We start from the raw sequence: 56,447 nt of genomic DNA on the forward strand, positions 1-56,447 counted from the left end.
CGTTTCTCCGGCCGCCTCGGCCTCGGGCCGTCCGAGGCGGGAAGCGCTCTTGCCGGCGCCGCGGGTGTTGCGCCGCTTGTCCGCCCGGGGGGCGGGTGTCTCGGCTGCGGGCGCCTCGGCGGGTTCGACGGTGGGAGCCGGGGCGGGCGCCGCCACCGGCCTGGGCGCCGCCGGCTCGACCGGCGCGGCTTCGCCGTTGGCGCGATACACATAGGCGCCGGACTTGTCGTCGCGGCCGAACTCCAGCAGCCCGCGCGACTGGGCCGCCTCCAGCAGGTTGCCGAAGGCGCGGAAGCCGTAATAGGACTCGTTGAAGTCGGGGCGCCGGCGTTTGATGGCCTCCTTCAGCACCGAGGCCCAGATCTTCCCGGTGTCGCCACGTTCGGCCAGCAGTGCGTCGAAGGTCTCGACCGCCAGCGCGATGCCTTTCTCGCGCCGGGACTCCAGTTCGTCCTTGCGTGCCTTGTCCTCGTCGTGCGGGCGGCGGCTGGCCGGCTGCGCCCCGCGCGGCTCGCGGCGGGCGGCCTGGTGCGTCTCGCGGACCAGGTCGTCGTAGAAGATGAACTCGTCGCAGTTGGCGATCAGCAGGTCCGAGGTGGACTGCTTGACGCCCAGCCCGATGACCTGCTTGGCGTTCTCGCGCAGCTTGGAGACCAGCGGGGAGAAGTCGGAATCGCCGCTGATGATCACGAAGGTATTGACGTGCGACTTGGTATAGCAGAGGTCCAGCGCATCGACCACCATCCGGATGTCGGCCGAGTTCTTGCCGGACTGGCGCACGTGCGGAATGTCGATCAGCTCGAAATTGGCCTCGTGCATGGTGGCCTTGAAGCCCTTGTAGCGGTCCCAGTCGCAATAGGCCTTCTTGACCACGATGCTGCCCTTGAGCAGCAGGCGTTCGAGCACCAGCTTGATGTCGAAGCGCTCGTACTTGGCGTCGCGCACGCCCAGGGCCACGTTCTCGAAGTCGCAGAACAGCGCCATGCTGACGTTTTCCGGGGGATGGTTCATGGGGGAATGCTCCGGTCGTGCGGCGGCGGGCGGATGCCTGCCGCGAAAACAGGATGATACCGGGTCGGCCCGCGCGGGAAATGCCCCTGCTGGCGGAACAGGCTTGAAGACGCTGCCATGCCTATCCTATACACTCGACTTCCGCCGCCGGGACCGTGCCTTCCCCTCCCATTCCCCCGCGGCGCGACCATCACGCCATGCAGCCAGTCTCGACCCGCCCCCCGCTTCCCGGCGAGGCGCCCGCGATCGTTTCCATCTCGGGCCTCGCCAAGACCTACGCCAATGGCTTCCACGCGCTCAAGGGCGTGGACCTGCAGATACGCAAGGGCGAGATCTTCGCCCTGCTGGGCCCCAACGGCGCCGGCAAGACCACCCTGATCAGCATCGTCTGCGGGCTGTCGCGCCCGAGCGCGGGCGCCGTGCTGGTGGACGGCCACGACATCGTCCGCGACTATCGCGCGGCGCGTACGCGCATCGGCCTGGTGCCGCAGGAACTCGCCACCGACGCCTTCGAGTCGGTGTGGGCCACCGTCAGCTTCAGCCGCGGCCTGTTCGGCCACCCCGCCAACCCGGCCCGCATCGAAGGCATCCTGCGCGACCTGTCGCTGTGGGACAAGCGCAACGCCAAGATCATGACGCTGTCCGGCGGCATGAAGCGGCGCGTGCTGATCGCCAAGGCCCTGGCCCACGAACCCAAGGTGCTGTTCCTGGACGAGCCCACCGCCGGCGTGGACGTCGAACTGCGGCGCGACATGTGGAAGATGGTGCGCCGCCTGCGCGACGAGGGCATGACCATCATCCTGACCACCCACTACATCGAGGAAGCCGAGGACATGGCCGATCGCATCGGCGTCATCAACAAGGGCGAGCTGGTGCTGGTCGAGGAAAAGCGGGCGCTGATGCGCAAGCTGGGCAAGAAGCAGCTGACGCTGCAGTTGCAGGCCCCGCTCCAGGCGCTGCCGCCGGCGCTGGCCGGCTACGCGCTGGAACTGGCCGACGGCGGCAATGCGCTGGTCTATACCTTCGACACCCAGGGCGAGGCCACCGGCATCGCCTCGCTGATGCGGGCCCTGAACGAGCAGGGCATCGACTTCAAGGACCTGCATTCCAGCGAAAGCTCGCTGGAGGATATTTTCGTGAGCCTGGTGCGGGAGCAAGCATGATCAATTTCTACGCGATCCGGGCGATCTACCGGTTCGAGATGGCGCGGACCTTCCGCACGCTGACCCAGAGCATCGCCTCGCCGGTGCTGTCCACCTCCCTCTACTTCATCGTGTTCGGCACCGCCATCGGCTCGCGCATGGGTGAGATCGGCGGCGTCAGCTACGGGGCGTTCATCATCCCCGGCCTGATCATGATGTCGCTGCTGAACGAAAGCATTTCCAACGCCTCGTTCGGCATCTACCTGCCCAAGTGGACGGGCACCATCTACGAGCTGCTGTCGGCGCCGGTGTCGCCGGTCGAGGCGGTGGTCGGCTACGTCGGCGCGGCCGCCACCAAGTCGATGATGCTGGGCCTGCTGATCCTGGTCACGGCCCGCATCTTCGTGCCCTATCACATCGAACATCCCGTCTGGATGGTGGGCTTCCTGGTCCTGACCGCCGTCACGTTCAGCCTGTTCGGCTTCATCATCGGCCTGTGGGCCGACGACTTCCAGAAGCTGCAGATCATTCCGCTCATGGTCGTCACGCCGCTGACCTTCCTGGGCGGCGCGTTCTATTCCATCAGCATGTTGCCGCCGATCTGGCAGAAGATCACCCTGGCCAACCCCGTGGTCTACCTCATCAGCGGGTTCCGCTGGAGCTTCTACGGCCAGTCCGACGTCAACGTCGTGGTCAGCCTGGGCATGACGCTGGCGTTCCTGGTCGTATGCCTGGGCATCGTGACCTGGATCTTCCGCACCGGCTACAAGATGAAGACCTGAGGCCGGCCCGCCGCGCCATTCCGGTGCGCATGGACCCCCGCCGGTGCGGCGGCGCGCCCCGAGCGGGCGCCGCACCGGTGTTCCGCCCAGGGCGCACGGCTGGCACTCTTCCTGCTTAAGAAGCGACGGTGCCGGGAAATTATTGAGTCGATCAATTATTTTTCCCGGATCGTGCCGATTGCCGTAAACCCTAATTCATCGATAAATTAATTACTTGTTTAATTAATCGAGGCGGTGGGCAATTCTTAATCGAAACCTTTGCGAGAGGTCGCTATGCGTAAGCTGTCTTGGGCATTGTTGCTGGCGGGGACCATGGGCGGGGCAGCTCCCGCGGCGTGGGCGCAGGAAACCATCAAGATCGGTGTCATCCAGCCCCTCACGGGTTCGGTCGCCTACAACGGACTCACCTACGTCAACGGCGCCAAGCTTGCGGTCGAGCGCCGCAACGCGGCCGGCGGCGTGCTGGGCAAGAAGATCGAGCTGGTCATCGAGGACGGCCAGTGCCGTCCCGCCAACTCGGTGAACGCGGCCGAGAAACTGATCGTGCGCGACAAGGTCGTGGCGCTGACCGGGGCCTTCTGCAGCTCGGCCACGGCGGCGGTGATGCCCGTGGCCGAGAAATACAAGCTGCCCATGCTGACCGGGGTGTCCTCGAAGGCGGACCTGACCGAGAAGGGACTCCAGTACTTCTTCCGCTCGGCCGAGACCGACCGGTTGATGTCCAGGACTTTCAGCAAGATCCTGGCGCAGAAGCTGCAACTGAAAACGGTGGCCTACATCGGCGTCAACGACGACTGGGGCCGCGGCGGCGTGGAGGACTTCTCCAAGGACCTCTCCGCGCTCGGGGTCAAGACGGTGATGAAGGAGTACTTCGATCACGGCGCCACCGACTTCTACACCTTGCTGACCAAGCTGCGCGCGGCCAAGCCCGACGGGGTCTTCGTCGCCGCCGAGACCCAGGACGGCTCCATCCTGGTCAAGCAGTTCAAGGAGTTCGGCATCCAGACCAAGATCTTCGGCGTGGGATCGTGGGCGACCTCCGACTTCATCGGGCTGACGGGCGACGCCTCGGAAGGCATTTACGCGGCGGTGCCCTACGCCTCCAGCATGCCGGGCGAGCGCAACCAGGCCTTCGTCCAGTACTACAGCGCCGCCTACAAGGAAAAGCCGGGCAAGTACGGCGCCGCCGGCTACAACGCGCTGAACATCGTGATGGAGGCGATCGCCCGGGCGGGCAACACGCAGCCCGATGCGATCCGCGATGCCCTGCGCAAGACGGACTACGCCGCGCCCAACGGCCATTTCAAGTTCACCGAGAAGGGCGAGGGCTACGGCTTCGACGTGGTGCTGGTGCAGATCCAGAACCGCGAGCCCAAGGTGGTGGCGCAGGCCCCCACCGAGCGGCCCTGATCCGCGCGCCGAGTCGGGAGAAACGATGGACTTGCTGCCGCAGTTCCTGGCCAACGGACTGGTGATCGGGTCCTTCTATGCGCTGTCGGCGCTGGGGCTCACGCTCATCCTCGGCCTGATGCGCGTCGTCAACTTCGCCCATGGAGAGCTGTACATGCTGGGGGGCGTGCTGGGCTGGTGGGTGACCACCGCCCTGGGCCTGGATTTCCTGACGGGCCTGGCGCTGGTCGCCCTGGTCATGGGGGTGTTCGGCTGGCTGGTCGACCGCGTGCTGATAGAGCGCATCCGTGGCCAGGGCGAAGAGCCGGGCATCCTGCTGACCATCGGCCTGTCCATCTTCCTGGCCAACACGGCGCTGCTGGTGGTGGGCACCGCGCCGCTGAAGGTGGAAGGGCCGGTTTCCAGCGGGCCGGTGTTCCTGGGCCCCATCGTGGTCACCAAGATCCGGCTGTTCGCCGTCGCGGTGTGCGCGGCGCTGATCGTGGCCGCCTACCTGCTGATCCAGAAGACGCGCCTGGGCCGCGCGATGCGGGCGACCTTCCAGGATCCGATGGCCGCGCAACTGGCGGGCATCAAGACCGCGAACGTATACGCCTGCACCTTCGCGCTGGGAACCGTCATCGCGTCGCTGGCCGGGATGCTGCTCGGATCGATCTATTCGGCGCAGGTGTCGGTGGGCGGGCTGGTCAGCATGAAGGCCTTCGTCGTGGTGATCCTGGGCGGCATGGGCAGCTTCGCGGGCGCCATCGTCGGCGGGCTGGTGCTGGGGGTGGCGGAGGCGCTCTGGGGCGGCTACGTCGCCACCGGCTGGGTCGACATCATCGGTTTCGTCATCGTGATCCTTACCCTGGTGTTCCGGCCCTACGGCCTGTTCTCCAAACGAGCCGAGAGAGCCTGATCATGCAATTCGAACGTAACGCCATCCTGGTCGCGCTGCTGGCGGCGGGTCTGCTGCCGCTGGCGGTCCATGATCAGTACCTGCTGCATGTGGCCATCATGGTGCTGTTCTATGCCGTGCTGGCCACCAGCCTGAACCTGGTCGTCGGCTATGTGGGCGAGTTCTCGCTCGGCCACACCGCCTTCCTGGGCACGGGGGCCTACGCCGCGGCGCTGCTGTCCACGCAGCTGGGCTGGCCGATGTGGGCCACCATACCGGCCGCCGGCGTGCTGGCGGCGGCCATGGGGCTGCTCATCGGCAGCATCACGCTGCGCCTGCAGGGGCCGTTCTTCGTCATCGTGACACTGTCGTTCGCCGAGGTCCTGCGCCTGGTCGCGGACAACTGGGTCGCCTTCACCAACGGCCCGATGGGTATCGCCGGGGTGCCGCAGCCGGCATGGCTGGCCCAGGCAGGCAACCTGGCGACCAAGCAGTTCTTCTTCTACCTGGCCTGGGGCGTGCTGGCGGTCTCGCTCTACCTGGCGTACCGCTTCGTCTATTCCAATGCCGGCCGGGCCGCGGTAGCCGTGCGCGAGAACCGCTACGTCGCCCAGTCCATCGGCATCCGGCCGTTTCGCTACGCCATGCTGGCATTCGTGCTGGGCGCCTTCCTGGCGGGCATGGCGGGCGGGTTCTACGCGCACTACATCTCGTTCGTCGGGCCGGAAGTCTTCCGCTTCGCCTTCATGGTCAGCATGATCATCATGGTGCTGATCGGCGGCAAGGGGACCCTGGTCGGGCCGCTGATCGGGGCGCTGCTGGTGACCTTCCTGGAGGAATACCTGCGCGAGGCCAAGGAACTGCGGCTGTCGCTGTTCGGCCTGGCGGTGATGGCCATCGTGCTGTTCCTGCCGCGCGGCCTGATGGGATTCCTGACGACCCGCCGAGAGATGAGGACTCCCCCCTACGCGCTGTCGCGCGCCCCCCGGGGGGCGGCACCGGCGGACTGGCGGAGCCAGATCCGCTGTGCCCTGGGTCGGGGGGGCGCCATTCTATCCGGTGTAAGCGGCGCGTGGCGCCTTGGGAAACCGAAATGACAACTGTGCATGCAATTGGCCACGCCCCCATGCTGGACGTGCGCGGGCTGTGCAAGACCTTCGGCGGCATCAAGGCGGTCAAGGACATCAGCTTCCAGGTCAGGGCGGGCGAGATCGTCGGCCTGATCGGGCCCAATGGCGCGGGCAAGACGACCTGCTTCAACCTGATCACCGGGTTCTACGCGCCCACCTCGGGCGAAGTCCACGTCAGGGGCGAGAACCTGACCGGCGCTAAACCCTACCAAATGGCCAGGAAGGGCATCGTCCGCAGCTTCCAGAAGACGAACATCCTGAAGTCGCTGTCGGTGTTCGAGAACATCCTGGCCGGCCACTACCTGAGCGCCCGGCAGGGCCTGCTGCAGACCTTCTTCCCGGGCCGCAAGGTCCGCGCGGCCGAACGCGCCGCGCGCGAGGAGGCCGAACGCATCGTCCACATCATGGGGCTGGGCGAACGCATGAACGCGCCGGCCTACCTGCTGTCCTGCGGCGAGCTGCGCCTGCTGGAGGTCGGCCTGGCGCTGGCGGCCAAGCCGGACATCCTGATGCTGGACGAGCCCGCCGCGGGCCTGAACAGTCAGGAAGCCATGGAGCTGGGGCGCATCCTGAAAAAACTGCGGGGCACGCAGGTGCAGTCCATCCTGATCGTCGAGCACAACATGGGCCTGGTCATGAGCGTATCGGACCGCGTGGTCGTCATGCACTTCGGCGAAAAACTGGCCGAGGGCGTGCCGGCGGACGTGCAGCGCGACCCGCGCGTGATCGAGGCCTATCTGGGAGGAGGGCGCGCGGCATGAGCACCGTCCAGGCATCATCCGCTCCGCTGCTGGAGCTGGACAATCTTCACGTGGGCTATGGCAAGACCGCCGCGCTGCACGGCGTGAGCCTGCGCGTGCAGCCGGGCGAGACCGTGGCGCTGATCGGCGCCAACGGGGCGGGCAAGAGCACGACGCTGCGCGCCATCTCGGGCTTGCTCAAGCCCACGCGCGGCAGCATCCGCTTCAACGGGCGCGACATAGGCGGCATGGCGCCGGACCGCATCGTCGGGCTGGGCATTGCCCAGAGCCCGGAGGAACGCCATGTATGGCCCGCCATGACGGTCTACGAAAACCTGGTGCTCGGCGCCTACCTGTGCCGGTCGCAGGCCACCGTACAGCAGCGCGTGGCCAGGGTGTACGAACGTTTCCCGCGGCTGAAGGAACGCCATCAGCAACTGGCCGGCACGCTCAGCGGCGGCGAGCAGCAGATGCTGGCGATCGGCCGCGCCCTGATGTCCGAGCCCGTGCTGCTCCTTCTGGACGAGCCCAGCCTGGGGCTCAGCCCCAAGATGGCCGACGAGGTGTTCGACGTGGTGCGCGAGATCAGCAGGCAGGGCGTGACCGTCCTGTTGGTGGAGCAGAACGTGCACAACGCGCTGACCGCCGCGTCGCGTGCCTATGTGTTCGAGACCGGCCGGGTCGTGGCGCAGAGGGAGTCCGCGGGATTGCTGGAGGATCCGGAACTGCTGGCCGCCTATCTGGGAGGCTAGGGCCTGTGCCAGCCGCCTTCTAGCGTGAGCAGGCCCCAGGCGACGATGGAGCCCGGGCGTCATCGAAGCATTTATTAATTTTCTGTTTAATTATTTATGGGGGCCGGCCTGCCGCCGGCCCCCGCAGGAAGGAAAGGAGAAGCCGTATGAGTCGTCCCTTGCGCGTAGGCATCGTGGGTGGCGGGATCGGGGGCGTGGCGCTGTCGCGTGCCCTGACGCTGCGCGGTATCGAGAATCATGTGTTCGAGCGGGCGTCGGCGTTCGGCGAAGTCGGCGCCGGCGTGCAGGTCACGCCCAACGCCGTCAAGGTCCTGAAGGCGCTGGGCCTGACGGACGACCTGAAGCGGGTGGGGTTCCTGCCGCAAGCAATGGTGGGACGCAACTGGCGCTCGGGACGCGAGCTGTTCCGCACGCCGCTGAAGGAAAGCTGCCCGCAGATCTACGGCGCGGAGTTCTATCACGTCCATCGCGCGGACCTGCATGCCATCCTGTCGCAACACCTGGCCGACGGCAAGGGCGCGACGCTGGGCATCCATTGCACCGGCGTGCGCACCGAGGGCGGGACCGCCGTCGCGTCCCTGAGCGACGGCGGCGAATACGAGGCCGACCTGATCGTGGGCGCCGACGGCGTGCGCTCGGTGGTGCGCGATGCGCTGTTCGGCACGGAGTCGGCGCAGTTCACCGGCCACATGTGCTGGCGGGCCCTGGTGCCGGTGGACCGCCATCCGCTGAAGTTCGTCAGTCCGGACGCGGCGTTCTGGATGGGGCCCCACGGACACCTGGTCACCTACTACGTCAACGGCGGGGCGGCGGTGAACATCGTGGCCGTGAACGAGTCGCGCAACTGGGTGGAGGAGTCCTGGAACGTGCGCAGCAGCCGGGAAGAACTCACGAAGGCCTATGAAGGCTGGCATCCCGACGTGATCGAGCTTTTCAGCCGGACCCAGGATGTCTACAAGTGGGGGCTGTTCGACCGGGATCCGATGCAGGCCTGGTCCAAGGGCCGGGTCACGCTGCTGGGGGATGCGGCGCACCCGATGCTGCCCTTCCTGTCCCAGGGGGCGGCCATGGCCATCGAGGACGGCTACGTCCTTGGCGCGGCGCTGGAGCACTATGGCCGCGACGTCGGCGCCGCGCTGCAGGCCTACGAGGCCGAGCGCAAGCCGCGCACCAGCCGCGTGCAGCTGGAAGCCCGCGAGCGCGGCAAGACCTATCACCTGCCGTCGCCGTGGGCGCAGTTCAAGCGCGACCTGCTGTACCGGTGGCGCGAGCTGATCAATCCCAATGCCGTGGGCATCCAGGCAAACTGGGTTTACATCTACGACGCGACCACGTGCGCGCAGCGCTTCGGCCGGCCGGCGCTGGCGGCGTGAAGGGGAGGGCCTCCATGACATCCCGCTACCGCATCGGCCAGATCGTGCCGAGTTCCAACACGACCATGGAGACCGAGATTCCGGCCATGCTGCGGCTGCGCGAGCAGATCCGGCCGGAACGGTTCACCTTCCATTCGGCGCGCATGCGCATGAAGCACGTCACGAAGGAAGAACTGGCCGCGATGGACGCCGAGTCCGACCGCTGCGCCCTGGAGCTGAGCGACGCCCGGGTCGATGTGCTGGGCTACGCCTGCCTGGTGGCCATCATGGCGATGGGCACGGGCTATCACCGCGAGTCCGAGGCGCGGCTCGGCCAGCGTACCCGCGAGAACGGCGGCGCCGCCCCGGTCGTGACCAGCGCGGGCGCGCTGGTGGACGCATTGAAGATCCTCGGCGCCCGGCGCATCGCCCTGGTCGCACCCTACATGGTGCCGCTGACCCGGCTGGTGATCGGCTACATCGAAAGCGAGGGCGTCCAGGTGACCCAATGGCGCGCGCTGGAGATTCCCGACAACCTGGAAGTGGGGCGGCACGATCCAGGCCGGCTGCCGGACATCGTCGCCTCGATGGATACCTCGGACGTGGATGCCGTCGTGCTGTCCGCCTGCGTGCAGATGCCGTCGCTGCCGGTCATCGCCCGGGTCGAGGCGCTGACCGGCAAGCCGGTCGTGACCGCGGCCGTCGCCACCACCTACGCCATGCTCAAGGCGCTGGACCTCGAGCCCATCGTGCCCGGGGCCGGGGCCTTGCTGTCGGGCCGTTACTAGGGAGCCATTCGTGAGCAGCACTTTTCTTTACGGCGCCAACGTGCGCGCCAACGGCATACGCCAACACTATCTGCGTTTCGGCGGCAAGGGCCGGCCCCTGGTGCTGGTGCCGGGCATCACCAGCCCCGCGGTGACCTGGGCGTTCGTGGCCGAGCGGCTGGGGCGCCAGTTCGACACCTACGTGCTCGACGTCAGGGGACGCGGCTTGTCCGAGACGGCGCCGGGCATGGACTACAGCCTGGAGGCCTGCGCGGCCGACGTGGGCGCCTTCGCGCAGGCGCTGGGGCTGGCGGACTATTTCCTGGTCGGGCATTCGATGGGCGCGCGTATCGGTGCCATCGTGGCCGCGCACCACGCGCAAGGGCTGGCGCGCCTCGTCATGGTGGACCCGCCGGTGTCGGGACCGGGCCGCCGGCCCTATCCGGCCAGGATCGACTGGTACGTGGATTCCATCCGGCTCATGCGGGAAGGCGCCGACTGGGAAAAGCTCAAGCCGTTCTCGCCTACCTGGACCGAGGCACAACTGCGCCTGCGTGCCGAATGGCTGCATACCTGCGACGAGGACGCCGTGGTGTGCGCCTACCACGCCTTCGGCACGCACGACATGCATGCCGACCTGCCGGCGATCGCGGTGCCCGCGCTGCTGATGGTCGCGGGCAAGGGAGGCGTCATCGAGGCGGCCGACGTCGACGAGATCCGCAGCCTGATGCCCGGGCTGGAAGTGCGGACCGTGCCGACGGCCGGGCACATGATCCCCTGGGATGACGAGGAAGGCTTCTTCCAGGGCTTTGGCACCTTTCTGGGAACCCCCGTTTAGCAAGGAGCACGCTATGGCTGTCAGCGATTCCGATTTGATCCAGGCATGGACCCAGGTCCTGACGCTGTCGCGCCTGAAGCGCGGCGACACCGTCACGGTATTGACCACCGAGGGCGTGACCCATCCCCAGACCCTGCGCTGCGCGATGACCGCCGCCGGGCTGCTGGGCGCGCGCGTCAACCGGCTGGATCTGGCGCCCGTCAACGGCGAGAAATCGCTCAGCCGCGATTCCCTGGCCTACCTGGGCACCACGCCCTTGAGCGGCAACCGCGCGGCCATCGCCGCGCTCAAGGCCAGCGATCTGGTGGTCGATCTGATGACCCTGCTTTTCTCGCCCGAGCAGCACGACATCCTGCAAGGGGGAGGCAAGATCCTGCTGGCCGTCGAGCCGCCCGAGATCCTGCTGCGCATGGTCCCCAACGAAGCGGACCGCGCACGCGTGCTGGCCTGCGGGGCGCTGCTGGAACGTTCGCGCGAGATGCGGGTGACGTCGACGGCGGGTACCGACCTGGTCTGTCCGTTGGGCGAGTTCCCGGTGGTCAAGGAGTACGGCTTCGTGGACGAGCCGGGTCGCTGGGATCACTGGCCCAGCGGCTTCGCCCTGACCTGGCCGAACGAGCGGGCCACGCGCGGCCGCATCGTGGTGGACAAGGGCGACATCCTGCTGCCGATGAAGTCGTACGTCAGCGATCCCATCGTGATGGAGGTGGAGGACGGCTACGTCACGTCCATCACGGGCGGCATGGACGCCGAACTGCTCAGCGACTACATGGAGTCCTTCAACGACCCGGAAGCCTATGCCATGTCGCACATCGGCTGGGGGGCGCAGAACCGCGCGCGCTGGTCCACGCTGGGGCTGTACGATCGCGAGGCCACGATAGGCATGGATGCGCGCGCCTACGCCGGCAACTTCCTGTTCTCGCTCGGGCCCAACAACGAGGTGGGCGGGTCCCGCAGCACCGCGTGCCACATGGACATTCCGCTGCGCCGCTGCACAGTGTCGCTGGACGGCCGCGAGGTGGTGGCCGAGGGCCGCCTGATCGAGGAGCGGCTGGCCGAGGCGGAGGCCGCATCATGAGCAAGGACGGCAACGACCGCGCGGTCTACGCCCGCCAGGGTTTCGGCGCGGGGCTGGTGCCCGAGCCTCCGTTCGGCCTGCTCGTCGTCGACTTCGTCAACGGCTTCGCCGATCCGGCCATCTTCGGCGGCGGCAACATCCCCGCGGCCATCACGGCCACGCGTCCGTTGCTCGCGCTGGCGCGCGGACGCGGCTGGCCCGTCGCCCACACGCGCATCGTCTACGCGGACGATGGCGCCGATGCCAATGTCTTTTCCGCCAAGGTGCCGGGAATGCTGGGCCTGACCGAAGCCGCGCCGGCCAGCGCCATCGTGCCGGAACTTGCGCCCCTGCCGGGAGAGCTGGTGGTGCGCAAGAACGTGCCGTCGGCATTCTTCGCCACCGGCCTTGCCCCGTGGCTGACGCAGCGGGGCGTGCGCACGCTCGTGGTGGCCGGTTGCGTGACCAGCGGCTGCGTGCGCGCGAGCGTGGTCGATGCCATGTGCTGGGGCTTCCGGCCGGTGGTGCTGGCCGATTGCGTGGGCGACCGCGCCGTCGGACCTCATGAAGCCAGCCTGTTCGACATGGCGCAGAAGTACGCCGAGGTCATGGACTACGCCGACCTGCTCCGCCGGCTGGACGACTGAAAGGCCGGGGGGGCGCCCCGGCCCGCGCTAGGGTGCCTGCATGCCGCCGGTCACGAAGCGGGTGACCTGGTCGATCAGGCTGTCGGTGTCGTCCGGATCGTAAAGACCCGGGGGCGCCATTTCTTCCATGCGGTGGGTATCCGAGAACGCATACAGATAGGTACCCACCATCAAGGTGACGCGCCAGTACGCGTCCAGCTCCGGCAGGTTGGGCAGGGCCTTGCGCACCGCGTCCACATAGAGCCGCGTGGAGCTGCCGTAGGCGTCGGTTCGCAGCTTGTAGGAAATCTGCGGCGGTTCGGTGTGCAGGCGGGCCTGCAGGCGCAGGAACGACCGCCCCTCGGGCGTCGCGCGAAAGGCCAGCGTGGGCATCAGGAAGGCCTGTACGACATCGCGCACCTTGGGCCGGCCAGGCTTGGCCTGCAACTGCGCCAGGTTCTCCAGGCGCTGCTGCGAAATGATCTGGCTGCGGCGCATGAACACGGCTTCGTACAGGCCGTACTTCGAACCGAAGTAGTAGTTGATCAGTGCCTGCGTGACCTTGGCCTGGTCGGCGATCTCCCGCAAGGTGGTGCCCGCGTAGCCCAGGTTGGAAAAGAGTTCTTCCGCCGCATCGAGTATGTCGTCCCGGACGACGCTGGTGCCCTCGGGGCGGCCGGGGCCCTTCTGGCCGGCCTTGCGCCTGGTTTGGGCTGCGGGGGCGCCCCGGCGGCCGCTGACCAATTTCATAAGCGATTAATTAAATATTGGCTGCGAAGCCTCCATGCTAAGGCTTTTCGCGCACGTGGGCCACGCCCCGGCGCGCCTGTCGCGCGTCAGCGTAGCGCGAACACCTCGTCCGCGGACCATGCGCGATCCAGGTAGCCATCGGCATGCAGCATGGCGGAGAAGGCCTCCAGGGTCGCGCGGTTGCGCGCCACGCCATAGGGCCAGGGATCCGCGCCGAAGGCGGCCTGCGTTTCTTCCACGTGGTCCATCAGCCAGGGCAGCGTGGCGGCCAGCGCGCCGCTGAATCGCAGCCGCTGCCAGGCCTGGTCCTTGGCCTGTTCGCACGCCCGCACCAGCGCGGGCGCCAGCCACGGATGCGCCTCGTGGCGATCGCGGCGCAGAACCAGGGCGTGCATGATGGGGAACACGCCGGTCGCCTCGTAGTAGGCGGCTTCCACGCGCCTGTAGTCCGGAAACAGCCGCCGCACGGCGGGGTGCCTGCCGTACGAGCGGGGGATGAAGGCGCCGATGAGCGCGTCGATGCCGCCCTGGGCCAGCATGTCCGACAGACATGTGGTGGCCGGGATGCGCTGCCATTGCAACGGGCGGCTGGGGCGCAGCTCCATGATGTCGCCGCCGGCGACGCCATATTCGTTCACGCCGCCTTCGTACCATTCGGCGTTCGCCAGGTCGACGCCGTAGCCGTCGCGCAGCAGGCCGCGGATCCAGACCGCGGCCGTCATCTGGTGGCCTTGCACGCCGATGCGCTTGCCGGCGAGATCGGCGGGCGACCGGATGCCCGCGTCCTCGTTCACGAAGATGAAGCCGTGGCGGAACATGCGCGACGGGAACACCGGCAGCGTGACGAAGTTGGCGCGGCGCTGCGCGGTCAGCGCGTAGCAGTGCGTGAGCGACATCTCGGCGACGTCGAAGGCGCCGTGTTCGATCATGGGGCTGAAGATGTCCACCGGCCGCTGGCGCACGTGCGGGACGATGCGCACGCCGTCGATCGCCACGCTGCCGTCGTACAGCCCTTGCAGGCGGTCGTACGGACCCGCCGCGAAGCTGAGCTCGAGTCCGCTCATGGAGCTATTCCAGCTTGACGCCGGCTTCGCGCACCATCGCGCCCCAGCGGTCGAATTCCGACTTGAGCATGGTCTTCATCTCGGCCGGGCTGTTGGGCTTGGGATCGTGCGAGGCGGCATGGATGCGGTCGATCAGGTCCGGCGATTTCAGCGCGGCGGCGACTTCGGCATTGAGCTTGTCGACGATCTCGGGCGGGGTGCCCGCCGGCGCGAACAGCGCGATGGCCGAGTCGATCTTGAAGCCCGGCACGCCGGCTTCTTCCATCGTCGGCACGTCGGGCATGGCCGAGGCCCGCTGGCTGCCGGTCACGGCCAGCACGCGCACCCGCTTGGACTGGAGCAGTGGCTGGATGGGACCGGAATCGGTGATGCCGGCCTGCACCTCGCCCGCCGCCACGGCGGCCGCGGCGGGGCCGCCTCCCTTGTACTGCACCGGAACCATGTCCAGGTCCAGCGAACGCTTCAGCAATTCGCCCGCCAGGAAGGTCTGGCTGCCGACGCCGGTCACGGCATAGCTCAGGGCGCCCGGCTTGGCCTTGGCGGCGGCGATCAGGTCGCGCACCGACCGGATGGGCGAGTCTTCCTTGACCGACACCACCAGGCCGCTGGTCGCCAGCAGCGAGATGGGGGCGAGGTCCTTGAGCGGGTCGTAGCCGGCCTTGGTCAGGTGCACGGTCACCGTCACCGCGCCCAGCGAGGTCAGCAGCAGCGTGTAGCCGTCGGGCTTGGCGCGCGTGACCGCACCCACGCCTATCGTGCCGCCGGCGCCGGCACGGTTCTCGATGAACACTGTCTGGCCCATGCGTTCGGTCAGCTTCTGCGCCAGCGAGCGCGCGATCACGTCCACGCTGCCGCCGGGCGCGTAGGGCACGATGACCTGTACCGGGCGGTCCGGGTAGCGTTGCGCGTGGGCCGCGGGGGCGGCAAGCGCGGCCGCGGCGGCCAGGGTGGACGCGAGGGCGTATAGCGCGCGAAGGCGGTAGGGGGTCGATCCGTTGCGTTGCATGGCGTGCCTCCAGAAGGGGAAGGGCAGGGGTAATGCGGCGAAGCGCCGCGCCGGGGCGCGGCGGGCGGGCTCAGAGTTCGATGACGGTCTTGGGGGTCTTGTGCAGGCATTCCCCCGGCCCGTCGGGGCCGATGATGTAGTTGTCGCAGACGGTGGTGAAGACGCTGGCGGTGGCATGGCCGGGATGGACCACGATGTTCATGCCGGCGGCGATGGGCATGGTCTCGTCCTCGCGTATCAGCGGACGCTCGACCATGTCGTAGCCCTGGCCGTGGGCATACAGGCGCGTTTCCTCGCGCATGCCGCGGGCACGCATGAAGGCGTTGTGGGCGGCCAGGATGTCGGCGGGCATCGCGCCGGGCTTGAGGTGGTCCAGCGTGTGGCGCTGGGCCTCGACCAGCAGGGCCATGGTGTCCAGCAGTTCCTGCGAGGCCTTGCCCAGCACGAAGGTACGGGCCAGTTCGCCGTAGTAGCCGCCCGGGCCGTTGTTCTCGATCAGCAGCGTGAAGGCGTCGCCTTCGCGCATCTCCCTGCCTTGCAGGTGGCGGGGCTTGTACATCGCGGCGCGGCCGGCGGGCGAGGACGAGCCGATGAACAGCCCCTGTTCGCTGCCGCGCAGCTGGCCCGCGTACTGGGCGTAGGCGGCGACCTCGAAATCCTTCATGCCGGGGCGGATGTGGCGGGCCAGGGCCTGCAGTACCTCGTCCTGCATGGCCGCCATGCGGCCGATGGCCTCGATCTCGTCGGCGCTCTTGATGGCCTTGATGTGGTCGACCATGTCGGTGGCATCGACGAAGCGCACCGAGCCCGCCGTATTTCTATACCGTCGAGCTGCTGCGCAAGTACGGCCTCGCGCCCAACGACGTGCAATGGGTGTCGACCGGCACCGATGCCGCGTCGCGCGCCAGCATGCTGCTGGGCGGTCAGGTGGATGCCGGGCTGCTGACGGCGCCGTCGTACTTCAAGCTGGAAACCCAGGGCCTGAAGGTGCTGACCGAGCTGCCCGACCACGAGGACATCTACGTCAGCACGGCCTTCCTCCACAAACGCAGCTACCTGGCCGAGCAGCGAGGCCGGGCCGAGGGCCTGATCCGCGCCCACGCCGAGGCGATCAAGCGTTTCTACGATGACAAGGCCTTCGCCGTGGCGACCTTCAAGGCGTTTGACCAGCCCGAGAGCGAGGCCGACATAAGCCGGGTCTACGACATCTACGTCAAGCGCAACGTGCTCGACCGCGTACCTCTGATTTCCAAGGCCGCCATCCAGGCCACCATCGACCGGCTGGCGGAGCAGACGCCGGCGGTGCGCAAGCTGGACCTGGGCAAGGTCGTGGACAACAGCCTGGTGCTCAAGCTGGTCAAGGACGGATGGTTCGAGCAGACTTTCGGCTCGGCCGTGCGCGAGGAGCAGGAGCGCAAGATCGCCGGTGCGCTGGGCTGATGCCGCCGGCGGTCATGATGCAAAGTAGCGCAAGACCAGGACCGCGCCCGAGGCCAGCACGACCAGCGCCACCAGGCGCAGGAAGGCCTCGCGGCTCAGCGCCAGCGTGATCCGCCGCCCTGCCCAGGTGCCCAGCAGCATGGCCGGCGCCAGCATCAGCGCGGTGGCCAGCAGTCCGGTGTCGGCATAGACGCCGGCCGCCAGGAAGAACACGGCGCGCGTGAAGGTGGCCAGGCCGATCAGGGTGCTTTGCGTGACGCGAATGTCGTTCTTGTCCCGCAGGCGGCCGGCCAGGTAGATGGCATAGATGAAACCGCCGCTGCCGAACAGCGCGGAGAACACGCCACCCACCGTACCGAAGGCATAGGCCGACCCTGGCGGCAGCGTCCGGTGCGGACGAAAGCCGCTCAGGGAATACAGCGAGTAGGCGATGGCGAACACGCCCAGCAACAGGAGCAGGGCGTCCGGCCGGCTGCGCAGCAGGACGACGGCGCCCACCAGGCTGCCGAGCACCATCGCCGGTACCAGCCGACGCAGCTCGCCCATCGACGCGTGGCGCACGTCGCGCGCCACGCTGGTGGTGGCCGCGGCGAAGTCCAGCAAGGCCAGGAGCGGTACGATGGTGGCCACCGGCACGAAGTTGGCCAGCAGCGGGCCGGCGACCAGCGCGGTGCCGAAGCCCGCCATGCCGAAGATGACGTAGGCCGCTGCCACGCCGGCGAACATCAGCGCGAACTGGGAAAGCGGAACGGGAAGCAGGAAGAGAAGGGCATCCACGGCTGGGCTCGATCGGGGCAACGGCAGCAGTCTGAGCCCTGCGCGCGTGGCGGTCCAATTCTAAAATCAGGCCTCATCCATCTCATCGCGCGATAAATGTTCTCGGTCAGGCAGCTTGGATACTACGTGGCGATCGTCGAGGCCGGCAGCTTCAGCGAGGCGGCCGAGCGGCTGCACGTGGCACAGTCGGCGCTGAGCCGGCAGATCAAGCTGCTGGAGGAAGAGGTGGGCGTGGCGCTGCTGGCGCGCACCACGCGACAGGTGGAAATGACGGCGGCGGGAAGGGCCTTCCACGAGGACGCGGTGCGCATGCTGGCGGGGCTGGGCGAGATGGCGGGCCGCGCGCGCCAGGCCGAGCGCGGCGTGCAGGGCAGCGTGGCGCTGCTGCATTCCAGTTCCGTGCCGCTGGGCCGGTCGCTGCTGGCGCCGCTGCGGCGCCACCTGTCGCGCCAGCCCGGTGTCAGCCTGTCGATCTCGTCCGCATCGTCCGAGCAGCAGGCGCAGGACATCCAGGACGGACGCGCGGACCTGGGCCTGGCCCGCGCGCCGGTGCTACGGCAGCTGCCCGACGTGCTGACGGAGGTCCTGTACGAGGAAGCGCTGGTGCTGGCCGTGCCGGCGGAACATCCGCTGGCGGGGCGGGACGCGGTGCCGCTGCATGCCCTGCGCGGCGAACGCTTCGTGTCGCTGCCGCATGCCCATCGGGGCGGGTTGAGCTATCGGGTGGTGGAACTGTGCCGGCAGGCCGGGTTCTTTCCCCTGGCCGCGCAGGCGGTGTCCCGCAAGGCGACCCTGCTGCGGCTGGTGGAGCTGGGGTTCGGCGTCGCGCTGGTGCCGGCGGACATGGCGGCCGACGCGCGCGCCGAGGTGCGCCTGGTGGCGTTGGCCGAGTGCGATGCCCGCACCCAGGTGCTGCTGCACGTCCACCGTTCGCCCACGCCGCAGGCCCGCCAGGTCGCCGATGCGCTGCGCGCGGCCTGCGCGGGTTGGCGAGGACTGGGCCGCGCGGACCCGGTCAGCCCAGGGTAGATTCCAGCGCCAGCAACTGCTCGACGGTTTCGCGCGCCCGCACGACATGGTAGTGGTCGCCGTCCACCATGACTTCGGCGGCGCGCGGGCGGGTGTTGTAGTTGCTGGCCATGACCATGCCGTAGGCGCCCGCCGATTCCACGGCCAGGTAGTCGCCTTCGCGCACGGCCAGGTCGCGGTCCTTGGCCAGCCAGTCGCCGCTCTCGCACACCGGCCCGACCACATCGTAGCGTCCGGTGGCCTCGTCCGCGCGCGGCGCCACGGCCAGCACGCCGTGGTAGGCCTCGTACAGCGTCGGGCGGATCAGGTCGTTCATGGCCGCGTCGACGATCAGGAAATTCTTCGCTTCCGTGGGCTTGAGGTACTCCACGCGCGTCACCAGCAGGCCGGCGTTGCCGACCAGGGAACGGCCGGGTTCCAGCACGATCTGGCGCGAGCCGTAGCCGCGTGCGTCGATGCGTTCGAACACGCGGGACAGCAGGTCGGCGGGGGCCAGCGCGGTCTCGTGGGCGTAGCGGATGCCCAGGCCGCCGCCCAGGTCCAGGTGCTCGACCCGGATGCCGTCGGCCGCCAGCTTGTCGAGCAGGTCGAGCAGCTTGTCCAGCGCGTCCAGGAAGGGGGCGGTCTCGGTGATCTGCGAGCCGATGTGGCAGTCGACGCCCACGATCTCGATCCCCGGCAGCGAGGCCGCGGTCCGGTAGGCCGCGGGGGCGTCGTCGATGGCGATGCCGAACTTGTTTTCCTTCAGGCCGGTCGAGATGTAGGGATGGGTCTTGGGGTCGACGTCGGGGTTCACGCGCAGCGATACCGGCGCGCGCTTGCCCATCGCCTGCGCGACCTCGGACAGGCGGTGCAGTTCGGGCACGGATTCGACGTTGAAGCACTTGACGCCCGCTTCCAGCGCCAGGCGCATTTCGGCGGCCTGCTTGCCTACGCCCGAGAAGACCACCTTGGCCGGATCGCCGCCCACCGCCAGCACGCGCTGCAGCTCGCCCGCGGACACGATGTCGAATCCGGCTCCCATGCGCGCGAATTCCCGCAGCACCGCCAGGTTGGAGTTGGCCTTCATGCCGTAGCAGACCAGCACGTCGCGCGAGCCGATGCCGCGCCGGTAGGCGTCGTAGGCGGCGTGCAGCGCGGCGCGCGAATAGACGTACAGCGGCGTGCCCAGCTGGTCGGCCAGCCGGGCCACGGATACGCCTTCGGCGTGGAGCACGCCGTCGCGATAGGCAAAGTGGGGGCTGCCGACCGGAGTGGGCAGGGAAGCGGGGGTGGTCATTGTGTCAGGGGGGTATGCGAGATGGATTCGTTGCGCCGGGAGATGTCGTCGACGTCGCCCGTGGTCTTGGACACCGGCGCGGGGGCGGGCTGCACGGCCGGCGCGGGCGCCGTGGGGGCCGGCTGGGCAGGCAGGTAGAGCGGGCCCTTGATGCCGCAGGCGGCCAGCAGCGCGAGCGGCAGGACCGCCAGCAGGGGAGCCAGGCGGCGCCCGGCCGGCCGGGCGCCGATGGCTACAATGCCGGTATCAGCAACCAACGAGGGGTCTGGGCATGCGGCGCGCGCAGGGCGCGTGGGTTTCATGTCGGACATAGTCGAAATTATGAACGAAAGCGAGTTTCTTGCCTTGGCCGACGCCATCCTGGATTCCATCGAGCGGCAGGCCGACGTGTGGTTCGAGCAGCGCGACATCGATATCGAGGCGACGCGCAGCGGCAACGTGCTGACGCTGACCTTCGCCGATCGCAGCCAGGCGGTCATCAACAGCCAGGCGCCCATGCAGGAAATGTGGGTGGCGGCGCGCAGCGGCGGGTTCCATTATCGCCTGAAGGACGGGAAGTGGCTGGATACGCGGTCTGGCGAGGAACTGGCGCGGGCGTTGTCGCGGATTTGTTCCGAGCAGTCGGGGGAGGAGATTGTGGTAGAGGAACTGCCGGTTCGGTGAGTTCTAAACACGGCTGGTCCGGGGCACCGAATGCGCCGTCCGGCCTCTCGGCGCCCCGGACCCAGCCTGCGGCGTCTTGTGGTGGTGGCCGCCCGTGGGGGTATGGCGGGCGGGCGTAGGGGCGGTCAGGGCAGGTATTCCGGGCGGGTGTTGCCGCCGCCGCTGGTGCTGCCCGAGCTGCCGCCATTGCCATTGATCAGGTTGCCCAGGCTGTCGATCAGCCGCGACATGGGATCGGTCGAGGGGGGCGGCAGTCCTACGGTGGCGACGGCCTGGCCGGGCGGGAATTCGGCGAAATAGTAGTCGCCGTTCTGCACGATGATGCCGGGGGGCATGGGCTGTTCGCGCTGGGGGATGTCCTTGAGCGCGCGCTGCATGTATTTCAGCCAGATCGGCATGGCGGCGCCGCCGCCGGTTTCGCGCACGCCCAGCGAGCGGGGCTGGTCGTAGCCCAGCCAGGCGACGCCCACGAGGCCGGGGGTGTAGCCGGCGAACCAGGCGTCCACCGAGTTGTTGGTGGTGCCGGTCTTGCCCGCCACGTCCTGGCGCTTGAGCGACAGGGCGGCGCGGGCGGTGCCGGTGCGGACGACGTCGCGCAGCATGGAGTCGGCGATGTAGGCCGTGCGGGCGTCGATGGCGCGCAGCGATTCGTCGCCCGCCTTGGTCGGGCGAGCCTGCATCAGGACGCGGCCGGTGCTGTCGGTGACCTTGTCGATCAGGTAGGGGGTGACGCGGTAGCCGCCGTTGGCGAAGACGGAATAGGCGCCGGCCATCTGCAGCGGCGTGACCGAACCCGCTCCCAGCGCCATGGTCAGGTAGGCGGGGTGGCGGGCGGCGTCGAAGCCGAAACGGGTGATGTAGTCCTGGGCGTACTGCGGACCGATGCTTTGCAGCACGCGGATCGACACCATGTTCTTGGACTTGGCCAGCCCCTGGCGCATGGTCATGGGGGGCTCGTTCTTGCCGTCGTAGTTCTTCGGTTCCCAGCGCTGCGAGCCGGTGGCCGAGGCTTCGAGCACGAACGGATCGTCGGAAATGATGGTGGCGGGAGTCAGGCCCCGTTCCAGCGAAGCCGCGTAGATGAAGGGCTTGAAGCTGGAGCCGGGCTGGCGCCAGGCCTGGGTGACGCGGTTGAACTTGCCGCTGTGGAAATCGAAGCCGCCGACCATGGCGCGGATGGCGCCGTTTTGCGGGTCGGTGGAGACGAAGGCCGCCTGGACCTGGGGCGTTTGCAGGATTTCCCACTCGTTTCCGGTCTTCAGGATGCGGACGATGGCGCCGCGGCGGATGCGCACCGAAGGCTGGGCCTTGGCCGACAGCGCCGGCTGCACGAACTTGAGCCCCTTGCCGGTGATGTCGATGATCTCGCCCGAGCTGCGGGCCACGCGGACCTTGTTGGCATCGGCGGCCAGGACCACGGCGGACAGCAGGGTATCGCTGTCGGGATAGTCGTTCAGGGCGTCGTCGACCGCCTCGTTCAGCTTCTCGGGGTTGTTGTCGATGCCATTGGGCAGGTCGACGAAGGCCTCGGGGCCGCGGTAGCCGTGGCGGCGCTCGTAGTCCAGCACGCCGTCGCGCAGCGAATCGTAGGCGGCATCCTGCATGTCCCGGTTCACGGTCGTATAGACGTTCAGGCCGCGGGTGTAGGTCTCTTCCTTATAGATGTCGTAGACCAGCTGGCGAGCCAGCTCGGCCACGTATTCGGCGCGCACGCCGAATTCTCCGCCCAGTTGCCGGACCTGCTGCTTTTCGTCCAGGGCGGCGCGGTATTCGGGCTCGGTCAGATAGCCCAGGCTCAGCATGCGCTGCAGCACGTATTGCTGGCGCAGCTTGGCGCGGGTCGGGTTGACCACCGGGTTGTAGCGCGACGGGGCCTTGGGAATGCCGGCCAGCATCGCGGCCTCGGCGGCGGTGATCTCCGACAGCGGCTTGCCGTAATAGATGCGGGCCGCCGAGGCGAAGCCGTAGGCGCGCTGGCCCAGGTAGATCTGGTTGATGTAGAGCTCCAGGATCTGGTCCTTGGTCAGGTTGGCCTCGATCTTGAAGGTCAGCAGGATTTCGTAGAGCTTGCGGGTCCAGGTCTTTTCCGACGACAGGTAGAAATTCCGGGCCACCTGCATGGTGATCGTGCTGGCGCCCTGGCTCTTGGACAGGTTCACCATGTTGGTGAGGGCCGCGCGCATGACGCCGGACCAGTCTATGCCGCCATGTTGGTAGAAACGGTCGTCTTCTGCCGACAAGATCGCCGATTTGAGTACATCGGGTACGTCGCGGATGCGCACGACGTTGCGCCTTTCCTCGCCGAATTCGCCGATCAGGGCATTGTCCGCGGTGTAGATCCGCAGCGGCATCTTCGGATGGTAGTCGGTCAGGGCGTCGAGGTCGGGCAGGTTCGGGTAGGCGAGGGCCAGCGCCAGCCCCACCAGGAGGGCGCCACAAACGGCCAGCCCGGCCAGAACGCCGGCGACCTTCAGGAGAATACGGGACATGAGGAAGCAGCTTCTCGTGCGAGGACGAGACCCATTATAGGAACATCGAAACGGATCGGCTTATAGACCGCCCGGCGGCCCGGGCGTTCCTGTAACAGTTGGTGTGCCGGGTCCCGGGGGCCGATTTTCCGCTTCCGGCCCTCTTGCGGGATAATGCATCTTATATCGATATCTTTCTGTGGCTTCGGCCTCACGAGCTAGTGGATCAGGTCTCTTACGATTCATGCGCGGCCGCCGCCACGGGGCCGGCAGGCACGGTGTTCGTGCCGCCCGTCTTTCTCGTCGGCATGATGGGGGCGGGCAAAACCACGATCGGCCGCGGCCTGGCGCGGGCGTTGTCGCGCCAGTTCCTGGACGTGGACCTGGTGCTGGAAGCGCGCTGCGGGGTCCGGGTGCCCACCATTTTCGAACTGGAAGGCGAGGCCGGCTTCCGGCGCCGCGAAACCCATGCGCTGGACGAATGCAGCCGGATTTCCGGGGTAGTCCTGGCCACCGGCGGCGGCGCCGTGCTGGCCGAGGAAAACCGCCGCATGCTGCAGCAGCGCGGCACGGTCGTCTACCTCAGGGCCAAGGCCGAGGAGCTCTACCAGCGTACCCGCTACGACCGCAACCGGCCGCTGCTGCAGACGGCCGATCCGCTGGGCCGCATCACCGAGCTGCTGCGCCAGCGCGAACCCCTGTACGAGGAAATCGCCGACCTCGTCGTCGATACCGGCAAGGTGTCGGTGGCGCGGCTGGTCGGCCGCATCCTGCCCATGCTCGCAACCTGCAACAAGCAGGTCCGGCCGCCCGCCGCCGACCTGCCCCCGCTGGAGTGTCTATGAAAGAAGTCCGTGTCGAGACCCCGGGCGGGAGCTATCCCATACGGATCGCCCCCGGCCGCCTCGATCGCCTGGCCGAGGCCGTGCCGGCCGACGCCACCACCCTGGTCGTGGTCACCAATCCCACCGTGGCGGCGCTGTACGCCGAGCGCGCCGAGCAGGCCCTGGCGGCCACCGGCCGGCCCATCCTGCGCATCGAGCTGCCCGACGGCGAGCAATACAAGGATTGGCAGACCCTGAACCTGATCTTCGACGCCATGCTGGCCAGGCACTGCGACCGCAAGGCCGTGATCGTCGCGCTGGGCGGCGGCGTGATCGGCGACATCGCCGGCTTCGCCGCCGCGGTCTACATGCGCGGCATCCGCTTCATCCAGGTGCCCACCACGCTGCTGTCGCAGGTCGATTCGTCGGTGGGCGGCAAGACCGCCGTCAACCACCCCATCGGCAAGAACATGATAGGCGCGTTCTACCAGCCGATCGCCGTGGAAATCGACACCGACGTGCTGTCCACGCTGCCCGCGCGCGAGGTCTCCGCCGGGCTGGCCGAGGTCATCAAGTACGGTGCCATCCTGGATGCCGACTTCTTCGCCTGGTGCGAGGCCCACGCCCGGGACCTGCGCGCGCTCGAACCGGGCGCGCTGGCCGTGGCCATCGCCCGTTCGTGCGAACTCAAGGCCTACGTCGTCTCGCAGGACGAACGGGAAACCGGCTTGCGCGCCATCCTGAACTTCGGCCATACCTTCGCCCACGCCATCGAGGCCGGGCTGGGCTTCGGCGCCTGGCTGCACGGCGAGGCCGTCGGCTGCGGCATGGTGCAGGCGGCGGAGCTCTCGGCGCTGGCCGCCGGGCTGCCGCCGGCCGACGCCGAACGCATCCGCGGCCTGGTGCTGGCCATCGGCTGCCCGGTGTACGCGCCCGACCTGGGGCCCGACCGCTGGTTCGACCTGATGCAGGGCGACAAGAAAACCGAAGCCGGCCAGATCCGCTTCATCCTCTTGCCCAGGCTGGGGGAAGCGGTACGGACCCCGGCCGAGGCCGGACTGGTCCGGCAGGTCCTGGACCGGACCGTCGCCAAGACAGCGGGCGAGCAGCCAGCCACGCTCGCCTGACCCCGCCCACTCCGGAGGAGCCCCGACGTCATGCCCCAAGTCCTCGCTCCCTACGCCGCCGACCCGGCCGCCACCCGCGGCCGGCGCCACCCCGAAGCCCCGCCCCAGGGGCGTTCCGAATTCCAGCGCGACCGCGATCGCATCATCCATTCCAACGCCTTCCGGCGGCTGGAGTACAAGACCCAGGTCTTCGTGAACCACGAGGGCGACCTGTTCCGCACCCGGCTCACGCACAGCCTGGAAGTGGCGCAGATCGCGCGGTCCATCGCGCGCAACCTGGGCCTGAACGAAGACCTCGTCGAAGCCATTTCCCTGGCCCATGACCTGGGCCACACCCCGTTCGGGCATGCCGGACAGGATGTGCTGCACGCCTGCATGCAGGAGTTCGCACCCGAGGCCGGCGGCTTCGAGCACAACCTGCAAAGCCTGCGCGTGGTGGACGAACTCGAGGAACGCTACGGCGACTTCAATGGCCTGAACCTGTGCTTCGAGACCCGCGAGGGCATCCTCAAGCACTGCTCGCTGACCCGGGCGGCGCGCCTGGGCGACGTGGGCGAGCGCTTCCTGAACCGCACCCAGCCTTCGCTGGAAGCGCAACTGACCAACCTGTCGGACGAGATCGCCTACAACAACCACGACATCGACGACGGCCTGCGCTCCGGCCTCGTCTCGCTGGAGCAGATGCGGCAGGTCGGCATCTTCAACCGCCATCATGCCGAGGTCGTGCAGCGCTACCCGGACCTGCCCGAGCGGCGTGCCATCACCGAAACGGTGCGGCGCATGATCAACACCCTGATCATCGACCTGACCGAGACCACGGCGGCCCGCATCGCCCGGCACCAGCCGGCCTCCATCGACGACGTGCGCCGCGCGCCGCCGCTGGCGGGCTTCAGCCCCGAAGTGAAGGCCGAGGCCGAGGAACTCAAGATCTTCCTGCGCGACAACCTGTATCGCCACTATCGGGTGCTGCGCATGACCACCAAGGCCAAGCGCGTGCTGCGCGACCTCTTCATCGCCTTCCTGGACGACCCGCGCCTGTTGCCGCCGCAGTACCAGGCACGGGCCAACGTGGATCAGCCGCGGGCCATTGCCGACTACATCGCGGGGATGACCGACCGGTATGCGATCAAGGAGCACCGGCGGTTGTTCCTGGTGAGCGACGAGTAGCGGCGGGGGGGGCGGCCATCCGCCCCGCTTCCCGATGCATTGCGGTGGCGCCGTGCTGGTCAATGCGCCGCCTGCAACACCTCCGACCGATTGCCGCCGCCATTCTGGCGAGGGTAGGTATAGGCGCCGAGCCGCAACACCAGCATCGCCGAAGCCAGCAGGACCAGGCTCAATCCGGCCAATGCCGACGAATAGCTTCCCGTCGCGTCGAACACGAGCCCCATGACATAGGGGCCTCCGCCGGACCCCGCCATAAAGGCTGCGAACAGATAGCCATAGATCTCGCCGAAGCTCTTCAAGCCCAGGTAGCGCGACAGCAGGAAGGCGATCAGGTCTACTTCCGCGCCCAGGCCCAGCCCTATCAGCACGACCGCGACGGCCGCATAGGCGGGCGACGGGTTGGCGAGCAGCAGGGCGATGCCGGCTACCGGGACCAGGAAGAAGAAGGCCGCCACGTAGGGCGCGAAGATGCGGTCGAGCAGGAAGCCAGCCAGCAGCCTGCCTCCGATGAGCGCGAGGCCGGCGAAGCCCAGCGCCGAGGTGGCGAGCGTGGCGGCAATGCCGCGGTCGACCAGCAGCGGAACCACGTGGGCGATGACGCCGTTCGTGGCCAGGGCGACGCCCGCAAAGGCGATGGCCAGTTTCCAGAACAGGGGGCTGCGCAGCGCCTGTCGACCGGTCAGTCCGGGCAACGCCGGCAGGCCGTCGGCCGCGGCGCGATGGGGCGGTTCGCGCACCGCCAGGCCGACTGCGGTAAACCCGACCACGAAGGTGAGCGCCGCCAGCCCGACGTATGCGCCGCGCCAGCCCACGTGCGCGACCAGCGCCTGGGCGAACTGGGGAACCAGCGCCGCTCCCAGGCCGACGCCGGACATGGCCACGCCCAGCGCCAGCCCGCGCTTGTCGTCGAACCAGGCGGCAATCGCCTTGGCGTAGGGCAGGGGCGTCTGGCCCGCCGCGGCGATGCCCATCAGCGCATAGATGATCATGAACTTCGCCGGCGTATCGGCCAGGAAGGCCAGCGCGACCATCGCGAGCGCGAACAGCGTGATGGCCGGCAGGGTGACGGCGCGCACGCCGTGGCGGTCGGCGAGCCTTCCGGCCAGTGGCACGCATAGCGCGGTCACGCATAGCCCGATCACCAGGGCCAGCGATGTGGTGGAACGCGACCAGCCGAACTCGCTGGTGACCGGCAGCAGAAACACGCCGAAGGTGAATTGCATGATAGGACCGTTGCCGACCAACAGGCCGAACACGGATCCGACCACGATCCACCATCGATTGATCGTCTTCATTGTCTTCCTCCTGATGGCTCGGGCCATCTATGGGATGGGATCGCCGGCCGGATGCGATGTCCGGCCGGGGGGGGCGATTACCGGTCCAGCTTGAACAGCCGCGCCGCATTGGCGCTGCCTATCTTGAGCCGGTCGGCTTCGCTGATGCTGGTTGAGTCGAACCATTCGGCCGCATGGTCGATGTTCTCGAACGGCCAGTCGGTGGAGAACAGGATGCGGTCGGCGCCGATCTCGAGGATGGCATCGATCAGCGTCTGCGTGCGGAAGTTGCCCGAGGTGGTCAGGTAGAAGTTCTCGTTGAAGTAGTCGACGATCTTCCTCTTGGCCGGATACTTCGGCTTGGCCTTGAGCCAGGCGTTGCGGTGGTCGATGCGCCACATGCTGTAGGGCAGGCCTTCTCCCATGTGGCCCAGGATGATGCGCAGCGCCGGAAACTGGTCGAATAGGCCCGAGCCCATCAGCCGCAGGGCATGCACCGCCGTTTCCTGCCCGAATGCCCACGTCGGTCCGAGCAGCCAGCCGTGTCCGTCGTAGATGCCGGCGTCGGGTGGCAACGGATTGCGCGGATGCAGGTAGAACGGGACGTCGAGCGTCTGGACGGTTGCCCAGAACGGCAGGTACTGCGGCATGTCGTAGTACAGCGGCTTGGAATGCCGCACGTCTTCGGAGAATCCGTTGACCAGCGCGCCGACGAAACCCAGGTCCTTCACGCAGCGCTCCAGTTCGGCCGCCGCGAGTTCCGGCTCCTGCATGGCCAGCGCGGCAAAGCCGCGGAACCGGTCCGGCCGCTTGGCCACTTCCTCCGCCAGGAAGTCGTTGGCCCTGCGGGCCGTCTCATGCGCCTTGCGGTGGTCCCCGATGGCCTGCACCGCCGGCGCGTTCAGCGACAGGATCATGACCTCGATGCCATGCTCGTCCATCAGGCGCAGCCGCCTGTCCTGGATATCGAGCAGCCGCGACTTCAGCTCCGGCCAGTCCTTCTCCGGCACGAAGCCCGCCGAATCCATCAGGGTCTCTTCCGTGGCGAAATGTTCTTCCAGCGCGATTTTTCCTTTCATTCCTCTCTCCTGTACATGCAGTCAGAAAATGCAAGATCCCAATTCACGCAGCACGCGGTGCCCGTCTAGTACGAGCTTCTTGAGGTGTCACGCCACTGCTGCCGCTGGCAGCCAGCGAAGCACCGGCGCCACAGTCCAAGAAAGCGGCCCTAGACCCAGGATGCGGTGGATCCGGCTCCGCCGGTCCACCCGCATCGCCCCCTGGGGGGCGCGCGTCAGCGCGTAGGGGGGGTCAATATTGCCCGCGCGGCGCCAACCCCAGCGCCATCTGCCCGTACATCGTGCCCACCGCATCCCAGTTCATGCTGATGTGGCGGCCGACCGCGTTGATGTCGCGCCAGGCCCGCTGCACCGGGTTGTCCATCTGCAGGCCCGCGCCGCCGGTGGACGCGTTGAGGGCCTCGATCGCCCGCAGCGCCAGCGATACCGCGAACGACTGGCCGCGCCGGCAAACGATGCGGTCTTCCTCGGTCACGGCATGGCCGCCGCCGACCCTGGCGGTGACCCAGCGCAGGTCGCGCAGAAGGATCTCCCGTGCCGCGTCCGCGCTGGCGGCCGCTTCCGCCACGCGCAACTGGACCGTGGCGAACTCGGCCATCTTCTGATGCGCGCCGGCCACCGCGCCGCGGGTGACGCGGCCGCTGGTGACCGCTACGTACTCGTCGAGTGCCCCCTGCGCGGCACCTACCGCGACCGAGGCCAGGCACGAGGGAATGACGGTCAGCATGGGAATGCGGTAGCCGGGGACTTGCCGGTAATGCGCGGCCCCTGGAGTGTCGCCCGACGTGGTCTGGGCGAAGGTCAGCAGACGATGGGCGGGTACGTACACATCGTCGAGCACCAGTGTCTTGCTGCCTGTGCCCGCCAGCCCGACCACGTCCCATGTGTCGACGATGCGATAGTCCGTCGCGGGTACCAGCAGGAAGGCGGGCTCCAGGCGAGACGGATCGTCGGCGCACGGCACCATGGCGGCGCAGAGCGCCCACCGGGCGTTCTCACAGCCACTGGCAAAACTCCAGCTTCCGCTCAGCCGCAGGCCGCCTGGCGCCGGCTGCGCCCGGCTTGCCGGCGCATACGACCCGCATAGCAGCGCATCGGGATCGGCGCCCCAGACGTCGTGCTGCGCTTCGGCCGGAAAGCCCGCCAGCAGCCATTGATGCGCGGCCAGCAGGCCGCACACCCAGGCGGTCGATGCGCAGTGCTGTGCAAGGAGCAGATTGGCCTCGACCAGCGCTGCGAAGCTCTGCTCCGCGCCGCCGTATGCGGCCGGCTTGACCAGGTCGAAGAAGCCGGTGGCGCGCACCCGTTCCATGTGGGCAGCGGGTATGCGGCGCGCGGCCTCCACTTCTCGCGCAGCGGCGCGCAAGCCGGGAGCCAGCTCGCGCAATGCGGCGACGAGGGGCGGGGAGGGCGCGTCCGTGCCGCCGGGCGGCGACAGAATGGCGTGTTCCGCGAAACTGCTCATGATGGTCTCCGAGTTATGTGCATGAATGGCCGGCCTGCCGGCGCGCGGTGCGAGGGAGTGGAAATGCGCTAGCCCGACGCCATGGGGATCGAGCGGCAATAGGTCGCGTTCTGGTAAAGCAGCGGGGCACTGCGGTCTGACAGCTGTACGTCGTCGACCTCGCCGATGAAGACGGTATGCGTGCCGAACGGAACGGCGAGCTTCTTGACGCAGAAAATGCGGGCCTGCGCCGAGGCCAGGTGCTTGATGCCTTCTTCGGTTTCGGCCCAGTCGCCCAGGGCAAACCGTTCGCCGGGCGCGACCGCGCCGCTGAAGGCGGCGGAGAGGTCCTGGTGTTCCTGCGCCAATACGTTGACGCAGAACCGCTCGGTCGAGGACATGATGTGATGCAGCAGCGTGCGGTTATTGATGCAGACCAGCAGCGCCGCGGGATCGAGCGATACAGAGGTGACCGCGGTGGCGGTCATGCCGTGGCCGCGCTCGCGGTCGCCAGCGGTGATGATGGAGACGGTGGCGGCGATGCTGCGCATGGCCTGGCGAAACGCGACTTGCACGTCGCCGGAAGGCGTGGCGGCCATGTGTCTTCCTCCATGTTCTTCGTACTGTTTGAACAGTTTCACATACAACAATTGAAAATACAACTGTTGTAAAGTCCAAATCAGATAGGGGTTTTCTCTGCCCCGGTTCCTGAGCGCAGCCTTGACCATGTATCGATTGACCGATTCCTTTCCCTACTTGCTCAACCGCGTGGGCGTGCGCATAGGCGAGTTGTTCAGCAAGCGGCTCAAGCCTTATGACCTCACGCTGCCGATGTATCGCGTGCTGGTGTCGCTATGGGAAAGGGGCGACCAGAGACTGAACGAATTGGGCAAGGCGACCACGCTGGAGGTGTCGTCGCTGTCGCGGCTGATCGGCACCATGGAGGAGCGCGGCCTGGTGGTCCGGAACCGGCTGGAGGACAATGCGCGCGCCGTGGCGATCAATCTCACCGCGGAAGGAAGGCGGCTGGCGGAAGAACTGATTCCGCTGGCTGTCGAATTCGAGGAGGTGGCCATCCACAGTTTCGGCCGGAGCGAAGTGGCGCGGCTGAAGTCGGCCATGCTCGACATCTACGAACACCTGAACGCGCTCGATCCGCGGCTGCTGGAACCGGGCCGCAAGCGCAAATCCGGACACTGAGCGCTCCAGCCCGCCCATCCGTTGCCAATACGGCAACGGACAGGCCGTGAAAAGGCAAGGTTCGAGTACGCCAACTGGCACAAGGTATGCATGAGTCGGGCGTGGCCTGGAACGGGGCGCCCGCATGCACCATCAGTGGGCATCCCGCCGCTCGGAGCAGCGAGGCGGATTGCCTTCCGGGTCGCAACCTTATCGAAGGAACGATCCGACATGTCTATTTTCCGCTGGATTATCCGGGCCGCCGGCCTGGCCGCCCTGGCGTGCGCCTTGCCCGCCGCCGCGCAATCGCCCGCCAAGATCAGATTCATGCTGGACTGGAAGATCCAGGGCGTCCACGCCTGGTTCTATTGGGCCAAGGACAAGGGCTATTTCAAGGATGAGAACCTGGACGTGACCATCGACCAGGGCGACGGGTCGGCGGCGGCGGTGACACGGGTCATGTCCGGAGGCTACCAGGCGGGCGTGGGCGACGTGAACGCCATCATCCAGAATGCCGCGACCAAGCCCGGCGAGGCGCCTGTCATGGTTTACATGATCTACAACCAGGCGCCGTTTGCGCTGATTACCAAGGCCGGCGGGCCGATCAAGACGCTCAAGGACATCGAGGGCAAGACGCTGGGGTCGCCCGCCGGGGCGGCGGCGCTGAAGGTCTTCACCGCGCTCGCCAAGCGCAACGGCATCGACGAGAAGAAGGTGAGCTGGACCAACATGGCCCCGAACCTGCAGGAGCAGATGCTGCTGCGCGGGCAGGTGGATGCCTCGGCGGTATTCGCCGCCACCAGCTACATGAATCTGGTCGCGCAGCACGTGGATCCGGACAAGGACATCCGTTGGATTTTCTACAACGACAACGGCCTCGATCTGTACAGCAATGGCGTGCTGGTATCTCCCAAGCTGCTGGCCGAGCAACCGCGCGCGGTGGGCGGCCTGGTGAAGGCGGTCAACCGGGCGATGAAGGAATGCATCGCCGCAGCGGACGCCTGCATCGACAACCTGGCGCGCAACGAGCCGCTGATCGACAAGAGTATCGAGAAGCGCCGCATGTTATACGTCCTCAAGCATTCCATCCTGACATCCGAGGTGGCCGAGATCGGATTGGGGGACGTGCGCGACGAGCGCATGGCGCGCGCCATCGACCAGATCGCCGACAGTTACGGCCTGCCGCGCAAGCCGTCGCCGGGCGAGGTGTTCAACCGGAGTTTCCTGCCGCCCAAGGCCGACCGCACGGCCAGGCTGCCGCTATGACGGCCGCGCAGGCGGCAACGGATGCCTGGGGCATCCGCAATGCGGCTCTCCCCGGGCGCGAAGGGCGGTGGCGCGTGATCGTGGCCGGGGGGCGCATTGCCGAGATCGCGCCCGAGGGCGACGGCGGCCGGTATGCCGACGCCTGGGACGCGGACGGACGGCTGCTCTCGACGGCCTTCGTCGACCCTCACGTCCATGTGGACAAGGCGCTGACCAGCGACCGCGTGGATGATGCCGTGGCCGCGTCCGACCTGGACGCGGCGATCCGGGCCGTGCGCCGCCTCAAGTCCGGCTTTACCGAGGAGGACGTCGCCGCCCGGGCGGCGGCGTCTCTGCGTATGGGGCTGGCGCACGGCACGACCGTGGCACGCACCAACTGCGAGGCTGACCGCCATGTCGGCTTGCGCGCCGTGGCCGGCGTGCGTGCGGCAGCCCGGGCGTTGGCGGGCGCGGTGGACGTGCAGGTCATCGCATTTCCCCAGGAAGGCTGGTTCGAGACCGCCGGCTCGGCCGAGGACGGCGCGGCGCCGTACATCGAGCAGGCCCTGGAGGCCGGCGTGCGCATCGTCGGCGGCAACGTCAACCGGGCGTTGTGGCCATCGGATCCCGAGCGCCAGGTGGACGAGAGCTTCGCGCTGGCCGCGCGCTACGACTGCGACATCGACTATCACCTCGACAACTGGGATACGCCCGAGTCGTTCACCCTGCCCTACGTGGCGCACAAGACCCTGGCGCAGGGATGGCAAGGCCGCGTGGCGGTGTCGCACATTGCCTCGCTGGCCGCGGTCGGCGATGCCGAGGCGGCCGACGCGATCGATGCGGTCAGGCGCGCCGAGGTGAGCGTTTGCGTACTGCCCACCCGCATGCGGCTCACGCGTGTGCTCGAACTGATGGAGGCCGGGGTCAACGTGGCCTGTGGCACCGACAACATGCGCGATCCGTTCGTGCGCTATGGCGATGCCGATCCGCTCAAGGCCATGCTGCTGCTCGCGCAGATCACGCGCCAGCTGCACAACGCCGGACTGGAGCGGACCTGGACGACCATGACCGGCAATGCGGCGCGCATGCTGCGATTGCGCGACTATGGCATGGCGCCTGGCTGTCATGCGGATCTGGTGTTGCTGGACGCGCATTGCGTGTCCGACGCGATATTGCGGCAGGCCGCCCGGCTTGCCGTGTTCAAGCGCGGCATGCAGGTGGCGGGACAGCTCCGCGTGGTCTGATCCGCGCCGGGTGGCGGGGCATCAGGCTTCGGCCGCCGCCAGCGTCTGCTGGATGTGTTCGACGAAGGCATGCGCGATCACCGGCAACTGGCGGTGCCGCAAACTCGCCAGCACCAGCTTGCCCCTGGGGAAATGCCGGTCCTCCAACTGCCGCGCGACCAGTTCCCCGCCTTCGGTGACCGCCCCGATGGCAATCTGGAAGGAAATGGCTTGCTGGTAGTAGAGGCAGCCGCGCAGGAATTCGAACGAGTTGCTTTCCACCATCGGGTGCAATTTGATCGAGCTGCGCGTCATGAAGCGCTCCAGCAACTGGCGGCCGCCTATGTCGCGATCGGGCAGTACGACGGGATAGTCGGCACAGTCGCGCAAGTAGACGCGAGGCTGCCCGGCCAGGGGATGGCTGCGGTGCATCAGCGCGACCAGGGGCTGGTCGAACTGCCTGATGGACTCGATGTCGGCCTCCGGCGCGAGGTTGAAGACCAGGGCCAGGTCCACGTCGAAAGCGCGCAGCGCCTCGAGCGCCTGCAGGTGGTCGCCGAAGGTGACCTCGAACGAGACCAGCGGATGGGCGGCGCGGAATGAGGACACCGCGCCGGGCAGGCAGACCGGCGCGAGCGCCTGGCTGGCGACGATCCGGACGGTGCCGCGGCGCTTTCCCTTCAATTCTTCGATTTGTGACCGGACGCCGTCGAGTTCGGCGCTCCGGCTGCGTATGTAGCGCACGAAAAGCTCGCCGGCGGTGGTCAGCCGCATGCCTCGGGGAAGGCGCTCGAAGATGGGCGTGCCCAATTCTTCCTCCAGATCCTGGATGCGGCGGTTGACGGCCGACGGCGCGACGTGGAGCCGCTCGGCAGCCTGGCGGATGGAGCCGACGCGAGCGACTTCGTCGACGTAGCGGAGAAAGCGCAGGTGATTCATGAGGGGAGGACGTGGAAGTGGGGAATGGGTGGACGCACTGCTTCGTGGCCTGCGCCGCCCGATAGCGGGCATGCCGCTTCGGTTTGGTGCATGGGCCGGTACGTGTGCGAGGCGCATCGGCGGCGGCTGGCCCGCCGCCCCGTCGAGCGCGGCAGCCGTGCGGAAAGGCCACCAGCCAGGGGCGGCGCGGGCGTGTTCCGCATCGTTGCCGATACGGCAACGGGTAGTCCGTCAAATGGCATTGAATTGGATCGCAGAATCAGGTGGACGGGTACGGTCATTGCATAGAGCAAATCATGTTCCGGGATTCGCCGGCATCCACGCATCGTCCAGACCATGACCGCACCGACTGTTCCCACCCATTCCTTCGGCCCCTCGCCGGACAACGCATGGACCCAGCGAGACGATTGCCTGAGCCTCGTCCGCCCGGCCCGCCCGTCCCGGCCGCTGCGCCTGCCGTCCGATGGACAGGCGCTGGAGTTCGATCTTGCTCGCTCCGCGTTGATCGTGATCGACATGCAGAATGACTTCTGCCATGCCGACGGCTGGTTCGGCCAGAAAGGCGTGGACGTCTCGCCCATGCGCGCACCCATCCCGGCCATCGCCGCGCTGTTGCCGGCATGGCGCGCCGCGGGCGGACGGGTGGTCTGGCTCAACTGGGGCGTGCGTGCCGATCGCCTCAATCTCAGCCCCACCATCCTTTTCAAAGGCAAGCGCAGCGCCGGCGGCGTGGGCTATGCCGAGTGCTCGCCCGATGATCGCGGCCCCAGCGTGGTGGCCGGCGAGTGGGGCGCGCGCGTCGTCGAGGAACTGCCGGTGGCGGCGGACGACGTGACCGTCTACAAGCATCGCCTTAGCGGCTTCTGGGACAACGAGCTGGACAGCCTGCTGCGCCAGCAGGGCATCACGACACTGTTCTACGCGGGCGTGAATACCGACCGCTGCGTGTTCTCCACGCTGCAGGATGCGGGGTTTCTGGGCTACGACAACATTCTCCTGGCCGATGTCTGCGGGTCGCCATCGCCTGATTACGTCACCCAGGCCATTCATTTCCTGGTCAGACAACTGCACGGTTTCGTCGCCAGCGCGCAAGACCTGGCTGGCGCGCTGGCAGCCAACGCTCCGCAATCGCCGGAGCTTCCCTCCACTCCTCGTTCTATAGGAATCGCTCCATGATCGATCATCTGAAACGGCTGGTTCGCGCCTCGGCCGGCGCCGCCGCGCTCGGACTGTGCCTGTCGGCGCTTCCGGCCCTGGCCGATGCCCAGCCCCGGATCAAGCTGACCTTGAACTGGAAGTACGAGGGGGCACAGGCCTGGTTCTTCCTGGCCCAGGAGCGCGGCTATTTCAAGGCCGAAGGACTGGATGTCCAGATCGACCAGGGCGAGGGGTCGGCAGCCGGCGTGCCCAAGGTCGCCGCCGGTACGTACACCGCGGCGTTCGGCGACATGAATGCGCTGATCGACTTTGCCGCGCGCCGGCCCGACGATGCGCCGGTGGCCGTCTACATGCTGTACAACGTCGCGCCGTTCACCGTGGTCGTGAAAAAAGACAGCCCCATCAAGACGCCCAAGGATTTCGAGGGCCGCACCCTGGGCGGGCCCGCCAGCGACGGCGCCCTGAAGCTGTTCCCCACGCTGGCGAAGACGGCGGGATTCGACCTGACCAAGGTCAAGATCAACAACATGGCGCCCAACCTGCGCGAGCAGATGCTGTTGCGCGACCAGGTCGACGGCGTGTTCGGCTACGTGAACACCGTTTGGTTCGCCGCCAAGCTGAGCGGCATGGATCCCGAGAAGGACCTGCGCTTCATCAAGTACGCCGACTACGGCCTGGACCTGTACTCCAACACCATCATGTTCTCGCGCAAGTTCGCCAGGGAGAACCCCGAGGCGGTCAAGGGTTTCCTGCGCGCGCTCAACAAGGCGATCAAGGACGTCGTGGCCGATCCCGACGCCGGCATCGCCGCGGTGCTCAAGCGCGAACCGCTGCTCAAGGCCGAGCTGGAGAAAGAGAAGCTCCTGTCGACCATGAAGCGCGACATGAGCCACCCCGAGATTGCCAGGATCGGGCTCGGCGACGTGGACGATGCCCGCCTGAAGCGGGCCATCGATCTCGTGGTGCAGGCCAACCAGCTGGGCAGCACGCCCGCCGTATCAGCGGTGTTCGACCGCGGCTTTCTGCCGGCGCGTGCCGAGCGGCCCACGCATTTCTGAACCCCCGCACCGCCGGCGACGGCAGGCGCGGCGGGATCGAGTACTACCGCATTGAACGAGAGATAAGACATGGAATTGCAGCTGAAAGACAAAGTGGCCGTCATCACCGGCCCCGCCAAGGGCATGGGCCGGGCGATCACCCTTGCCTTCGCCCGTGAAGGGTGTGCGCTGGTGCTGGCCGGGCGGGATGTCGTCGCCATCGAGCCGGTCGCCGCCGAGGCGCGCGCGCTGGGCGTGCGCGCCAAGGTGATCCGGTGCGACCTGATCGACGCCGGCCAGACCGAGGCCCTGGGGCGGGAAGCCGAAGCGGCCTTCGGCCGGGTCGACATCCTGGTCAACGTGGCCGGCGGCTCGGGCCCGATCGGCAAGACGGGCTGGGAGACCACCGCCGAGGAGTTCGACGAGATCGTCGGCCTCAACATGAAAGGCTGCTTCAACACCATGCATGCCGTGCTACCCGGCATGATCGCCCGGCGCTACGGCAAGATCGTCAACGTCGGCGGCACGTTCGGCATGCGCGGGCGCGCCGGTCGCATGGCGTACTCCGCCTCGAAATGGGGCCTGCGCGGCATTACCAAGAGCTTTGCCCTGGAGGCCGGCCCGCACAACGTCAACGTCAATTGCGTTGCCCCGGGCATGGTCGACGGCCCCCGCTTTCGCGAGAAGGTCTGCGCGGACATGGCGCGCAAGCACGGCATCCCGCTGGAAGAGGCCATGGCGCGCCATGCCGCCGACTATGCGCTGCGCCGCGTTTCCACCGACGAGGACGTGGCCATGGCCTGCCTCTTCCTTGCCAGCGACGCGTCGCGCCAGATCACCGGCGTCGATCTGCCGGTCGACGGCGGCTGGGCCGCACTGTAAGGAGAAGACACATGAGCCAGGTAGATCTCCTCATCCGGGGCGGCAGGATCGTGTCGCCCGACCAGATCATCGAGGCGTCGGTCGCCATCGACGGCGGCCGGATCGTCGCCGTCGGCCATGACGACATGATGCCTTCCGCGCGAGAGACGCTGCAGGCCGACGGCCTGTACCTGTTGCCGGGCGCGATCGACAGCCACGTGCATTTCCGCGATCCAGGGTATCCCAACAAGGAAACGTGGAAGAGCGGGTCGGCCGCAGCAGCCTGCGGCGGTGTCACCACCGTGTTCGAGATGCCCAACACCAACCCCGCCACCGGCACGGTCGAGGCGCTGCGCATCAAGCAGAAGGCGGCGGAATCGTCCTATGTGGACTACGGCATCCATGGCCTCCTGGGCGATGACACCATAGACAGGCTGGAAGAATTGCTGGATGCGGGCGTGACCAGCTTCAAGGCCTTCGTCGGCAACACCTTCGGCAACTTGCCCGCGCCCACCGACGGCGCGCTGCTGGAGGGGTTCGAGAAACTGGCGCCCCTGGGCATACGCACGGTCGTGCATGCCGAGAACTCGTCCATCATGGCGCGCCGCCAGCAGCGCATGGAAGAGGCGGGACGCATCGACGCCATGGCCCATCTTGCCTCCCGTCCCGCCGTATGCGAGATCGAGGCCATCGGCCGGGTATTGACCCTGGCCGAATGGACCGGGGCCCGCGTGCACATCGCCCACCACAGTTCACGCGATTCGCTGTTCCTGCTGCGCGACGCCAAGCGGCGCGGCGTGGACGTCACGGTCGAGACCTGCCCGCAGTACCTGCTGCTGAACATCGGCGACATGACGCGCCTGGGCGGCATCCTGCGCCTGAACCCGCCCATACGGGAAGCCCATCACAACCAGCCGCTGTGGGATGCCTTGGTGGAAGGCGTGATCGACATGATCGCCACCGACCACGCCCCGCACACGCCGGAAGAAAAAAGCCGGCCGAATATCTGGCAATGCGACTGCGGCTTTCCCGGGGTGGAAACGCAGATGCCGCTGATGCTGACCGAGATCACCCGCGGGCGGGCAAGCCTGATGGACTATGTGCGCTGGAGCTCGGTCAACCCGGCCAAGGCCTGGGGCCTGTATGGCACGAAAGGCGTGATCGCCGCCGGCGCGCATGCGGACATCGCCATCGTGGACCTGGCGCGCGAAGGCGTCCTGTCGGAAGGCAAGCTGCACAGCGTCAGCAAGATCTCGCCATGGAACGGCCGCGTCGTGAAGGGGTATCCGCTGCATACCCTGGTGCGCGGCCGCTTCGTCATGCGCGACGGCCGGCTGGTCGAGGAGGCCGCCGGGTGGGGACAGTCGGTCAAGGGCGTGCAGCGCATGCCGGCTTCCAGGCCCCGCAACGTCGAGAGCTACACGTCGAACATCCTGGAGACGCCGGCGGGTGTCCCGCCCACGGCGGCACCCAGCCGGGAGGCCACATGACCGGGACAGCAGAAGCCGCGGGCCGCCGGGCGCAGGTCGTGGGCGTGCATCGCGTATCCTGCCGCGGGCCGGGCGACCTGTCCGGAGTCGGGACGCTGGTGGACACGGGCGAACTGGATCCGCGCCACGTCTTGGCGGTCATGGGCAAGACCGAAGGCGTGTTGTCGCCGCATTTCACCGTATTCACGCGCCGTTTCGCCGCGGCTGCGGACGCGCCGCCGGCGGGCAAGCGGCTGGTGGTGGGCGTTGCGCACACGCGCGATTTCGCGCCCGAGGAAATCGGCCGCGCGGCGCAGATCGACGCCACGGCCGAGGCCGTGAAGGCCGCCATGGCCGACGCCGGCATCGTGTCGGCGGCCGACGTGCATTTCGTGCAGGTCAAGTGTCCGCTATTGACCTCGGCCAAGGTGAACGATGCGTTGTCGCGCTCGGCAGATCCGGTCACGCGCGACACCTACGAGTCCATGGGCTACTCGCGCGGCGCCTCGGCGCTGGGCGTGGCGGTGGCGACCGGCGAGATCGCGCGCGAACGCGTCGGCGATGACTCGGTGCTGGACGACTGGTCGCTGTGGTCGGCCCGCGCATCGGTGTCGGCCGGCATCGAACTCGAGGGCAACGTGGTGATCGTCCTGGGCGAGGCCCAGGGCAGCCTGTCGCCCTATCGCATGGCGCACACGCTGATGCGGGACGCCGTGGACGCCGCGAGCGTGCGCGCCATGCTGCGCGAGTCCTTCGGCCTGGATCCCGACCGCGATGCCGAGGCGCTCGGCCAGCGGCTGGTGAACCTGCTCGCCAAGGCCGAGGCCAGTCCCGACGGCGGCGTGCGGGGGCAGCGCCACACCATGCTCAATGATTCCGACATCAACGCCACCCGCCATGCGCGCGCGGCGGTCGGCGGCGTGCTGGCATCGGTAGCCGGCCATACCGCGCTGTACGTGTCCGGCGGCGCCGAGCATCAAGGTCCACCCGGCGGCGGGCCGGTGGCCGCCATCCTGCGCATCGACGCGCCGTCTCTCCTCAGGGAATGACTCCATGACCCGATCCTTCATCGAACTGGCGGACGTGACGCTGCGCTACGGCGGCGGCACGCTGGCGCTGGACCACACCGACCTGGACATCGATCAGGGCGACTTCGTCGCGCTGGTCGGCCCCAGCGGCTGCGGCAAATCCACCATCCTGAAACTGGTGGCGGGGCTGCTCAATCCCAGTTCCGGCGGCGTCATCGTCGGCGGGCGCGAGGCCGGCGCCAAGGGCGGCGGACCGGTCGATCCGCATACGCCGCGCGTACGCATCGGCCTGGCGTTCCAGAACCCCACCATGCTGCCCTGGCTGACCATCCGCGAGAACGTCATGATCCCGCTCAAGATCGTCCAGCCGTTCCGCGCCGACTACGCCCGCAAGAAGCGGGGCGAGTTCGCCGAGCGGGCCGAGGCACTGCTGGAACAGGTGGGCCTGAAAGGCTTCGGCGACAAGCGCCCATGGCAATTGTCCGGGGGCATGCTGCAGCGGGCGTCGCTGTGCCGCGCGCTGGTGCATGACCCGCAACTGCTGCTGCTGGACGAGCCGTTCGGCGCGCTGGACCAGTTCACCCGGGAAGAACTGTGGGCCATCATGCAGGAGCTGTGGATCGCCAAGCGGCCGACGGTGCTGCTGGTGACGCACGACCTGCGCGAATCCGCCTACCTGGCCAATCGCATCTGCGTGATGAGCTCGCGCCCCGGCCGCATCCTCGAGGACCGGGAGGTCGGTTTCCCGCGCCCGCGCACGCTGGAGGACAGCTACGCGCCGGAATTCGCCACCCTGGTCCAGGAACTGCGCATGCGCATCGCCCATGCGCGCACGGAGAGCGATACCGCTCCCGCCGAGATCGAACCGCTCGCAAGGAGAGTCGCATGAGCGATGAGAAAAAGCCGCTGCTTTCGCCCAAGACGAAGCGCTACATCCTGTCCGTCCTGGCACTGGCCGGTTTCTTCCTGCTATGGGAGGTAATCTGCCTGGCAACGGGCGTGTCCGACCTGGTCCTGCCGCGCCCCAGCCAGATCGCCGCCGTGCTGGTGGAGAAGATGCCGCTGCTCTGGCCGCATACCGTGCAGACGCTGTACACGACCGTGACCGGGTTCGTGCTCGGCGTGCTGGTGGGCATCGTGCTGGGCATGATCATCGGCTCCTCGCGCCTGGCCTACGACGTGGCCTATCCGCTGCTGGTCGGCTTCTCCAGCATTCCCAAGGTGGCCGTGGTACCGATCTTCGTCGTCTGGTTCGGCGCCGGCACGATGCCCGCGATCCTGACCTCGCTCGTCATCAGCATCTTCCCGGTCGTGGTCAACGTGGCCACGGGCCTCGCCAATACCGAGCCCGAACTGGAGGACGTCCTGAAAGTGCTGGGTGCCAGCAAGCGCGACGTGCTTTGGAACGTAGGTCTGCCGCGCGCGCTGCCCTATCTGTTCGCATCCCTGAAGATCGCCATCACGCTTTCGTTCGTTGGCACCGTGCTGTCCGAGACCGTCGCCGCCAACAAGGGCATCGGCAACGTGATGATGATCGCAAGCGGCAACTTCGACGTGCCGCTGGTGTTCGCCGGCCTGTTCATCCTGGCGGTGCTGGGCGTCGCGCTGTATGCGGTCTCGGCCCTGATCGAAGTCAGGCTGACAGGGTGGGCGCAGCGCAAGAACGACATGGCCATGGCGTGATGCGGCCGGAGATTAGACGTCTCATGAGCACCACGGCTGGAGTTGGGCGTCATCAACCGCCGGTTGCATGATCGAGGAAAAAGCCGCCTTGAGTTAAGGATGTGAGCGGGCTGTGCTTGCGGATGGAGCCTGGGTTCTCATTCCATATGGGACGTCCAGAGCTCGCATTTGTTGCGGCTGGGAGCTGATTGGCTATGATGGCTTGGGGACGATTTTTTTATTTTTCAGCTGGGTCTGGTTCTTTAAAAAATTGGTGGATTTAAAGAGGCCGATTTTCTCTTTTTAAAACAAATGCTTATGTTTGGTGTGTTCCCCGCGGGAGCGGGGATGAACCGCGACAGGAATGGGTTGACCTTGCTATGAAGGGGTGTTCCCCGCGGGAGCGGGGATGAACCGAATTCGCCCCTTTATTTTACCGGAAAAACAACGTGTTCCCCGCGGGAGCGGGGATGAACCGCGCAACTTCAGGCCTTCGAACTTCAGCCAGAGGTGTTCCCCGCGGGAGCGGGGATGAACCGATCAACACGGAGCCGATGACGATAGCGGAGCTGTGTTCCCCGCGGGAGCGGGGATGAACCGACCTCGCGCCTACCCTCGGCAACCATCGTGGCGTGTTCCCCGCGGGAGCGGGGATGAACCGCCCGTCAATCGGGCAGTGAACGGAGCAGCCCGGTGTTCCCCGCGGGAGCGGGGATGAACCGCCAACACCGAAAACCTACGGGCCAACACCGAGGTGTTCCCCGCGGGAGCGGGGATGAACCGTCAGCGGAACTGGATCGACGCTTGCCATGGTGGTGTTCCCCGCGGGAGCGGGGATGAACCGGGTGGTATCGCTTTCACGATCGCGGACGGCGCGTGTTCCCCGCGGGAGCGGGGATGAACCGTATTATTTACGGTAATTGTTCCGGCCGCGAGAGGTGTTCCCCGCGGGAGCGGGGATGAACCGCCCTATCAACAGCTATCACGGCCGTGGCGGCTGTGTTCCCCGCGGGAGCGGGGATGAACCGCCAAGCCGGCACGGCCTCGGGTGCCTTGCAGAGTGTTCCCCGCGGGAGCGGGGATGAACCGATGTCCACCCAGGTCATGGCATATTTCTGCAAGTGTTCCCCGCGGGAGCGGGGATGAACCGATAAACGAACAATATGAATGTAGTCATACCTTGTGTTCCCCGCGGGAGCGGGGATGAACCGTACGATCCGGTCGACACAACCCGGGTCTGGCGGTGTTCCCCGCGGGAGCGGGGATGAACCGTGCTCTGCGTCTGGTATCGGCCGGACGGGAGCGTGTTCCCCGCGGGAGCGGGGATGAACCGCCCCATTCATTGCGAACATCAACCGGGGCCGGGTGTTCCCCGCGGGAGCGGGGATGAACCGATGTTTTCTATAGCCTCGACAAGGGATGGACAGTGTTCCCCGCGGGAGCGGGGATGAACCGTTCGTCCCAATGGATTTTGTGGGCGACATCGTGTGTTCCCCGCGGGAGCGGGGATGAACCGCGATTTGCAGGGTGAGGCCCGGTTTACCGGGTAGTGTTCCCCGCGGGAGCGGGGATGAACCGTTCAGCCAGGACAACCACATGGCCGCGAGCCTGTGTTCCCCGCGGGAGCGGGGATGAACCGTGGTCAACCAGCTCAGGTCGTTTGACCATGCCGTGTTCCCCGCGGGAGCGGGGATGAACCGCTGAACGAAGGGCGGCTGCCGAAACTGTCCACCGTGTTCCCCGCGGGAGCGGGGATGAACCGGCCTACCTGCTCGACATGCAGAGCGCCCGGGAGTGTTCCCCGCGGGAGCGGGGATGAACCGTCCAGGCCAAGGCCGCCCGCCAGGGATATGCGGTGTTCCCCGCGGGAGCGGGGATGAACCGCCGCCACGCTGTGCATGCTGGAACGCCTGCAGGTGTTCCCCGCGGGAGCGGGGATGAACCAAGAGAATTGCTGGCGTCGAGCGACAGGTCAAGGTGTTCCCCGCGGGAGCGGGGATGAACCGCTCACGGCGAGCTCTTCCGCGGCGTTCACCCAGTGTTCCCCGCGGGAGCGGGGATGAACCGGCAAGGTGGTGAGCATCACCATCACGGACCCCGTGTTCCCCGCGGGAGCGGGGATGAACCGGCGCTGAATTCGACGCTGGGCAAGATGGCCGCGTGTTCCCCGCGGGAGCGGGGATGAACCGGAGTTCGGCGACGAGTTCGACCGCTCCGTACAGTGTTCCCCGCGGGAGCGGGGATGAATCGGTCGGCTAGATGGGAAGCGTGGTGTAATCAAACACGCAACTGAGCGGCTTCGCGACACCAGAAGTGCCGCCAGCATCTGCGAGCCAAACGAAGTGAGCGGCGTAACTGCCGAGCCGGCCTCCGTCTTGTCGGGAACTACAATATAAGTGCCCTCGCAATGAATCCTGGAGGACGACCATGCGACCATCCGAAATTCTTGCATTGAAACGAAGCGCGGTACGCGAAGCGGCAGCTCGTTTCAAGACAGCGAATCCACGTGTCTTTGGTTCGGTTCTACACGGTACCGATCAGGACGGTAGCGATCTTGACATCTTGGTCGATGCTCTGCCCGGCGCTACATTGTTCGACCTCGGCGGCCTCCAGGACGAATTGGAAACGCTGCTTGGGGTGCATGTCGACTTGCTTACCCCGGGCGATTTGCCCATGAAATTTCGGGCCAAGGTTCTTGCGGAAGCCCAACCCGTATGAATCGCCTTCCTGACTATCTCGATCACATGCACCAAGCCGCCGTCAATGCGTGCGCCTTCACCGAGGGCATGTCCAAAGACGAGTTCCTGACGGACCGGCGGACGCAGCAGGCGGTTGTAATGAGCCTCATCATCATCGGAGAGGCTGTTACGAAAATCATAGATCACCATGCCAGCTTTGCCGCAGCCCATCCCGAGGTGCCTTGGCGCAATATGCGTGCGATGCGTAATCGCATGGCTCATGGCTACTTTGATATCGATCTCGGCATTGTGTGGGACACTGTGAAGCTGGCCTTGCCCACACTACTGCTGCAGCTAGGAAATCTGCGCGACGAAGCTGGCGGACAATGATTCAGAATACGGGAGCCAGGTCCGTTTGCACCGGTATTCCAAGTGGCAGCACAAAGCTCCCCTGCTCCGAACGCTAGCTCGCTGTTCTAAGTTTTTCTCTCTGCACGCGCTCAATCGCTTTAACTTCATTTGGTTGTCTGGGTACCCAGGTCAAATCCGGGTCATGCGGCCGAATAGCTCCGTGTCTCTTCTTGAGCAGCCGTTTCGCACATCATCGTCGATCCCCCTGGCTTTTCGCATAGCCGCAAAGTCTCCGGAGGCGCCCGAGCGCGAAGTGCGATTGGCCTGCCGGGATTTGTTTCGATCTGGCAAGCTGCTTGGACGGATCATTCCCCTGATCGACGATGTGTTGGCCGCTGGTGGTATCCAGCCGCCCGAGGCCCCTCCTGAATCCGTACCTCCAGCCATTCCGAATCCAGAAAGCGACGGCGACGTCGGGCATCGAGTCGCTGATGAGCTTTCTCGTGGTTGTCACCGAGAACGTCCCGCCAAGATTGCGGGGGAGATTGGCCATCTGGTTGCTCGAGGTCCGAGCCGGTGCCTATACCGGTGATGTATCGCGCCGTACACGGGAAATGATCTGGCAGCAGCTCGATTCAGGGTATGAAGACGGCAACATCGTGATGGCTTGGGCCAGCAACAGCGAATCTGGCTATGACTTCCAGACGCTTGGGGCGAATCGCCGGGAACCGGACGACTACGATGGGTTGAGGCTGGTTGCGTTTCTTCTGCCAGAGGGGTCAACTCTTTAACAGAAAAGTTGGTGGGTTTTTGGCATCCGATTTTTCCCTTTGAAAACAATCGGTTATGTTTGGACTGTTCCCCGCGTGAGCGGGGATGAACCGTGTCCCGTGAGCACATCGGCGTTCTGGGCATCCTGTTCCCCGCGTGAGCGGGGATGAACCGCTGCGCCTCTACGGCTGGGGCGGCGGGGCGGTCTGTTCCCCGCGTGAGCGGGGATGAACCGCGTGGGAATTATTGCTGCAACAGGTCTCGTTCCTGTTCCCCGCGTGAGCGGGGATGAACCGATCCCTGGCACAAAGCCCGCTCATAACCTCACCTGTTCCCCGCGTGAGCGGGGATGAACCGGCCGACTACAACGGCGACGGCGTGGCCGAATACTGTTCCCCGCGTGAGCGGGGATGAACCGTCGCCATCCCCGATGATATCGTTGCGCCGCCCCTGTTCCCCGCGTGAGCGGGGATGAACCGCCCCCTGCGGCAACAGGGGGCGGGATACAACGCTGTTCCCCGCGTGAGCGGGGATGAACCGCCAAACTCGACGGACTATGAGGAAATCATGGCCTGTTCCCCGCGTGAGCGGGGATGAACCGCCGGACCAGTACGACACCGCCATGCGCCAAGCCTGTTCCCCGCGTGAGCGGGGATGAACCGGTCTTTTCCGCAAATTCGACGTGCGCCGCGTCCTGTTCCCCGCGTGAGCGGGGATGAACCGCGCTTCTGTTCAGATGTCGGGGCGCGACCTTTCTGTTCCCCGCGTGAGCGGGGATGAACCGTCGGACAGCCATCGCTCGCAGATGGAAATGCCCTGTTCCCCGCGTGAGCGGGGATGAACCGGGCGGCGAGGACGATCTTTTGATCGATCCGAGCTGTTCCCCGCGTGAGCGGGGATGAACCGCTCCTCGAACGCTGCCCAGGGTTCATCCGGGACTGTTCCCCGCGTGAGCGGGGATGAACCGCGCCCCCTACCAAAATCAGACCTAGTACGATGCTGTTCCCCGCGTGAGCGGGGATGAACCGCCCCACGGCAACGGGAGCCATGGCCGGGGCGTCTGTTCCCCGCGTGAGCGGGGATGAACCGTCCGCCTGCCCATCGAGTTCGTGAACCTGGCCCTGTTCCCCGCGTGAGCGGGGATGAACCGCGACCCGCTGTACCCTCGCCACGTTCCTGGCCCTGTTCCCCGCGTGAGCGGGGATGAACCGCACGCCGGCGCTTCCCTGCCATGAGATTCAACCTGTTCCCCGCGTGAGCGGGGATGAACCTAGCGCCGCGGCCGCGCTTGGACCCCACAAGGACTGTTCCCCGCGTGAGCGGGGATGAACCGGCACCCTGCATGTCGCGGAACAACTCGATCAGCTGTTCCCCGCGTGAGCGGGGATGAACCGCTACACCACGGCCGGCAGCGAAGGTTCCTACGCTGTTCCCCGCGTGAGCGGGGATGAACCGCTGGCGCAGCAGGAGACCGAGAATGTCATCGACTGTTCCCCGCGTGAGCGGGGATGAACCGCCGCACCACCAAGCGGCGCTGTTCCGTCGCTTCTGTTCCCCGCGTGAGCGGGGATGAACCGGTGGGATTCAGCGACAAACTCGTCACCCTGGCCTGTTCCCCGCGTGAGCGGGGATGAACCGGAAAACAAGAATTACTCCACGTTCGCCCTTGCGCTGTTCCCCGCGTGAGCGGGGATGAACCGTACAGGGGGATGTCGATGGTCATGGCTGCTCTCTGTTCCCCGCGTGAGCGGGGATGAACCGTCGAACTGGGCCTCCGGGTCGCGTTGCAGCACCTGTTCCCCGCGTGAGCGGGGATGAACCGCTGCTGATGCGGGCGAGGACGGGCGCGGGATCCTGTTCCCCGCGTGAGCGGGGATGAACCGTTCATCGGTCACAAAGAAGATGAACTCGAGCACTGTTCCCCGCGTGAGCGGGGATGAACCGCGGATGGTTATCGAACGAATCACATTGCACCTCTGTTCCCCGCGTGAGCGGGGATGAACCGACCATGGCGGGTTGACATGCGCCGCATTCGCACTGTTCCCCGCGTGAGCGGGGATGAACCGCATTGCGGATGCCGGTTGGTGCCGCAGGCGCCCCTGTTCCCCGCGTGAGCGGGGGCTGAACCATTCGAGATCAGCCGTCGAATGGGTTCGTTCGAATGCTCCCGCTCAGGCTGGGCATGAGTCCATGCCTCCTCACTGCCTGGCTACTCCACCAGCTTCGTCGGCAACAGCACCTCGAACGTGATCCCTTCCTCCGATTTGCCCGCCGTACCGCGCTGCGAGCTGAAGTAGAGCCGGGTGCCGTCGGGCGAAACGGCGGGGCCGGTGATCTCGCTGTCGTCGTGGCCGACCAGCCGCATCACGGCCTGCGACGTGCCGTCGTCGCGCAGCACGCCGATCTCCAGGTTGCCCGCGTCCTCGGCCACCAGCATTTCGCCGAAGGAGGTGATGGTGATGTTGTCCGGTTCGTCGATGCTGTGGGTGTCGGCCGGGCCCAGTTTGCCGTCGAAGATGACTTCGAGGGTGCGGTGGGCGGTGTCGTAGGCCCAGATGCGGCTGTTGCGGGACGTGACGAAGAATACGATGCCGTTGAAGAACCAGATGCCTTCGGCCTTCTGGAAGTAGTTGCCGGGGGGCAGGATGCCGCCCTTGCGCAGGGTGTCGCGGATGTTCTTCTGGCCCTGGTCGGGGAAGGCCACGGGCTCCCAGGTGACGGAGGCCGGCGTCTTGCCGAAGCCGATGAGGTCGGCGTAGGCGGCGTCGGATGCGTCGGCGTCGCGGGGCAGGGCGTCGATGCGCAGCACTTGCAGCTGGCCGGATTCGAACTTGACGGGGCGTGCGGCGCCGGTGGGCCAGTCGGTCGAGTCGCAGACGTAGCGGTAGATGCGTCCGCCGCTGGCATCCTCGGTCAGGTACAGCATGCGATTGGCCGGATCGACACAGACCGCTTCATGCGCGTACTTGCCCAGGGCGGGCCAGGCGCGGGGCGGGTTGGCGTCGGACCAGGGGCGGTAGGGGTCGCATTCCCAGACCATGCCGGCGATCTGCTGGGTGAGTTCGAATTCCTCGCACGACAGCCAGGTGTTCCAGGGCGTGGGGCCGCCGGCGCAGTTGCCCGAGGTGCCTTTCAGGATGGGGTAGGCGTCGACGATTTTGCCGGTCTTGTCGAACTTGAGCGCGCTGACGCCGCCCAGCGGGGCGGTCATTTCGGCGTTGCTGACGTAGATCCAGCCGCCGTCGTCGGTGGCATAGCAGGCTCCGCCGTCGGGCGCGGCATGCCACAGGAAGCTGCCGCCGCTGACCGGGGCCTTGCCGCTGCGCGCGACGATGCGCGAGGAGAAGCCCTTGGGCAACATCACGCCGTTGGCGTCGGCGGGCTGGAGGGCGCTGAATTTGGCGAAGGGGTTGAACTTCTCGACCGGTGGTTCGGGGTCGACGGGGGGCTTGGGATCGACCGGCGCGGGGTTGGCGGAAGCGTCGTCGCCATCGCCGCCACAGGCGGCCAGGAAGCCCGTCAGGCTGACCGCGCCGGCGGTGCGGAAGGTCTTGAGCAGGAAGGCGCGACGCAGGGAGAAGTCCAGGGGGATGACGGGGTAGGTATGTTCGCTCATCGTTGTCGGGGTGCGGATGGGGGGAGATGCTCGGGCGTGGAGCGCTGCCATCCTGCGTGCCTCGCGTTACAGGGTGTTGACGCCATCGGGGCGGCCCGGCGCGTTTACACTTTCATGCTTCGGTACCGAGGATTTTTTTCATGGACACCACAGCGCTTGCTCTTGGCCGGGTCGCAGTTTTCTGCGGCTCGAATTTCGGTTTTTCGGACGAGTACGCGCAGGCCGCGCGGCGACTGGGCGCGCAGTTCGCCGCCCGGGGCCTGACGCTGGTCTATGGCGGCACCCACAAGGGCCTGATGGGCATCATGGCCGACACGGTGCTGGAGGCGGGCGGCCAGGCGGTGGGCGTCATCAATCGCCGGCTGCACGACCGCGGCCATCTGCATCCGGGGTTGACCTCGCACGAGATCGTGGCGGACATGCGGGCGCGCAAGGCGCGCATGGCGGACCTGGCGGACGCCTTCATCGCGATGCCCGGCGGGCTGGGGACCTACGAGGAGCTGTTCGAGGCGGCCACGCTGACGCAGCTGGGGGACCACACCAAGGCGTGCGGCGTGCTGAACGTGCGCGGCTTCTACGAGCCCATGCGGGCCATGCTGACGCACGCGGTGCAGGAGGGTTTCATGAAGGCCGAGCACCGCGACATGATCGTGATCGAGGCCGACCCGGGCGCGCTGCTCGATGGGCTGGCGGCCTGGAAGGCGCCGACCGTCACGAAGTGGATCGGCGATCCCGACCCCGCTCCCGCCGCCTGAACCGGACAGCCATTTGATTAAACTGAGGCGCCTGGCCGGTTTTTTTCCTTCATCCGGGGCCCGTCAGGGCCCCAATCCTTCGCAGACCACCATGACAAGAATCCGCATACGCGCCGCCGAATACGAGTTCATCGCCGAGACCAATCCGGATGCTCCCGAGACCGTGGCCGCCTTCCTGAAGTTGCTGCCCTACAAGCAGAAGATCATCCACGTGCGCTGGAGCGGCGAGGGCTGCTGGATTCCGCTGGGCGAGTTCAAGCTGGGCGTGGGGTTCGAGAACCACACCAGCCATCCTTCGGTGGGGGACATCCTGTTCTATCCGGGCGGCTACAGCGAGACCGAAATCATCCTGGCCTATGGCAGCTGCATGTTCGCCAGCAAGATGGGCCAACTGGCCGGCAACCATTTCCTGACGGTGGTCGAGGGCAAGGAAAACCTGCGCGCGCTGGGCGTGAAGACGCTGTGGGAAGGCGCGCAGGATATCGTTTTCGAACTGGCGTAAGGGCGGGCCTCCGGCGGCGGGGACGCCGCGCGGAGGCCGCAGCCGCGGCTATCGCAGGAACAGCTTATAGGCCGGGTTCTCGGACTCGTCCCAGTGCCGGTAGCCCAATTCCGCCAGGAAGGCCGCGAATTCCTTCTTGTCGGACGGCGGCACCTGCAGGCCGACCACGATCTGCCCGTAGTCGCCGCCCTGGTTGCGGTAGTGGAACAGGCTGATGTTCCAGTTGGGCGACATGGAGTTCAGGAAGCGCATCAACGCGCCGGGCCGCTCGGGGAATTCGAAGCGGTACAGCAGTTCGTGATTGGCCTGCGGGCCGCTGCCGCCGATCATGTGGCGCAGGTGGGTCTTGGCCAGCTCGTCGTGAGTGAGGTCGATGGCGGTGAAGCCGTTGCGCCGGAAGTTGGCGGCGATCTTGGTGGATTCGCCGGCCGACTCGGTCTGCAGGCCCACGAAGACGTGGGCTTGTTCGGAATCGGCCATCCGGTAGTTGAACTCGGTCACGTTGCGGTTGCCGACCAGTTCGCAGAAGCGGCGGAAGCTGCCGCGTTCCTCGGGCATGGTGACCGCGAACACGGCTTCGCGGGACTCGCCCACGTCGGCTCGGTCGGCCACGAAGCGCAGCCGGTCGAAGTTCATGTTGGCGCCGCAGGCGATGGCCACCAGGGTCTTGCCCTTCAGGCGGTGCTGGGCGGCGTATTTCTTGAGGCCGGCCAGGGCCAGCGCGCCGGCGGGCTCCAGCACGTTGCGGGTTTCCTCGAACACGTCCTTGATCGCCGCGCAGATGGCGTCGGTGTCGACCACGACGAAGTCGTCCACGTATTTGCGGGTAAGGCGGTAGGTTTCCTCGCCCACGAGCTTGACGGCGGTGCCGTCGGAGAAGAGGCCGACGTCGGGCAGGGTGACGCGGCGGCCTTTCTTCACGCTCTGGACCATGGCGTCGGAGTCTTCGGTCTGCACGCCGATGATGCGGATCTCGGGGCGCAACTGCTTGACGTAGGCGGCCACGCCGGAGATCAGGCCGCCGCCGCCGATGGCGACGAAGATGGCGTCGATGGGGCCGGGGTGCTGGCGCAGGATCTCCATGCCTATGGTGCCCTGGCCGGCGATGACGTCGGGGTCGTCGAAGGGGTGGACGAAGGTGAGTTTTTCCTTCGCCTCCAGTTGCTTGGCGTGGTTGTAGGCGTCGGTGAAGCTTTCGCCGTGCAGGACGACTTCGGCGTTGCGCGCCTTGACCGCGTCGATCTTGAGCTGGGGCGTGGTGACCGGCATGACGATGACGGCCCGGCAGCCCATGCGCTGGGCGGCCAGCGCCACGCCCTGGGCATGGTTGCCCGCGGAGGCGGCGATGACGCCGCGTTCCAGCGCCTTGGGCGGCAGATTGGCCATCTTGTTGTAGGCACCCCGCAGCTTGAAGCTGAAGACGGGCTGGGTGTCTTCCCTCTTGAGCAGCACCGTGTTCGCAATTCGCGCCGAAATCTGGGGAGCCGCGTCGAGGGAGGACTCGATAGCGACGTCATAGACTTTGGCGGTGAGTATGCGCTTGAGATAGTCGGTGGCCATGATGCTGCGTCAGGGGTTGGTGGAAAAAGCGTAATCCTTAAGTTTGACACAGATGGCTCAAGAGGCGCTTCGCCACCTGGAAAGAGCCAGGGGGTGGGCTAAACTCCTCGCCATGCATCAATGGCTGGAATCCTCCGTTCACTGGCTGCTCCACGCTCTGGCTTTGCCCGAGGTGGGGCTGTCGGCCGTTTTCCTGGTCAGCCTGGTGTCGGCCACGCTGCTGCCCATGGGGTCCGAGCCGGCGGTGTTCGGCTATGTGAAGCTGGCGCCGCCGATGTTCTGGGTGGCGGTGCTGGTGGCGACGGCGGGCAATACCGTGGGGGGGATGATCAGCTACTGGATGGGGGTGGGAGCCAAGCGGGCGGTGGAGCGCATCAAGGCGCGGCGCGAGGCCCGGCATCCTCACGAACACGAGGCGGAACCGGACGACGGCGAGGCGCACGCGCCCACGCGGAAGGATCGCTGGCATGCCTATGCCCACGCGTGGATAGAGCGGTTTGGCGCCAAGACGCTGCTGCTGTCGTGGGTGCCCCTGGTGGGGGATCCGCTGTGCGCGGTGGCGGGGTGGCTGCGGCTGGATTTCCGGGCCTGCGTGGTCTACATGGCCATCGGCAAGTTCGGGCGCTACGCCACGATGACCGCCGCGCTGCTGTGGGTGTTCCCCGACAAGTAGCAAGAAAAGGATCTGGAACATGACGACGCGGGTCTACGGACTGAACAATTGCGATACCTGCCGCAAGGCGCGTAAATGGCTGGCCGCCCAGGGGCTGGAGGCCGATTTCGTCGATTACCGGGAGCATCCGGTGGGCGCGGCCACGCTGAAGGACTGGGCGGCCCAGGTAGGGGGCTGGGAGAAGCTGGTGAACCGGTCGTCCACGACCTGGCGCAACCTGCCGGAGGACCGCAAGCAGCCCGCCGGCGAGGCGCAGTGGCTGGCGCTGGTGGCCGAGCATCCGACGCTGGTGAAGCGGCCGGTGCTGGTGACGGCGGACGGCGTGGCCAGCGTGGGGTTCTCGGAGACGGGCTGGGCGCGGCGCCTGGGCGTGGCTTCCTAGGCGCCCCGGCGGGGCGAATGTCCCCGCGTTGGATGCATTTCCCGCCAGATATGACCCTTTTAGCGGGTCGGAAAAGGCGGGCGGCTCCAGCGGGAGGGTGGGGCAATCGGCTAGAATGGTCGGCTACCCTCGGGATGAAGTACAGCCCCCACCATGAACGCCCCTCTGCCCATCGCCCTCGCTCCTGCGCACGCACCGACCCGCCTGCGGGAGATTCCGTACAACTACACGTCGTTTTCCGACCGGGAAATCGTGCAGCGGCTGCTGGGCTCGCAGGCTTGGGACATGCTGTGCGACCTGCGCGGCGAGCGCCGCACCGGCCGGTCGGCGCGCATGCTGTACGAAGTGCTGGGCGACATCTGGGTGGTGCGCCGCAATCCCTATCTGCAGGACGACCTGCTGGACAACCCCAAGCGCCGCGGCCTGCTGGTCGAGGCGCTGAACCACCGGCTGCGCGAGGTCGAGCGCCGGCGCGAGCCCGACGACGCGGAACGCGACGGCAAGGTGGGGCGGCTGCTGGACATGGCGCGCAGCGCCGTGCGGGCCTTCGAGCAGGAGTTCAACGAGACCGCCGAACTGCGCCGCCGCGTGCAGAAGGTGCTGGGCCGCGCGACGGCGCGCGACAACATCAAGTTCGACGGGCTGTCCCGTGTCTCGCATGTCACCGACGCCACCGACTGGCGCGTGGAATTCCCGTTCGTGGTGCTGACGCCGGACAGCGAGGACGAGATCGCCGCGCTGGTGCGCGGCTGTATCGAGCTGGGCCTGACCATCATCCCGCGCGGGGGCGGCACGGGCTATACCGGCGGCGCGGTGCCGCTGACGTGGAAGTCCGCCGTCATCAACACTGAAAAGCTCGAGACCCTGGGCGACGTCACCGTCGGGCCGCTGCCCGGCGTGGACGGCGAAGTCGCGACGGTGTTCACCGGCGCCGGCGTGGTCACCAAGCGGGTGGCCGACGCGGCCGACAAGGCCGGCTACGTGTTCGCGGTGGACCCCACCTCGGCCGAGGCTTCCTGCGTGGGCGGCAACGTCGCCATGAACGCGGGCGGAAAGAAGGCGGTGCTGTGGGGCACGGCGCTGGACAACCTGGCCTGGTGGCGCATGGTCGACCCCGAGGGCAACTGGCTGGAGGTCACGCGTCTCGAGCACAACCTGGGCAAGATCCACGACGTGCCGGTGGCCCGGTTCGAGCTCAAGTGGTTCGACGGGATGGGCAAGCCGGGAGAGCGCCTGCTGCGCGCCGAGACGCTCGAGATCAATGGCCGGGTCTTTCGCAAGGAAGGTCTGGGCAAGGACGTCACCGACAAGTTCCTGGCCGGCCTGCCGGGCGTGCAGAAGGAAGGTACCGACGGCCTGATCACCTCGGCGCGCTGGGTGCTGCACCGCATGCCCAAGCACGTGCGCACGGTCTGCATGGAGTTCTTCGGGCAGGCGCGCGATGCGATTCCGTCCATCGTCGAAGTCAAGGCCTACCTGGATGGCGAGGGGCGCGCGCGCGGAGCGATCCTGGCTGGCCTGGAGCACCTGGACGAGCGCTATCTGCGCGCGGTGGGCTATGCCACCAAGAGCAAGCGCGGCACGCTGCCCAAGATGGTGCTGATCGGCGACATCGTCGGCGACGACGAGGATGCGGTGGCCGTTGCCGCCAGCGAGGTCGTGCGGCTGGCCAACACCCGCCATGGCGAAGGCTTCGTGGCGGTCAGCGCCGAGGCCCGCAAGAAATTCTGGCTCGACCGTTCGCGCACGGCCGCCATCGCGCGCCACACCAACGCCTTCAAGATCAACGAAGACGTGGTGATCCCGCTGCCGCGCATGGGCGAGTACACGGACGAGATCGAGCGCATCAACATCGAGCTGTCGACCCGCAACAAGCTGCGGCTGATCGACCGGCTGGCCGAGTTCTTCGACGGCGAGCTGCCGGTGGGCAAGAGCGAGGACGGCGAGGGCGAGAAGCTGTCGCGCGAGGAGATCCTGGGCGACCGCGCCGTGCAGGCGCTGGAACTGCTGGAGTCGGTGCGCGAGCGCTGGAACTGGATCCTGCGCAGCATGGACCTGCCGCTGGCCGACACGCTGGGCGAGTTCGCCCGCATCGGGCTGGGGCAGCTGCTGCCGGCCTTGCAGGAGCGGCTGCAGGTGCAGCCCACGGCCCGCGTGTTCGACGTGGTGCAGGACCGCACGGTGCGCGTGTCCTGGAAGGCGGAGCTGAAGGCGCCGCTGTCGCGCATCTTCTCCGGCCAGGCCTGCGCGCCCATCCTGGTCCGGGCCCAGGAGATCCACGACAAGGAGCTCAAGGGCCGGGTGTTCGTCGCGCTGCACATGCACGCGGGCGACGGCAACGTGCACACCAACATCCCCGTCAACTCCGACAACTACGAGATGCTGCAGGAGGCCAACGAGGCCGTCGCGCGCATCATGGACGTCGCGCGCAGCCTGGACGGGGTGATCTCGGGCGAGCACGGCATCGGCATCACCAAGTACGAGTTCCTGTCCGAGGCCGAGCTGGCGCCGTTCCAGGACTACAAGCGCCGCATCGACCCGCACAACCGCTTCAACGCCGGCAAGCTGATGCCCGGCGGCGACCTGCGCCATGCCTATACCCCCAGCTTCAACCTGCTGGGCCACGAGTCGCTGATCATGCAGCAGAGCGACATCGGCGCCATTTCGCACGCCATCAAGGACTGCCTGCGCTGCGGCAAGTGCAAGCCGGTGTGCGCCACCCACGTGCCGCGCGCCAACCTGCTCTATTCCCCGCGCAACAAGATCCTGGCGACCTCGCTGCTGGTCGAGGCCTTCCTGTACGAAGAGCAGACGCGCCGCGGCATCAGCATCAAGCACTGGGAAGAGTTCGAGGACGTGGCCGACCACTGCACGGTGTGCCACAAGTGCGAGAAGCCCTGTCCGGTCGACATCGACTTCGGCGACGTGTCCATGAACATGCGCAGCCTGCTGCGCCGCATGGGCCGCAAGTCGTTCAACCCGGGCACGGCCGCGGCGATGTTCTTCCTGAACGCCAAGGATCCGCGCACCATCAATGCCACGCGCAAGGCCATGGTCGACGTCGGCTACAAGGCCCAGCGGCTGGCCCACGACGTGCTGGCCAAGTTCGCGCGCAAGCAGACCGAGCATCCGCCGGCCACGGTGGGCAAGCCGCCCATGCGGGAACAGGTGGTGCACTTCGTCAACAAGAAGATGCCCGGCAACCTGCCCAAGCAGGGCGCGCGCAAGCTGCTGGACATCGAGGACGCCAAGTACATCCCCATCATCCGCAACCCGCGCGCCACCTCGGCCGACACCGAGGCGGTGTTCTATTTCCCGGGCTGCGGTTCCGAGCGGCTGTTCTCGCAGGTGGGCCTGGCGACCCAGGCCATGCTGTGGCATGCCGGCGTGCAGACCGTGCTGCCGCCGGGCTACCTGTGCTGCGGCTACCCGCAGCGCGGCAACGGCATGGACGACAAGGCGCAGAAGATCATCACCGACAAC

Annotated in this window: 52 protein-coding genes and 2 CRISPR repeat arrays (1 of these 54 running past the window's edge); of the genes, 36 read left to right on the top strand and 16 right to left on the bottom strand. The window is 67.1% G+C overall.

Annotated features, from left to right (window positions below):
• Positions 1-1,011: NYN domain-containing protein (locus CDO46_RS26285; protein WP_140416919.1), on the bottom strand; the 1,011-nt coding region annotated here is incomplete at its 3' end.
• Positions 1,012-1,208: 197 nt separating this feature from the next.
• Between CDO46_RS26285 and CDO46_RS26290 the strand changes: the two genes are divergently transcribed.
• The 12 genes from CDO46_RS26290 to CDO46_RS26345 all read left to right on the top strand — a co-directional run bounded on the left by CDO46_RS26290 (position 1,209) and on the right by CDO46_RS26345 (position 12,505).
• A complete protein-coding gene (locus tag CDO46_RS26290) occupies positions 1,209-2,174 on the top strand; it encodes an ABC transporter ATP-binding protein (RefSeq protein WP_087841535.1) in 966 nt (321 codons plus the stop codon).
• On the top strand, positions 2,174-2,935 hold the full coding sequence (locus CDO46_RS26295) for an ABC transporter permease (RefSeq protein WP_087841595.1): 762 nt from the start codon (positions 2,174-2,176) through the stop codon (positions 2,933-2,935). Before CDO46_RS26290 ends, CDO46_RS26295 begins: the two co-directional genes overlap by 1 nt.
• Before the next feature lie 273 nt (positions 2,936-3,208).
• Positions 3,209-4,345, top strand: coding sequence for an ABC transporter substrate-binding protein (locus CDO46_RS26300; protein ID WP_243724389.1), 1,137 nt, complete (start codon positions 3,209-3,211; stop codon positions 4,343-4,345).
• Between the two features lie 25 nt (positions 4,346-4,370).
• The gene (locus CDO46_RS26305) at positions 4,371-5,243 is read left to right on the top strand and encodes a branched-chain amino acid ABC transporter permease (RefSeq protein ID WP_087841536.1); all 873 of its coding nucleotides are present in this window, start codon (positions 4,371-4,373) and stop codon (positions 5,241-5,243) included.
• Positions 5,244-5,245: 2 nt separating this feature from the next.
• Positions 5,246-6,319: a branched-chain amino acid ABC transporter permease gene (locus tag CDO46_RS26310; protein ID WP_087841537.1), complete on the top strand. Its 1,074-nt coding sequence runs from the start codon at positions 5,246-5,248 to the stop codon at positions 6,317-6,319.
• Positions 6,316-7,113, top strand: coding sequence for an ABC transporter ATP-binding protein (locus CDO46_RS26315; RefSeq protein ID WP_243724388.1), 798 nt, complete (start codon positions 6,316-6,318; stop codon positions 7,111-7,113). The genes CDO46_RS26310 and CDO46_RS26315 overlap by 4 nt, the downstream gene beginning before the upstream one ends.
• Complete coding sequence (locus CDO46_RS26320; protein ID WP_087841539.1) at positions 7,110-7,844, top strand: ABC transporter ATP-binding protein; 735 nt, start codon at positions 7,110-7,112, stop codon at positions 7,842-7,844. Before CDO46_RS26315 ends, CDO46_RS26320 begins: the two co-directional genes overlap by 4 nt.
• Before the next feature lie 146 nt (positions 7,845-7,990).
• Positions 7,991-9,217 carry an FAD-dependent monooxygenase gene (locus CDO46_RS26325; RefSeq protein WP_087841540.1) on the top strand — a complete coding sequence of 409 codons (1,227 nt, stop codon included), beginning with the start codon at positions 7,991-7,993 and terminating at the stop codon, positions 9,215-9,217.
• 65 nt (positions 9,218-9,282) lie between these two features.
• Entirely contained in the window at positions 9,283-9,984 is a 702-nt protein-coding gene (locus CDO46_RS26330) for an Asp/Glu racemase (protein WP_176400851.1), read from the top strand.
• A 10-nt stretch (positions 9,985-9,994) separates the two neighbouring features.
• On the top strand, positions 9,995-10,801 hold the full coding sequence (locus CDO46_RS26335; RefSeq protein ID WP_087841541.1) for an alpha/beta fold hydrolase: 807 nt from the start codon (positions 9,995-9,997) through the stop codon (positions 10,799-10,801).
• A gap of 13 nt (positions 10,802-10,814) precedes the next feature.
• Positions 10,815-11,879: a 2,5-dihydroxypyridine 5,6-dioxygenase gene (locus tag CDO46_RS26340; protein ID WP_087841542.1), complete on the top strand. Its 1,065-nt coding sequence runs from the start codon at positions 10,815-10,817 to the stop codon at positions 11,877-11,879.
• Complete coding sequence (locus CDO46_RS26345; RefSeq protein ID WP_087841543.1) at positions 11,876-12,505, top strand: isochorismatase family protein; 630 nt, start codon at positions 11,876-11,878, stop codon at positions 12,503-12,505. The genes CDO46_RS26340 and CDO46_RS26345 overlap by 4 nt, the downstream gene beginning before the upstream one ends.
• A gap of 27 nt (positions 12,506-12,532) precedes the next feature.
• Here CDO46_RS26345 and CDO46_RS26350 read toward each other — a convergent pair whose 3' ends face one another.
• From CDO46_RS26350 to CDO46_RS26365, 4 genes are all read right to left on the bottom strand, one after another.
• Positions 12,533-13,234 carry a TetR/AcrR family transcriptional regulator gene (locus tag CDO46_RS26350; protein ID WP_087841544.1) on the bottom strand — a complete coding sequence of 234 codons (702 nt, stop codon included), beginning with the start codon at positions 13,232-13,234 and terminating at the stop codon, positions 12,533-12,535.
• A gap of 86 nt (positions 13,235-13,320) precedes the next feature.
• On the bottom strand, positions 13,321-14,298 hold the full coding sequence (locus CDO46_RS26355) for a 4,5-dihydroxyphthalate decarboxylase (protein ID WP_087841545.1): 978 nt from the start codon (positions 14,296-14,298) through the stop codon (positions 13,321-13,323).
• A 4-nt stretch (positions 14,299-14,302) separates the two neighbouring features.
• Entirely contained in the window at positions 14,303-15,304 is a 1,002-nt protein-coding gene (locus CDO46_RS26360) for a tripartite tricarboxylate transporter substrate binding protein (RefSeq protein WP_176400850.1), read from the bottom strand.
• Positions 15,305-15,374: 70 nt separating this feature from the next.
• Positions 15,375-16,106 (bottom strand): Xaa-Pro peptidase family protein, encoded by a 732-nt coding sequence (locus CDO46_RS26365; RefSeq protein WP_087841547.1) that lies wholly within the window; start codon positions 16,104-16,106, stop codon positions 15,375-15,377.
• Between the two features lie 32 nt (positions 16,107-16,138).
• On the opposite strand from CDO46_RS26365, the gene CDO46_RS26370 reads away from it, so the two are divergent.
• Complete coding sequence (locus CDO46_RS26370) at positions 16,139-16,744, top strand: hypothetical protein (RefSeq protein ID WP_254914703.1); 606 nt, start codon at positions 16,139-16,141, stop codon at positions 16,742-16,744.
• A 12-nt stretch (positions 16,745-16,756) separates the two neighbouring features.
• On the opposite strand, the gene CDO46_RS26375 is transcribed toward CDO46_RS26370, so the two are convergent.
• Positions 16,757-17,521: a sulfite exporter TauE/SafE family protein gene (locus tag CDO46_RS26375; RefSeq protein ID WP_243724386.1), complete on the bottom strand. Its 765-nt coding sequence runs from the start codon at positions 17,519-17,521 to the stop codon at positions 16,757-16,759.
• Positions 17,522-17,617: 96 nt separating this feature from the next.
• Between CDO46_RS26375 and CDO46_RS26380 the strand changes: the two genes are divergently transcribed.
• Positions 17,618-18,550, top strand: coding sequence for a LysR substrate-binding domain-containing protein (locus CDO46_RS26380; RefSeq protein ID WP_087841549.1), 933 nt, complete (start codon positions 17,618-17,620; stop codon positions 18,548-18,550).
• On the opposite strand, the gene lysA is transcribed toward CDO46_RS26380, so the two are convergent.
• A complete protein-coding gene (gene lysA / locus CDO46_RS26385; RefSeq protein ID WP_087841550.1) occupies positions 18,537-19,829 on the bottom strand; it encodes a diaminopimelate decarboxylase in 1,293 nt (430 codons plus the stop codon). The genes CDO46_RS26380 and lysA overlap by 14 nt on opposite strands.
• Complete coding sequence (locus tag CDO46_RS26390) at positions 19,826-20,086, bottom strand: lipoprotein (protein WP_243724385.1); 261 nt, start codon at positions 20,084-20,086, stop codon at positions 19,826-19,828. The genes lysA and CDO46_RS26390 overlap by 4 nt, the downstream gene beginning before the upstream one ends.
• A gap of 64 nt (positions 20,087-20,150) precedes the next feature.
• Here CDO46_RS26390 and cyaY point away from each other — a divergent pair, with 64 nt between their 5' ends.
• Complete coding sequence (cyaY, locus tag CDO46_RS26395; protein WP_087841552.1) at positions 20,151-20,492, top strand: iron donor protein CyaY; 342 nt, start codon at positions 20,151-20,153, stop codon at positions 20,490-20,492.
• 125 nt (positions 20,493-20,617) lie between these two features.
• Here cyaY and CDO46_RS26400 read toward each other — a convergent pair whose 3' ends face one another.
• Positions 20,618-22,981 (bottom strand): penicillin-binding protein 1A, encoded by a 2,364-nt coding sequence (locus tag CDO46_RS26400; RefSeq protein WP_087841553.1) that lies wholly within the window; start codon positions 22,979-22,981, stop codon positions 20,618-20,620.
• Positions 22,982-23,268: 287 nt separating this feature from the next.
• Here CDO46_RS26400 and CDO46_RS26405 point away from each other — a divergent pair, with 287 nt between their 5' ends.
• From CDO46_RS26405 to CDO46_RS26415, 3 genes are read left to right on the top strand one after another with little or no spacing between them, the layout of a single operon-like run.
• Complete coding sequence (locus CDO46_RS26405; RefSeq protein ID WP_087841599.1) at positions 23,269-23,805, top strand: shikimate kinase; 537 nt, start codon at positions 23,269-23,271, stop codon at positions 23,803-23,805.
• Entirely contained in the window at positions 23,802-24,911 is a 1,110-nt protein-coding gene (gene aroB, locus CDO46_RS26410; protein ID WP_087841554.1) for a 3-dehydroquinate synthase, read from the top strand. Before CDO46_RS26405 ends, aroB begins: the two co-directional genes overlap by 4 nt.
• A 30-nt stretch (positions 24,912-24,941) precedes the next feature.
• Entirely contained in the window at positions 24,942-26,078 is a 1,137-nt protein-coding gene (locus CDO46_RS26415; protein WP_087841555.1) for a deoxyguanosinetriphosphate triphosphohydrolase, read from the top strand.
• A 59-nt stretch (positions 26,079-26,137) separates the two neighbouring features.
• On the opposite strand, the gene CDO46_RS26420 is transcribed toward CDO46_RS26415, so the two are convergent.
• The 4 genes from CDO46_RS26420 to CDO46_RS26435 all read right to left on the bottom strand — a co-directional run bounded on the left by CDO46_RS26420 (position 26,138) and on the right by CDO46_RS26435 (position 30,603).
• Positions 26,138-27,373: an MFS transporter gene (locus tag CDO46_RS26420; protein WP_087841556.1), complete on the bottom strand. Its 1,236-nt coding sequence runs from the start codon at positions 27,371-27,373 to the stop codon at positions 26,138-26,140.
• Between the two features lie 77 nt (positions 27,374-27,450).
• The gene (gene tsdA / locus CDO46_RS26425) at positions 27,451-28,431 is read right to left on the bottom strand and encodes a gamma-resorcylate decarboxylase (protein ID WP_087841557.1); all 981 of its coding nucleotides are present in this window, start codon (positions 28,429-28,431) and stop codon (positions 27,451-27,453) included.
• Between the two features lie 232 nt (positions 28,432-28,663).
• A complete protein-coding gene (locus CDO46_RS26430) occupies positions 28,664-29,896 on the bottom strand; it encodes an acyl-CoA dehydrogenase family protein (RefSeq protein WP_087841558.1) in 1,233 nt (410 codons plus the stop codon).
• Positions 29,897-29,964: 68 nt separating this feature from the next.
• A complete protein-coding gene (locus CDO46_RS26435) occupies positions 29,965-30,603 on the bottom strand; it encodes a flavin reductase family protein (protein ID WP_254914699.1) in 639 nt (212 codons plus the stop codon).
• Here CDO46_RS26435 and CDO46_RS26440 point away from each other — a divergent pair.
• From CDO46_RS26440 to CDO46_RS26450, 3 genes are all read left to right on the top strand, one after another.
• The gene (locus tag CDO46_RS26440; protein WP_087841601.1) at positions 30,602-31,075 is read left to right on the top strand and encodes a MarR family winged helix-turn-helix transcriptional regulator; all 474 of its coding nucleotides are present in this window, start codon (positions 30,602-30,604) and stop codon (positions 31,073-31,075) included. The genes CDO46_RS26435 and CDO46_RS26440 overlap by 2 nt on opposite strands.
• 210 nt (positions 31,076-31,285) lie before the next feature.
• Positions 31,286-32,320 carry an ABC transporter substrate-binding protein gene (locus tag CDO46_RS26445; protein WP_087841559.1) on the top strand — a complete coding sequence of 345 codons (1,035 nt, stop codon included), beginning with the start codon at positions 31,286-31,288 and terminating at the stop codon, positions 32,318-32,320.
• On the top strand, positions 32,317-33,543 hold the full coding sequence (locus tag CDO46_RS26450) for an amidohydrolase family protein (RefSeq protein WP_087841560.1): 1,227 nt from the start codon (positions 32,317-32,319) through the stop codon (positions 33,541-33,543). The genes CDO46_RS26445 and CDO46_RS26450 overlap by 4 nt, the downstream gene beginning before the upstream one ends.
• 21 nt (positions 33,544-33,564) lie before the next feature.
• Here CDO46_RS26450 and CDO46_RS26455 read toward each other — a convergent pair whose 3' ends face one another.
• Positions 33,565-34,461 carry a LysR family transcriptional regulator gene (locus CDO46_RS26455; RefSeq protein WP_087841561.1) on the bottom strand — a complete coding sequence of 299 codons (897 nt, stop codon included), beginning with the start codon at positions 34,459-34,461 and terminating at the stop codon, positions 33,565-33,567.
• Between the two features lie 336 nt (positions 34,462-34,797).
• On the opposite strand from CDO46_RS26455, the gene CDO46_RS26460 reads away from it, so the two are divergent.
• The 10 genes from CDO46_RS26460 to cas2e all read left to right on the top strand — a co-directional run bounded on the left by CDO46_RS26460 (position 34,798) and on the right by cas2e (position 45,496).
• Positions 34,798-35,637, top strand: a complete 840-nt coding sequence (locus CDO46_RS26460; RefSeq protein WP_087841562.1) for a cysteine hydrolase family protein — start codon at positions 34,798-34,800, stop codon at positions 35,635-35,637.
• Entirely contained in the window at positions 35,634-36,677 is a 1,044-nt protein-coding gene (locus CDO46_RS26465) for an ABC transporter substrate-binding protein (protein WP_087841563.1), read from the top strand. The genes CDO46_RS26460 and CDO46_RS26465 overlap by 4 nt, the downstream gene beginning before the upstream one ends.
• Before the next feature lie 69 nt (positions 36,678-36,746).
• Complete coding sequence (locus CDO46_RS26470) at positions 36,747-37,538, top strand: SDR family NAD(P)-dependent oxidoreductase (protein ID WP_087841564.1); 792 nt, start codon at positions 36,747-36,749, stop codon at positions 37,536-37,538.
• 11 nt (positions 37,539-37,549) lie between these two features.
• Positions 37,550-39,007 (top strand): allantoinase AllB, encoded by a 1,458-nt coding sequence (gene allB, locus CDO46_RS26475; RefSeq protein ID WP_087841565.1) that lies wholly within the window; start codon positions 37,550-37,552, stop codon positions 39,005-39,007.
• Complete coding sequence (locus tag CDO46_RS26480) at positions 39,004-40,035, top strand: ring-opening amidohydrolase (RefSeq protein WP_087841566.1); 1,032 nt, start codon at positions 39,004-39,006, stop codon at positions 40,033-40,035. The genes allB and CDO46_RS26480 overlap by 4 nt, the downstream gene beginning before the upstream one ends.
• Before the next feature lie 4 nt (positions 40,036-40,039).
• Positions 40,040-40,903 carry an ABC transporter ATP-binding protein gene (locus tag CDO46_RS26485; RefSeq protein WP_087841567.1) on the top strand — a complete coding sequence of 288 codons (864 nt, stop codon included), beginning with the start codon at positions 40,040-40,042 and terminating at the stop codon, positions 40,901-40,903.
• On the top strand, positions 40,900-41,697 hold the full coding sequence (locus tag CDO46_RS26490; RefSeq protein ID WP_087841568.1) for an ABC transporter permease: 798 nt from the start codon (positions 40,900-40,902) through the stop codon (positions 41,695-41,697). Before CDO46_RS26485 ends, CDO46_RS26490 begins: the two co-directional genes overlap by 4 nt.
• 306 nt (positions 41,698-42,003) lie before the next feature.
• A CRISPR array of direct repeats spans positions 42,004-43,926; the repeat unit is 29 nt; unit sequence GTGTTCCCCGCGGGAGCGGGGATGAACCG.
• Positions 43,927-44,103: 177 nt separating this feature from the next.
• Positions 44,104-44,394: a nucleotidyltransferase family protein gene (locus CDO46_RS26495; RefSeq protein WP_087780757.1), complete on the top strand. Its 291-nt coding sequence runs from the start codon at positions 44,104-44,106 to the stop codon at positions 44,392-44,394.
• Positions 44,391-44,744 carry a DUF86 domain-containing protein gene (locus CDO46_RS26500; RefSeq protein ID WP_087841569.1) on the top strand — a complete coding sequence of 118 codons (354 nt, stop codon included), beginning with the start codon at positions 44,391-44,393 and terminating at the stop codon, positions 44,742-44,744. Before CDO46_RS26495 ends, CDO46_RS26500 begins: the two co-directional genes overlap by 4 nt.
• A gap of 452 nt (positions 44,745-45,196) precedes the next feature.
• Positions 45,197-45,496 carry a type I-E CRISPR-associated endoribonuclease Cas2e gene (gene cas2e, locus CDO46_RS26510; protein WP_087841570.1) on the top strand — a complete coding sequence of 100 codons (300 nt, stop codon included), beginning with the start codon at positions 45,197-45,199 and terminating at the stop codon, positions 45,494-45,496.
• Positions 45,497-45,560: 64 nt separating this feature from the next.
• A CRISPR array of direct repeats spans positions 45,561-47,604; the repeat unit is 29 nt; unit sequence CTGTTCCCCGCGTGAGCGGGGATGAACCG.
• An 81-nt stretch (positions 47,605-47,685) separates the two neighbouring features.
• Here the strand turns inward: cas2e and CDO46_RS26515 are convergent.
• Positions 47,686-49,092 carry an alkaline phosphatase PhoX gene (locus CDO46_RS26515; protein WP_087841571.1) on the bottom strand — a complete coding sequence of 469 codons (1,407 nt, stop codon included), beginning with the start codon at positions 49,090-49,092 and terminating at the stop codon, positions 47,686-47,688.
• A 140-nt stretch (positions 49,093-49,232) separates the two neighbouring features.
• On the opposite strand from CDO46_RS26515, the gene CDO46_RS26520 reads away from it, so the two are divergent.
• Both CDO46_RS26520 and CDO46_RS26525 read left to right on the top strand, forming a co-directional pair.
• Positions 49,233-49,847, top strand: coding sequence for a TIGR00730 family Rossman fold protein (locus tag CDO46_RS26520; protein ID WP_087841572.1), 615 nt, complete (start codon positions 49,233-49,235; stop codon positions 49,845-49,847).
• 91 nt (positions 49,848-49,938) lie between these two features.
• On the top strand, positions 49,939-50,349 hold the full coding sequence (locus CDO46_RS26525; protein WP_087841573.1) for a DUF3830 family protein: 411 nt from the start codon (positions 49,939-49,941) through the stop codon (positions 50,347-50,349).
• 48 nt (positions 50,350-50,397) lie between these two features.
• Here the strand turns inward: CDO46_RS26525 and ilvA are convergent, their stop codons facing one another.
• Positions 50,398-51,909 carry a threonine ammonia-lyase, biosynthetic gene (ilvA, locus tag CDO46_RS26530; protein WP_087841574.1) on the bottom strand — a complete coding sequence of 504 codons (1,512 nt, stop codon included), beginning with the start codon at positions 51,907-51,909 and terminating at the stop codon, positions 50,398-50,400.
• A gap of 112 nt (positions 51,910-52,021) precedes the next feature.
• On the opposite strand from ilvA, the gene CDO46_RS26535 reads away from it, so the two are divergent.
• The 3 genes from CDO46_RS26535 to CDO46_RS26545 form a co-directional block, all read left to right on the top strand.
• Positions 52,022-52,582, top strand: coding sequence for a YqaA family protein (locus CDO46_RS26535; RefSeq protein ID WP_087841575.1), 561 nt, complete (start codon positions 52,022-52,024; stop codon positions 52,580-52,582).
• Between the two features lie 19 nt (positions 52,583-52,601).
• On the top strand, positions 52,602-52,964 hold the full coding sequence (locus CDO46_RS26540; protein ID WP_087841576.1) for an arsenate reductase: 363 nt from the start codon (positions 52,602-52,604) through the stop codon (positions 52,962-52,964).
• A gap of 153 nt (positions 52,965-53,117) precedes the next feature.
• Positions 53,118-56,447, top strand: the 5' portion of a protein-coding gene (locus tag CDO46_RS26545; protein WP_087841577.1) for an FAD/FMN-binding oxidoreductase. The gene runs 600 nt beyond the window's last position; 3,330 of the gene's 3,930 nt are visible here — the first part of the coding sequence; its start codon is at positions 53,118-53,120; its stop codon lies beyond the right edge, outside the window.

It is taken from the genome of Pigmentiphaga sp. NML030171 (assembly GCF_002188635.1).
Lineage (GTDB): Bacteria > Pseudomonadota > Gammaproteobacteria > Burkholderiales > Burkholderiaceae_B > Pigmentiphaga > Pigmentiphaga daeguensis.

Bases quoted from the DNA above. Each gene is read 5' to 3' on its own strand.
- CDO46_RS26405 (WP_087841599.1), top strand. From the start codon at position 23,269: ATGATGGGGGCGGGCAAAACCACGATCGGCCGCGGCCTGGCGCGGGCG.
- ilvA (WP_087841574.1), bottom strand. From the start codon at position 51,909: ATGGCCACCGACTATCTCAAGCGCATACTCACCGCCAAAGTCTATGAC.
- tsdA (WP_087841557.1), bottom strand. From the start codon at position 28,431: ATGAAAGGAAAAATCGCGCTGGAAGAACATTTCGCCACGGAAGAGACC.
- lysA (WP_087841550.1), bottom strand. From the start codon at position 19,829: ATGACCACCCCCGCTTCCCTGCCCACTCCGGTCGGCAGCCCCCACTTT.
- CDO46_RS26495 (WP_087780757.1), top strand. From the start codon at position 44,104: ATGCGACCATCCGAAATTCTTGCATTGAAACGAAGCGCGGTACGCGAA.
- CDO46_RS26320 (WP_087841539.1), top strand. From the start codon at position 7,110: ATGAGCACCGTCCAGGCATCATCCGCTCCGCTGCTGGAGCTGGACAAT.
- CDO46_RS26460 (WP_087841562.1), top strand. From the start codon at position 34,798: ATGACCGCACCGACTGTTCCCACCCATTCCTTCGGCCCCTCGCCGGAC.
- CDO46_RS26400 (WP_087841553.1), bottom strand. From the start codon at position 22,981: ATGTCCCGTATTCTCCTGAAGGTCGCCGGCGTTCTGGCCGGGCTGGCC.
- aroB (WP_087841554.1), top strand. From the start codon at position 23,802: ATGAAAGAAGTCCGTGTCGAGACCCCGGGCGGGAGCTATCCCATACGG.
- CDO46_RS26485 (WP_087841567.1), top strand. From the start codon at position 40,040: ATGACCCGATCCTTCATCGAACTGGCGGACGTGACGCTGCGCTACGGC.
- CDO46_RS26430 (WP_087841558.1), bottom strand. From the start codon at position 29,896: ATGAGCAGTTTCGCGGAACACGCCATTCTGTCGCCGCCCGGCGGCACG.
- CDO46_RS26515 (WP_087841571.1), bottom strand. From the start codon at position 49,092: ATGAGCGAACATACCTACCCCGTCATCCCCCTGGACTTCTCCCTGCGT.
- CDO46_RS26300 (WP_243724389.1), top strand. From the start codon at position 3,209: ATGCGTAAGCTGTCTTGGGCATTGTTGCTGGCGGGGACCATGGGCGGG.
- CDO46_RS26470 (WP_087841564.1), top strand. From the start codon at position 36,747: ATGGAATTGCAGCTGAAAGACAAAGTGGCCGTCATCACCGGCCCCGCC.
- CDO46_RS26345 (WP_087841543.1), top strand. From the start codon at position 11,876: ATGAGCAAGGACGGCAACGACCGCGCGGTCTACGCCCGCCAGGGTTTC.
- CDO46_RS26290 (WP_087841535.1), top strand. From the start codon at position 1,209: ATGCAGCCAGTCTCGACCCGCCCCCCGCTTCCCGGCGAGGCGCCCGCG.
- CDO46_RS26465 (WP_087841563.1), top strand. From the start codon at position 35,634: ATGATCGATCATCTGAAACGGCTGGTTCGCGCCTCGGCCGGCGCCGCC.
- CDO46_RS26350 (WP_087841544.1), bottom strand. From the start codon at position 13,234: ATGAAATTGGTCAGCGGCCGCCGGGGCGCCCCCGCAGCCCAAACCAGG.
- CDO46_RS26315 (WP_243724388.1), top strand. From the start codon at position 6,316: ATGACAACTGTGCATGCAATTGGCCACGCCCCCATGCTGGACGTGCGC.
- CDO46_RS26445 (WP_087841559.1), top strand. From the start codon at position 31,286: ATGTCTATTTTCCGCTGGATTATCCGGGCCGCCGGCCTGGCCGCCCTG.
- CDO46_RS26360 (WP_176400850.1), bottom strand. From the start codon at position 15,304: ATGCAACGCAACGGATCGACCCCCTACCGCCTTCGCGCGCTATACGCC.
- CDO46_RS26330 (WP_176400851.1), top strand. From the start codon at position 9,283: ATGGAGACCGAGATTCCGGCCATGCTGCGGCTGCGCGAGCAGATCCGG.
- CDO46_RS26525 (WP_087841573.1), top strand. From the start codon at position 49,939: ATGACAAGAATCCGCATACGCGCCGCCGAATACGAGTTCATCGCCGAG.
- CDO46_RS26480 (WP_087841566.1), top strand. From the start codon at position 39,004: ATGACCGGGACAGCAGAAGCCGCGGGCCGCCGGGCGCAGGTCGTGGGC.
- CDO46_RS26340 (WP_087841542.1), top strand. From the start codon at position 10,815: ATGGCTGTCAGCGATTCCGATTTGATCCAGGCATGGACCCAGGTCCTG.
- CDO46_RS26455 (WP_087841561.1), bottom strand. From the start codon at position 34,461: ATGAATCACCTGCGCTTTCTCCGCTACGTCGACGAAGTCGCTCGCGTC.
- CDO46_RS26440 (WP_087841601.1), top strand. From the start codon at position 30,602: ATGTATCGATTGACCGATTCCTTTCCCTACTTGCTCAACCGCGTGGGC.
- CDO46_RS26420 (WP_087841556.1), bottom strand. From the start codon at position 27,373: ATGAAGACGATCAATCGATGGTGGATCGTGGTCGGATCCGTGTTCGGC.
- CDO46_RS26415 (WP_087841555.1), top strand. From the start codon at position 24,942: ATGCCCCAAGTCCTCGCTCCCTACGCCGCCGACCCGGCCGCCACCCGC.
- CDO46_RS26500 (WP_087841569.1), top strand. From the start codon at position 44,391: ATGAATCGCCTTCCTGACTATCTCGATCACATGCACCAAGCCGCCGTC.
- CDO46_RS26305 (WP_087841536.1), top strand. From the start codon at position 4,371: ATGGACTTGCTGCCGCAGTTCCTGGCCAACGGACTGGTGATCGGGTCC.
- CDO46_RS26380 (WP_087841549.1), top strand. From the start codon at position 17,618: ATGTTCTCGGTCAGGCAGCTTGGATACTACGTGGCGATCGTCGAGGCC.
- CDO46_RS26325 (WP_087841540.1), top strand. From the start codon at position 7,991: ATGAGTCGTCCCTTGCGCGTAGGCATCGTGGGTGGCGGGATCGGGGGC.
- CDO46_RS26535 (WP_087841575.1), top strand. From the start codon at position 52,022: ATGCATCAATGGCTGGAATCCTCCGTTCACTGGCTGCTCCACGCTCTG.
- CDO46_RS26540 (WP_087841576.1), top strand. From the start codon at position 52,602: ATGACGACGCGGGTCTACGGACTGAACAATTGCGATACCTGCCGCAAG.
- CDO46_RS26520 (WP_087841572.1), top strand. From the start codon at position 49,233: ATGGACACCACAGCGCTTGCTCTTGGCCGGGTCGCAGTTTTCTGCGGC.
- CDO46_RS26310 (WP_087841537.1), top strand. From the start codon at position 5,246: ATGCAATTCGAACGTAACGCCATCCTGGTCGCGCTGCTGGCGGCGGGT.
- cas2e (WP_087841570.1), top strand. From the start codon at position 45,197: ATGAGCTTTCTCGTGGTTGTCACCGAGAACGTCCCGCCAAGATTGCGG.
- CDO46_RS26450 (WP_087841560.1), top strand. From the start codon at position 32,317: ATGACGGCCGCGCAGGCGGCAACGGATGCCTGGGGCATCCGCAATGCG.
- allB (WP_087841565.1), top strand. From the start codon at position 37,550: ATGAGCCAGGTAGATCTCCTCATCCGGGGCGGCAGGATCGTGTCGCCC.
- cyaY (WP_087841552.1), top strand. From the start codon at position 20,151: ATGAACGAAAGCGAGTTTCTTGCCTTGGCCGACGCCATCCTGGATTCC.
- CDO46_RS26490 (WP_087841568.1), top strand. From the start codon at position 40,900: ATGAGCGATGAGAAAAAGCCGCTGCTTTCGCCCAAGACGAAGCGCTAC.
- CDO46_RS26435 (WP_254914699.1), bottom strand. From the start codon at position 30,603: ATGGTCAAGGCTGCGCTCAGGAACCGGGGCAGAGAAAACCCCTATCTG.
- CDO46_RS26355 (WP_087841545.1), bottom strand. From the start codon at position 14,298: ATGAGCGGACTCGAGCTCAGCTTCGCGGCGGGTCCGTACGACCGCCTG.